This is a genomic window from Microbacterium testaceum StLB037 (assembly GCF_900104345.1).
GTDB classification, from domain to species: domain Bacteria; phylum Actinomycetota; class Actinomycetes; order Actinomycetales; family Microbacteriaceae; genus Microbacterium; species Microbacterium testaceum_A.
The window spans coordinates 115344-171597 of sequence record NZ_FNJN01000005.1 but is presented as its reverse complement, the minus strand read 5'-3'; the positions used below and the strand labels follow the sequence as shown (position 1 = coordinate 171597).

Genomic DNA, 56254 nt, shown 5'->3' with positions numbered 1-56254 from the left:
GGCGATCCCCTCGTCGACGATCTCGCCGACCCGCTCCTCGGGCAGTTTCACGACGAGCGAGCCGCTGTGGACGACGAACGCGAAGACCTTCGCGCGGATGCGCAGCCCCTCGGTGCCGAAGATCCGCCCGATGTCGACGCCCGGCAGGTCGCACTGGCGTTCGGCGATCGGGTCGAAGATCTCACGGCCCCGTGCCGTGGCATCCCTGTCGGCCATGGCCCACACGCTAGCGGCGCGCGCGGCCCGGGTCGAGCACGAAGCGGTTCGCCGAGGGGGCGACCGCGGGTCGGCGGAACGGGTCGGGCCCGTCAGCCCTGGGCCACGCGCGCGGCGATGTCGGTGCGGTACTGCCCGCCCTCGAGCCCGATGCGCTCGAGCCCGGCGTAGGCCGCCTCGCGCGCTTCGCCGAAGGTCGTGCCGGTGGCGACGACGCTGAGCACACGCCCACCCGTCGCGACGAGGTCGCCGTCGCGCAGCGCCGTCGCGGCGTGGGCGACGTGGACGCCGTCGACCTCTTCGGCTTCGTCGATCCCGGTCAGCACGCGACCGGTGAGGGGCGCCTCGGGGTACCCCTCGCTCGCGAGCACGACCGTGACCGCGGTCGCCTCGGCGAAAGCGGGACGCGGCTGATCCTCGAGCGTGCCCGAAGCCGCAGCCAGCAGGAGGCGGGACAGGGGGTCGATCAGACGCGGCAGGACGACCTGCGTCTCGGGGTCGCCGAAACGGGCGTTGAACTCGATGACCTTCACGCCCTGCTCGGTCAGGATGAGCCCGGCGTAGAGGAGCCCGATGAAGGGGGTGCCCTCGGCATCCATCTGGCGGATCACGGGCTCGGCGATGTCGCGCGTGACCTGCGCCACGAACTCGTCCTCGCCGCCGAAGCGCTCCGTCAGCCAGGGGAGGGGCGAGTACGCCCCCATGCCGCCGGTGTTGGGGCCCTCGTCGCCGTCGCGCAGGCGCTTGAAGTCCTGGGCGGGGCTGAGGGGGGCGACGTGGTCGCCGTCGCTCAGGAAGAAGAGCGAGACCTCGGGGCCCGAGAGGAACTCCTCGATCAGCACGGCGCCGCTCGGCAGGTAGCTCTTGGCGTGAGCCAGGGCCGCCGCGCGGTCGGAGGTCACGATGACGCCCTTACCCGCGGCCAGACCGTCGGCCTTGACCACGTACGGGGCGCCGAACCGGTCGAGGGCGGCCTCGACGGCGGCGGTGTCGTGCGCGCGGACCGATCCGCCGGTGGGGACGCCCGCGGCATCCATGATCCGCTTCGCGTAGGTCTTCGACCCCTCGAGCTGGGCCGCGGCCTTGCCCGGGCCGAACACGGGGATGCCGTGCGCGCGCAGCGGGTCGGCGACGCCCGCGACGAGGGGCGCTTCGGGGCCGACGACGACGAGGTCGATCGCCTCGTTCTTCGCGAAGGTCAGGACGGCGGTGGGGTCCATCGGGTCGACGTCGACGAGGTGCGCTTCGCGGGCGATTCCGGCGTTGCCGGGGGCGGCGAAGATCGCGTGCGACTCCTCTTCGGAGCGCAGCGCGAGGATGATGGCGTGCTCGCGCGCGCCCGAACCGAGGACCAGGATTCTCACGCGGACAGCCTACCGAGCGCGGGATCGCACCTTCGCGCCGCGGGCGCAACGCAGGACGCGCGACCGTCCGGCCGCATCGGGCGGGCACGCTTGGCTTCGCAGGCGCATGTTCTCCTGCGTTGTGTCGCGGTGGGTTTCGAGGGAGACGCCCCGACACAATGCAGGAGACCCGGCGACAGGGCGCGCCCGGGCCGGCGGTTCTCCCGTGTTCGCGCGCCGATCTCCTGCGTTGTGCCGCGACGCGCCGCGCGGCGCCCCCGCCACTGGCCCGCCGGTAGCGTGGATGCCATGCCTCCCCGCCGCATCGAAACCGGAGACGGCCGTGCCGCGCTCGCCGCGGTCGCTGCCGGAGACGCCCCGCGCCCGGCGACCGCCACGGCTGTGCGCTACCTGCTGCAGCTGCTCGTCGAGAAGGCCCCCGGCAACTCGGTCGAGATGCGCGTGCCGCCCTTCGGCGCGGTGCAGGTGATCGAGGGCCCCCGGCACACGCGCGGCACTCCGCCCAACGTGGTCGAGACCGATGCCGCAACCTGGATCGCCGTCGCCACGGGCCAAGAGAAGTGGGCGGATGCCGTGACCGCCGGCCGCATCGTCGCCTCGGGCGTGCGCGCCGACCTCAGCGCGTTGCTGCCGCTGCGGCCGTAGCCCGGGTCGAGGCATCCGCGGCTCGTCATCGAGGGCACGCGATCCGCGCGAGATCACACGAACGAGCCGTGCACCGTCGCGCGGAGGGCGTGACCTCCGGGAGGTGGCCGGCGCCCACGTCAGCGCCGCACCGGATCCCCGCCGCCGGCGAGGAAACGCTCGAGGTCGCGGCGCGTGGGCGCGGCCTCCCAGTCGCCGGGCACGAGGCAGGCCATCGCGCCGCAGGCGTTGGCGCGCACCAGCGTGTCGGCCACGTCGAGGCCCTCGAGGTGGGCGCTGAGGTAGCCCGCGACGAACGCGTCGCCCGCGCCGACCGTGTCGAGCGGGTCGATGACGAAGCCCAGGGCCTCGGTGGCGCCCGCCGTTGTGAAGGCGGCGGCTCCATCCGGGCCGCGCTTGACCACCACGTGCTGCACGCCGGAATCGAGCAGCGACTCGGCGGCATCCGGGCTCATCAGGGCGAACTCCTCGACCCCGCCGAACACGAGGGTCGACAGCGCCGCGATCTCGCGGAGGATCGGCCCCGCGATCACGGCGGACGCCAGGGCGGAGCGGTAGTTGACGTCGAAGCTGACGGGAACGCCGGCGGCGCGGGCGCGCTCGACGGCCGCGAGCACGGTCGCGCGAGCGGTGTCGGACAGCAGGGGCGTGATGCCCGTGACGTGCAGCAGATCGGCGTTCTCGATCCATCCCGCCGGAAGGTCGTCGGGCGCGAGGCGCGAGCCCGCCGAACCGCGGCGGTAGTAGTGCACGGCGGTGGATGCCGCGGACGGGCGCTCCTTGAGCATCAGGCCCGTCGGGGCCGCGGCGTCGACGATCGCGCGCACGTCGAGTCCTTCTCCGCGCAGCTCCCGCGCGATGCGCTCGCCGAGCGGGTCGTCGCCGACGCGGCCGAGCCACGCGGCGTCGACGCCCAGACGGCGCAGGCCCACGGCGACGTTGGTTTCGGCGCCCCCGATGCCGAGGGCGAGGCCCGCGGCGTGGCGGAGCGAGCCGACCTCGGTCGTCCGGGCGAGCGCCATCGTCTCGCCGAGGGTCACGACGCGGGTCACGCGGGTACGTCCGATCCGGCGCACACCGCGACGAACCGCTCGGCCCGCTCGCGGAGCGCACCCAGGTCGCCGCCGCGGAACGCATCGCCGAGAAGTGGACCGCCGACGCTGACCGCCACGGCGCCCGCCGCGAGCCAGGCGGCCGCGCTGTCGGCATCCACCCCTCCCGAGGGGACGACCGCGATGTCGGGGAACGGTCCGCGCAGGTCCTTCAGGTAGCCGGGGCCGACCTGTCCGGCCGGGAACACCTTCACCGCCGAGGCGCCCGCCGACCACGAGGCGAACAGCTCGGTGGGAGTGAGACCACCCGGGACGATCGGCATGCCGGCGGCGACCGCGCGCTCGACGAGGGCGGTCGAGGTGATGGGGGTGACGACGTAGTCGGCGCCGACGGCGATCGCGCGCTCGAGCTGGTCGAGGTTCGTGACCGTGCCGATGCCGAGGTCGCCGTCGAACGACGAGCGCAGGTCGGCGAAGGCGTCGAAGGTGCCCGGCGTCGTGAGCGTCAGCTCGACGCTCTGCACGCCCGCCTCGGCGAGAGCGGCGAGCACCGGCGCGTAATCCGACGCGGCGGACGCCCGGGCGACGACGACGAGCTTCGAGGCGACGGTGCGGGAGGGGAGCTCACCAGTCATGGACGGTCCCGTCGAGGAGGCGGTTCACGGGCAGGTACGCCTTCGTGTACTCGAACGCGCCGGCGGCCTCTTCGTCGAGCTCGACGCCAAGACCGGGCTGGTCGCCGGGGTGCAGGAAGCCCTTGTCGAAGGTGAAAGAGGTCTGGAACACCTCGAGCGTCTGCTCGTTGTGCGGCATGTACTCCTGGATGCCGAAGTTGTGGATCGCGAGATCCAGGTGCAGGGCCGCCGCCATGCCGACGGGCGAGATGTCGGTGGGACCGTGGATGCCGGAGCGGATGCCGTAGATCGCGGCGAAATCGAGGAGCTTCTTCATCGCGGTGATGCCGCCGGTGTGGGTGACGGCCGAGCGCACGTAGTCGATCAGGCGCTCGGTGATGAGCGTCTGGTAGTCGTACACGGTGTTGAACACCTCGCCGATCGCGAGCGGGGTGGTCGAGTGCTGACGGATGAGGCGCAGCGCCGTCTGGTCTTCGCCGGGGGTGGCGTCTTCGAGCCAGAACAGGTCGTAGGGCTCGACGTCCTTCGCGAAGCGGGCGGCCTCGATCGGCGACATGCGGTGGTGACCGTCGTGGAGGAGGCGCAGGTCGGTGCCGAACTCCTCGCGGATCTTCGCGAACACCCCGGGCATGTGGTTGAGGTACTGGCGGGTGTCCCAGGTCTCTTCGGCGGGGCGGTCGCCCGAGCGCTTCGCGGGCTCGTAGTCGTAGCGCACGCCCGGGCCCGCGGCCGAGACGCCGTAGATCTGCCCGAGGCCGGGGACGCCCGTCTGCACGCGCACGGCGGTGAAACCGAGCTCGCGGTATCCGGTGATCGCGTTCGAGAGGGCCTCGAAGTCGGTGCCCGAGGCGTGGGCGTAGACACGCACGCCGTCGCGGCTCGCGCCTCCGAGTAGCTGGTACAGCGGCATCCCGGCCTTCTTGGCCTTGATGTCCCACAGCGCCATGTCGACGGCCGCGATGGCGGCCATGGTGACGGGTCCGCGACGCCAGTAGGCACCGCGGTACAGGTACTGCCAGGTGTCTTCGATGCGATCCTCGTCGCGGCCGATGAGCATCGAGGCGAGGTGGTCGGAGAGGTACGACGCCACCGACAGCTCGCGGCCGTTGAGGGTGGCATCCCCCCATCCGACGACGCCGTCGCTCGTAGTGATCTTCAGGGTGACGAAGTTGCGGCCGGGGCTGGTGACGATGACGTCGACGGAGGCGATGCTCATGTGCGGACTTTCTGGCGGAGGGAGGCGGCGGGTCGGAGCGGGGCACGATTCGTGGCCCCGGGGCGCTGGAGGGAGCAGCGCCGCACGCGCGGGGGCGTCGGAGCCGGCCCCGGGGCGTCGTACGCGGACCCGGGGCCACGCCGAACGCCCCGGGAGGACGAGGGAGGAGAGGGATGCCGGGCGGGTCCGCCGTCACGAACCCGCCCGGGTGCGGGGCCGCTCGAGAGCGACCCCGCGGGATCACATCGCGGGGCGGGGATCCCGCAGATCGCGACCGGTCCACTCGGGGGCCACGATCGCGGCGACCAGCGCCGCGGCGGTGAACACGCCCATGAGCACCATGATCGGCACGATGCTGCCGGTGGCTGCGGCCACCCACGCGGCGGCGATGACCGGGCCGATGCCGGTGGCGACGATCGCGGCGACCTCGCGCACGACGGCGGTGAGGGTGTAGCGGTTGCGGGCGCCGAAGATCTCGGGGATCGAGATGTTCTCCATCGACGCCAGGCCCAGCACCGAGATGTTGTGGATGAGCGCGTAGCCGACGAAGATCGCACCGACCTCGCGGGAGTTGATCATCAGCAGCGTCGGCACGATCAGCACGAGCGACAGCGCCGACATGACGATGTACATGCGGCGGCGGCCGAACTTGTCGCCGAGGAAGCCGACGAGCGGGATCGTGAGGAACCCGATCAGCGACGAGACGATGACGATCTCGGGGCCGACCTCTTTCGAGATCGCGAGGGTGATCGTGATGAACGAGATGAGGTAGGTCTGCACGATGCCGGAGTTGCCGGCCTGGCCGAAGCGCAGCAAGAACGACACGAGCACGGCCTTGAGGGGCTTCTTCTGCAGCGACTCGAGCGTGCGGATGTCGTTGGTCTCGGTGGCGACCTTGTGCAGCTCGGCGCGCGAGAGCGCCTTGCCGTCGACGACGTCGGTGCGCTCCTCGAAGACGGGGCTCTCTTTGAGATTGAAGCGCACCCAGAGGGCGAAGAGCATGATGACGGCGCTGCCGATGAAGGGGATGCGCCAGCCCCACGCGATGACGTCGCTTTCCATCATCACGGCGAGCAGGATCGCCCAGATGCCCGAGGCGAACAGCGTCCCGCAGTTGGTGCCGAGCGCGACGAGCGAGGCGACGACGCCGCGGCGGTTGTCGGGGGCGTACTCGGCGAGCATGACGCCCGCGCCCGAGATCTCGGCTCCGGCGCCGAAGCCCTGGGCGAGGCGGAGCACCACGAGCAGGATCGGGGCCAGGATGCCGACCTGCTCGTAGGTGGGCAGCACGCCGATCAGGGTGGTCGCGGCGCCCATGAGCAGGATCGTGTAGAACAACACCTGCTTGCGGCCGATCTTGTCGCCGATGCGGGCGAAGAAGAAGGCGCCGACCGGGCGGGCCACGTAGCCCACGCCGTAGGTGGCCATCGCCAGAACGACCGCCATCGCGGCGTCGCCGCCGGCGAAGAAGATCTGGCTGAAGACGAGGGCTGCGGCGAGCGAGTAGAGCTGGAAGTCCATGAACTCCAGCGCGGTGCCGAGCCAGCCCGAGACGGCGGCGCGGGCGAGGTCGCCGACGGACCGTTTGGCGACGGGCGGCGACGTCGAGGCGTCGACGCCGGGGGCGGATGAGCTGCTCATCGGATTACTCCTTCGTAGGTGATGCGTAGCGGGATCGCTGGGTGTCGGGGGATGTTCGAGGGGCCCGCTCAGAGAGCGAGCAGGACTTTGGCGGATGCCGAGGAGTCCCGCGCCACGGCGAACGCGCTCACCGCGTCGGCGGCGGGGACGACGTGCGACACGACGGTGTCGAGCGCGTCGGTCGAGGCGAGCATCGCGATGGCGTCGTCGATCTCGGTCGAGAAGCGGAACGCTCCGCGCAGCGTCAGCTCCTTCGCGAGCATCGGGGCGAGGTTCACCCCGAGCTCGGCGTCCGGCAGCATGCCGACCTGCACGACGGTGCCGGCGCGGCGGGCGGCGCGGACCGCCTGGGTGAGGGCCACTCCGACGCCGGAGCACTCGAAGACGACGTCGAACGACTCGTTCTCGATCGCGTCGGTGCCCACGAGGAAGGTCTCGGCCGCACCGAGGACGCGAGCGCGCTCGAGCGGTTCGGGGCGCACGTCGCTCGCGGCGACCAGTCCGGCTCCCGCGTGCACGGCGGCCGCCGCGACCAGCAGGCCGATGGGGCCGGATCCGATGACGAGCGCCCGCTTGCCGGAGAGGTCGCCCGCGAGGCTCACCGCGTGGATGGCGACGGCGAGGGGCTCGGCGAGGGCGGCGCGCTCGAGGGACAGCCCATCGGGCAGGACGCGGATCATGTGTTCCTCGACCACGAGCAGCTCGGCGGCTCCGCCCTGTCGGTGGGGGAAGCCCGCGGCGCTGCCGAGATAGTCGCCACCCGCGCGAAGGTGCGGGCGCTCCTCGAGGCCCGGCACCGAGGGGCCGAAGCGCGCGGGGTGCACGGTGACGGGCGTGCCCGGCGCGAGGCGCCCCGAGGGGTCGAGGTCGACCTCGGCCGACAGCTCGTGACCGGGGGTCAGGGGCTCTCGCACCGCGTATTCGCCGTTCTTGCCGTGGAAGTAGTAGTGCAGGTCCGACCCGCAGATGCCGACGTAGCGCACGCGCAGCCGCACCTCGCCGTCGCCGGGTTCGGGGGCGGGGCGGTCTTCCCAGCGGATGTCCTCCGCGGCGTGGATCGCGAGAAGCTTCATCGCGTCTCCTTCGGGTCTGTGCGCCCGGGCGGGCGCGGGTGGGTTCAGGGGGCGGTGGGGGAGAGGGTGCCGGATGCCGAGAGACTCTCGGCGATCGCGCTGTCGACGCCCCGCTCGACGATCGTGTCGAGCAGGTCGCCGACGCGGTCGACGAAGGCGGTGCGGTGCGCGAGGTCTTCGCCGAACAACTGGAGTTCGACGATGGCGCGGGCGGCGAGGTCGCGCCCGCCGCGGGTCGCGGCGGCGGCGAGGCGCTCGCGAGCCGGGTCGGTCATGGCCGCGGCGTGGGGGCCGGGGTCGAAGCCCGCGGGCGGAGCGATGCAGGCGAGGTACGCGGCCACCGTGAGGGCGATCAGGTGCGGGAACTCTCCCCGCTCGAACGCCTGGGCGACCGGGCCGGGGATGCGCTGGCCGAGCTTGACCGACCCGTCGGAGCCGACCTGGCTCGTACGGTGTCCGAGCGCGCTATTGCCCCAGCGGGCGAACAGGTCGCGCTCGTACGCGGCGATGTCGACCCCGCGCGGGGCGGTGACCGAGGGCTCGTACTCGCTGCGCAGGATCGCGGTGGCGGCGGCTTCGACGTCGGTCAGGCCGATGGCATCCGGGATCGTGGGAACCCCGCGCAGAGCGCCGAGGTAGGCGATCAGCGAGTGCGTGCCGTTGAGCAGGCGCACCTTGAGCAGTTCGTACGCGCCCACCTCGTCGGTGAACACCGCGCCGCCGGCCTCCCACGCGGGGCGACCACCCGCGAAGCGGTCTTCGATCGCCCACATCGTGAAGGGCTCGGCAGGCACGGGCACGTCGTCGCGGACGCCGAGGAGAGCGGCGACGCGCTCCGTGAGCTCGGGGGTGGTCGACGGCACGATGCGGTCGACCATGCTCGAGGGGAAGGTCACGGCGCGGTCGAGGTACGCCAGGGCATCGGCCGATTCGGCATCCGGGAGCTCCTGCAGGAACGCGCGCACCAGCTTCTCGGTGTGCGAGCCGTTGGACAGCAGGTTGTCGCAGCTGAGGATCGCGATCGGTTCACCGCCCGCCGCGGCCCGGCGCTGCAGGCCGCGGGCGAGCTGGCCGATGGTCGAGCGGGGGGAGCCTCCGCGCAGGTCGGCGGCGACGATCGGGTCGGCGACGTCGAGGCGCTGGGTGGCGTTGGAGTAGCTGTAGCCGTTCTCGGTCACCGTGAGCGTCGCGATGCGGATGCGCGGATCGGCGAGGTCGGCGACCACGCGGGCCGGGTCATCGGCGGCGACGTACGAGTCGGTGTGCACCCCGGGGATGTCGAGGGTCGTGCCCGCGGGTGAGACCGTCGCGACGGAGTACAGGTGGTCCTGCGCGTGCAGAGCGTCGACGACCCGGCGCGAGCGTGAGGCGACGCCGACGATGCCCCAGTCGCCGCCCTCGGCGCGCAGGGCTGCGGCGGTGTAGACGGCCTGGTGGGCGCGGTGGAAGCTGCCGAGTCCGAGGTGCAGGATGCCGGCGCCCGAGGGGGCGGCGGGAACGGCCGCGGGGAGGGTCGCGCCACGGCGCAGGATCGCGCTCATGCGCGGGCTCCCGACGAAGCGGCGGGGCTCGACCGGGGGAGATCGTCGATGATCGGCATGAAAGCAGTGTGCAGTGTTTGTACAAACTTGTCAACAGTTTTCAGGTCGGCATGCACGATGATGGAACGACGGCAGAGAGACGGTGGTGATGGCGGCGAACCTGACCGAGGTGGCACGGCACGCGGGGGTGTCGATCGCCACGGCGTCCCGCGCCTTCGGCGAGCCCGACCGGCTCGCCCCCGCGACCCTCGAACGCGTGCGCCGCGCTGCGGCCGAACTCGGCTACGCCACGCCGCAGGCCGCCGTCGGCACCCGCACGATCGCGGTGGTCGTCCCGGATGCCGCGAACCCCGTCTATGCGACCCTGCTCAAGGCGATCCAGGGGCAGGCGTGGCACGGCCGCCACCGCATCGTCTTGTTCGACGCCGATGAAGATCTTCGCCGCGAGCGCGAGGCGATCGAACTCGGATGCCGAACGGACGGGGTGCTGCTGTGCTCGCCGCGCCTCCCCGAGCGGGAGGTGCTCGATCTCGTCGGCGAGACGCCGCACGTCATCGTGAACCGCGTCATCGACGGCGCCGTGTGCGTGGTGATGGACGCCGAGCGCGGACCGACCCAGGCGGTCGAGCACCTCTCGGCCCTGGGTCACGACCACATCGCGTACGCGTCCGGACCGCACGGCTCATGGGCCGACGAACAGCGCGCCGACGCCGTGGCGCGCGCGTGCGAGAGCTTCGGCATCCGCCTCACCCGCCTGAGCAACCACGCGGCATCCATTCAGGGCGGGAGAGCGGGAGCCGCCGCGGCCGTCGCCAGCGGCGCCACCGCGGTCATCGCCTACAACGACCTCGTCGCCCTCGGGCTCGAGGCCGGCATGGCCGAGCTCGGGCGCGTGTGCCCCGACGACGTCAGCCTCGTGGGTATCGACGACATCGAGCTCGCCGGAGCGGTGACGCCGAGCCTCACCACCGTGCGGATGCCGATCGCCCGCTCGGGGGCGCTCGCCGTCGATCTGCTGCTGCAGGCGATGGGCGGTTCCCCCTCGCCGCACGAGACGGTCCTGCCCTCCCAGCTCATCGTGCGCAGCTCGACGGCACCGCCGCGCTCCCCGCGGTGACGCACCCCGCCCCGCACGCCCGCCGCCCCGCCCTCTCGACGCCGAGACGGAGCGACCCCGAAACGGTGCGGCGGTGGGACAATGGGCGTATGGCCGAGCAGCCCGCCCCCGAACGATCGTCCGCCGCGCGCGATGAGCGCCAGACGCTGACGGTCCGTCGCGCCCCGAAGTACGGCGTGTTCCTGGCGGCCGGGGCGTTCCTCGGCATCCTCGTCGCTCTCCTGCTCACCGTCTTCATCGACGGTTCCGACATCAGCCCGTACACGCAGGTCGTCTACTCGCAGATGCAGGTCTTCGGCTTCACCGCCCTGATCTTCGTCGTGCTGGGCGTCGCGGTGGGGGCGATCGTCGCCCTGATCTTCGAGCGCACCGTCGGCGGCCGGACCCGCCAGGTCACCGTCGAGCACGAGCAGCACGGCATCTGACCGGCAGCCCGCCCCTCACGCCAGTTCGGCGATGATCGGGTGGATCGCGGTGTCGAAAGCGGCCACGTCACCGCGCAGACCGTCGGTCACCGCCACGGTCAGAGAGCCGATCCACCACACGCCCCGCTGGGCCAGCGGGAGCACCTGCACGTTCAGCTCGAACGAGTGCGCGCGTCGCCCCACGGCCCGCTCGTGCGCGGCGATCGCGCTCGCGTAGGCGCGGTACGAGACCCCGGGTCGGGCGGCGGCCTCGCGGGCGTAGCGGTCGTGCGCGAGCCGGGCGAAGTCCACTGCGTCGTCGGCGTGCGCCCCGATGGCCGCACGCAGGGTCTCGGATCCTTCGACCGGCAGGGTGACGAGCGTGTCGAAACCGTCGATCAACTCGAGGGGAACGGGCGAGGGGTGCGCCTGCGGCTCCACCGTCATCGCCCAGTACTCGCGCCACTCCCGTTCGAGCTGGGCGTGCGCGGCATCCGTCCGCTCGTCCACCCACGGGGGCGGCACGCGACGCAGGGCGGGGAGCTCGTCGGGAGACCGGATGCCGAGGACCTGGCGCAGATAGAGCGCGACGAGCACCGTTTGCGCCGCGTCTTCGCGGATCACCCACTCCGGCTGACCGCCCGTCATGGCGTCATTGTAGGGACGGGGAGAGGCCTCGGGGTGGGCCTTGCGTCGCGGGCGCGGTGCCCGCGCGTGTTCGCCCCGGGTAGTCTGTTGCGGTGGCTTCCGCTCCCCACGAAAACCCGTACTCCGCCGCAGGCGTCGATACCGCCGCCGGAGATCTCGCCGTCGAACTGATGAAGTCGGCCGTGCGTCGCACGCACGGGCCCGAGGTGCTCGGCGGGGTCGGCGGTTTCGCCGGTCTCTTCGACGCCTCCGCGCTCCGCGACTACGCGCGCCCCCTGCTCGCGACCAGCACCGACGGCGTCGGCACGAAGGTCGCGATCGCGCAGGCGATCGACAAGCACGACACGATCGGCGAAGACCTCGTCGGCATGGTCGTCGACGACATCGTCGTGGTCGGTGCGCGTCCGCTGTTCATGACCGACTACATCGCGTGCGGCAAGGTCGTGCCGCAGCGCATCGCCGACATCGTCGCGGGTATCGCGCGTGGCTGCGCGATGACCGGCACGGCGCTGGTCGGCGGCGAGACCGCCGAACACCCCGGCCTGCTGGGCATCGACGACTACGACGTCGCGGGAGCGGCGACCGGCGTGGTCGAGGCCGACCGCATCCTCGGCGCCGATCGCGTGCGCAACGGCGACGTCGTACTGGCGCTGGCCTCGAGCGGCCTGCACTCCAACGGCTACTCGCTCGTGCGCCACATCATCACCGGCGCCGGCATCGCCTACGGCTCCGCCTCGGCCGAGCTCGGCGGGACGTGGGGCGAGGCGCTGCTCGAGCCCACGCGCCTGTACACCTCGCCGCTGCTGCGCCTGCTCGACGACGAGGCCGTGGGAACCGGCATCCACTCGCTCAGCCACGTCACGGGCGGTGGCATCGCGGCGAACCTCGCGCGCGTCCTGCCCCAGAACACGTGGGTCGACGTGGACCGCTCGACCTGGAGCCCCTCGCCGGTGTTCCGCGTGCTCGCCGACATGGGCGGCCTCGAGCTGACGGCGACCGAGGGCACGTGGAACCTCGGCATCGGCTTCCTCGCGGTCGTCGCCGCCGAGGTCGCCGACGCTGCGATCGCGGCGCTGCAGGCCGAGGGCATCGCCACGTGGCAGGTCGGCGTCGTGCGCGACGCAGCCCGCCCCGAGGGCGAGTACGAACAGGGCGCCAAGGGCGTCGACGGCGGCGCCGTGCGCCTGGTCGGAACCTACGCGGATGCCGGCACGCCGGCGAACGGAGCGAGCTAACACCTCATGTGCGGCATCGTCGGCATGGCCGGGCAGGGCCCGGTCAACCAGGAGATCTACGACGCGCTCCTCCTCCTCCAGCACCGGGGCCAGGACTCGACGGGCATGGCCACGGCCGAGTCCAGCGGCGTCTTCCACATCCACAAGGCCCGCGGTCAGGTGCGCGAGGCCTTCCGCACGCGCGACATGCGCGCCCTGCTCGGCGACATCGGCCTCGGTCACGTGCGCTACGCCACCAAGGGCACCGCGTCGAACGAAGAAGAGGCCCAGCCCTTCTACGTCAACGCGCCCTACGGCATCGTGCTGGTGCACAACGGGAACCTCACGAACACGCGAGAGCTCACCACTGAGCTCTTCCACAAGGACCGTCGGCACCTGAACACCAGCAGCGACACCGAGCTGCTCGTGAACATTCTCGGCTCCGAGCTGCAGTCCGAGATCACCGGCCCCGATCTCGACCCCGCCCAAGTGTTCCGCGCGGTCGCCCGCGTGCACGAACGCGTCGAGGGCTCGTACGCCTCGATCGCCCTCATCGCCGGCTACGGTCTGCTCGCGTTCCGCGACCCCTTCGGCATCCGTCCCCTCATCCTCGGCAAGCGGCCCGCCGCTCAGGTGCCGGGCGGCGAGCCGCGCGACGAGTACATCGTGGCGTCCGAGTCGCTGGTGCTCGAGAACGCCGGCTTCGAGGTCGTGCGCGACGTGCTCCCCGGCGAAGCGGTGTTCATCACCCTCGACGGGACGCTGCACTCCCAGCAGTGCGCCGAGAACCCGACGCTCGCGCCGTGCTCGTTCGAGTACGTCTACCTCGCGCGCCCCGACTCGGTCATGAACGGCGTCTCGGTGTACGAGACGCGCCTGCGCATGGGCGAGCGCCTGGCCGACACCGTGGCGAAGTACACCCCCGCGGGGACGATCGACGTGGTCATGCCGATCCCCGACTCCGCGCGTCCGGCCGCGATGCAGGTGGCCCGCAAGCTCGGCATCGAGTACCGCGAGGGCTTCTACAAGAACCGCTACGTCGGCCGCACCTTCATCATGCCGGGGCAGGCGGTGCGCAAGAAGAGCGTGCGCCAGAAGCTCAACGCCATGTCGACCGAGTTCCAGGGCAAGAACGTCCTGCTCGTCGACGACTCGATCGTCCGCGGCACGACGAGCCGCGAGATCATCCAAATGGCTCGGGATGCCGGCGCCAAGAGCGTGACGTTCGCTTCGGCGGCCCCGCCGGTGCGCTACCCCCATGTCTACGGCATCAACATGCCCTCGCGCCACGAGCTCGTCGCCCACGGCCGCACGATCCCCGAGATCGCCGAAGAGCTCGGCTGCGACTACCTCGTGTACCAAGAGGTCGACGACCTCAAGGCGGCGATCATGGAGGGGACCGACCTGGTCGATCTCGACATGAGCTGCTTCGACGGCCGCTACGTCACGGGAACCGTGTCGGAGGAGTACCTCGCCTGGGTCGAGGGCAGCCAGGAGTCTTGACCCGCCGCAGCGCGGGAACCATCGCCCTCGCCGCGGCGGCGATCGTGCTGCTGGCGTTGACCCTGCGCATCGCGGTGGCCTCGCTGTCGCCGCTCCTGACGCGCATCGGCGAGGAGTTCCCGCTCCCGGCGGTCGTGGTGGGCCTGATCGGCATGGCTCCTCCGGTGGCGTTCGCACTCGCCGGAATGGTGACACCGGCCATCGAGCGGCGCCTGGGGCTGGAGCGCTCGGTGCTGATCGCCGCAATCACGGCCGCGGTCATGCTGGGGCTTCGCGCGGCGGCGCTGGACGCGTGGTCGCTCCTCGGGGCGACGGCCGGGGTGTTCGCGGCGGTGGGCGTCGCGAACGTGCTCATCCCGACCGTGGTGAAGAAGTACTTCCCCGAGCGCATCGGGCTCATGACGACCGTCTACAGCACCGCGATGGCGGTGGCGACGTTCACGCCCCCGCTCGTCGCCGTGCCGCTGGCCGACGCCGTGGGGTGGCGCGGCTCGTTCGCGACGTGGGCCGTCGTGGCGCTGGCCGCGGTCGCCCCCTGGGTCGCTCTGAACCTGCGCGCGCGGGCGTCGCGACGCGATGCGCTCGACGAGCCGCGCACGGCCGTGCTGTCGCGGCTCGTGCGTGTGCCGCAGACGTGGGCCCTCGTGATCACGTTCGGCGTGAACTCCTCGGTCGCCTACGGGATGTTCGCGTGGATGCCGCCCCTGCTCATCGACGTCGCCGGAGTGGATGCCGCGGAGGCCGGCGGACTGCTCGCGCTCTTCTCCTTCATGGGCCTGCCGGTGTCGCTCCTCGTGCCCCTGCTGGTGGCGCGGCTCGGCCGCACCACCCCGTTCTACGTGGTGGCGGTGGGGTGCGGGGTGACGGGGGTGCTGGGGCTGATCGTGGCTCCGGCGACCGCGACCGTGCTGTGGGTCGTGCTCATCGGCATCCCGCCCCTGATGTTCCCCCTCGCACTGGTGCTGTTCGGGCTGCGCACGCGCTCGCACGAGACGACGGTCGCCCTGAGCGGGTTCGTGCAGAGCGTGGGGTACGCCTTCGCCGCCCTGATGCCGCTGGCCATCGGGCTCACGCACGAGGTGACCGGGGGCTGGATCGCGGGTCTCTCTCTTCTCGGCGTCGCTCTGCTGCTCGTCGTTCCCGCCGCGATCGTCATGGTGCGCCGCGAGAGCGTCGAAGAGGCATGGGAACGTCGCACGGGCTTCACCTGGTGACGACGCAACGCGAACGCGAGCGAAGGGCGGCGACGGCAACGTCGCCGCCCTTCGGCGTTCTGGCTTCTGCGGGTACGACGATCAGACGACCGCGGCACCGAAGTACGAGCGGTACGAGAACGAGCGGGAAGGCGTCAGGCCTTCTCGTTGTCGTATTCGTCGCTGTACTGGTCGGCCCACTTGTCGACGTACGCGTCTTCACCCGGAGCGGGTGCACCCAGTTCGCGCTCGAGAGCCGAGTAGTTCACCGAATAGGTGTCGTACTTCAGCTCACGGGCGATCTTGGTGTTCTTCGCCTTCTGACGGCCACGCCCCATGCGAGACCCCCTCACGATCGACGTCGAGGGCCGACTGTGGGCCCTGCGTATTGCGGTTCCGGACCGAGCCGGTAAGAGTAACAGCCAGGATATCACGGCGCATTCCGGCCGAGCCGTCGAGGGGCGGCGACCGGGCCGCGGCCGTCGTCGAGAGGAGACTCCATGACCGATCAGCCCCGCGCGAGCGTCGGTGCCGGAAAGGTGATCGCCGCCGTCGTCCCCGGGCAGTCGAGCCGGATCGTGCGCGAGGCGGCCCACTACGCGGCCCTCTCGCACGCCGAGTTGATCGTCGCCCACGTCGACACCACGCGATTCGTGGCCTTCGAAGACCCCGACGGATACGTGCACTCCTCCACGGTGGACGTGGCCGGGGCGGCGGCGAAGGCCGCCCTCGACGAGGTGCGCCGCGCGACGGCCGAAGCTCTCGGCGAGAGCACCGTCACCTGGAGCGTGCGCCAGATCATCGGAGACCCCGCCCTGGCACTGATCCAACTCGCCGACGAGATCGACGCGTCGCTCATCGTGGTCGGTACGCGCAAGCGCGGCCTCGGCGAATCGCTGCGCGAGTTCCTCACCGGTTCGGTGGCGGCACGGCTGAGCCATCGGCAACGCCGACCGGTCCTCATCGTCCCGCAGGGAGAACCGGTCGGCGCCGAGGATGATCTGCCGTGGGAGTGACGCCCTAGCCGCGCATCGCTCGCGTGACGGCCTCGGACGCCTGGCGCAGTGCCGCCTCGATGTCGTCGACTCCGGATGCCGCGAGCTCTCCGCCGCGCGCGACGTGCGCCCGCAGTTCGGAGCGCACCCGCCCGCGGAACTCGTTGATGGCGGCATCGGCCCGCGACAGCTGTTCCCGGCTGCGGGAGCGCGGGTCATCGGCCGGGGTCGGTTGCGCCTGCTCGCGCTCCTCACGCGAGGCGGCGGCCAGATCAGCGCGGAGGCTGCGCATCGCATCCCGGACGCTGCCCCGCACCTCGTCCGCGATGAGACGCACGCTGTCGGCGAGGCCGGCCTGGATCCCCTCGAGGTCGCCCGTGCGCGCGGCGACCTCGGCGCGACCGGCATCCGTGATCTCGTAGACGGTCTTGCGGCCGTCGACGGTCTTGGTGACCAGGCCCTCCTCCTCGAGCTTCGAGAGTCGGGGGTAGATGGTGCCGGCGGAGGGCGAGTAGGTGCCGCCCGTGCGCTGGGAGAGGGCCTGCATGAGGTCGTAGCCGTGGCGCGGGGCCTCGTCGAGCAGGCTCAGGATGTACAGGCGCAGGTCGCCGTGCGAGAAGACGGGGCTCATCACCACTCCTCCTCTCCGGCGAGTTCCTCGGGACGCAGGCCCGAGATGCCGCGGCGCAGCACCGTGATCTCGCCCGAGACGGTGTTGGCGCGCACGTCGACGAACTGGCCCGCGAGCGCGCCGGTCGACCCGGTGAAGTTGGTCGGGCCCTTGCCGGATCGCACCTGGCCGTCGATCTGCACGCGGCCGCTGACCGACCGCGACACGTAGTTGGCGGGCAGCGAGCGGTCGAGGCGGATCGTGGCGGTGCCGCTGACCGAGTTGAGCGAGACGGACTGCGTCGGTCCCGTCGAGTCGACGAGCATGGCGCCCGAGACCGTGTCGATCGAGGCCTTCGTGATGCGGCCGGTCGCGGCGACGTCGCCCGAGACGCTGTTGGCGCTCAGGGCGCCATCGAGCTCGCGCACCTGCACGTCGCCCGAGACGGCGTTGAGGTCCACGTCGCCCGTGAGGCCGTCGACGATGATGTCGCCCGAGACGGTGTTCAAGCGCACATCGGTGTGAAGCCCCGAGACGAGCGCGCTGGCGCTGACCACGCCGAGGGTGAGGGCGACGGTGCGCGGCACCGCGACGCTGACCTCGGCCTTCGGGCCACCCGCGCCGAAGTTGCGGAACACCTCGAGGAAGTTGTCCCACCGCAGCTGGGGGTGGTTGATCTCGAGGCGGCCGTCGACCATCTCGATGCGCAGGTCCTTCACGGTGACGCCGTGCACCTCGATGCGGGCGTCGGGTTCGTCGTGGGCGATCACGTCGACCTGGCCGCCGACGAGTCCGATCTTCAGCTCGCGCAGGGCGTTGACGTCGATGACGCGGGTCTCGCCGGGGTGGACGATCCATTTCTCCATGGCTGTTTCTCCTCACTCGCGATATATCGCGTTGGTTCGAGTATCGCGATATATCGCGAGTTGGTCAACCCCCGTTCGACGAGACGGTGCGAACGGCTTGTCAAGCCGAGTGCGGCGGGAGGCGCTCCCCCCTAGCGTCGGGATTCCCGACGGAAGGAGACGGCCATGCCGCAAGGGCGAGGATCGAACAGCCTGAAGGACCCCGACCTGTACGAAGAGCTGCGGAAGCAGGGCGACTCGAAAGAGAAGGCCGCGCGCATCTCCAACGCCGCAGCCGCTCGAGGCCGCGACGCGATCGACGAGAAGGGCGGGCACGCCGAGAACTACGAGGACCGCACGGTCGCCGAGCTGAAGAAGCGCGCGAAGGAGCTTGGGCTGACCGGGTACTCGGGCAAGAAGAAGGCGGAGCTCATCGACATGCTCCGCACGCACTGACGCGATGGCCCGTCTCGTCCGGGTCCGCCCCTACGAAGACCCCGGGTACCGCCGGGTGCGCTCCGGCTCGGGTTTCCGATTCGTCGATCACACCGGGGCCTCCGTGCCCGAACGCGAGGCCGAACGCGCGCGCGGACTGGTCATCCCTCCCGCCTGGCGCGAGGTGTGGATCGCCCGCGAGCCCAACGCGCACATCCAGGCCGTCGGCACCGACGAGGCCGGGCGGCGGCAGTACACGTACCACGCGGACTGGTCGAAGCGGCAGGACAAGGGCAAGTTCGCCCGTGCTCTGCAGCTCGCCGAGACCCTGCCCCGAGCGCGCGCCCGCGTCACGCAATCGCTTCGCCGCGCCGAGGTCGACCGCGAGCGGGTGCTGGCGGTGTCGTTCCGCTTCCTCGACCTGGTCGCCCCGCGCGTGGGCAACGCCCGGTACTTCGTCACGAACGGGAGCAGGGGGCTCACGACTCTGCAGAGACGCGATGCCACGGTCGACGGCGACCTGATCCGTCTGTCGTTCCCCGCCAAGAGCGGCAAGCGCGCCGAGCTCTCGTTGCGCGATGCGGAGCTGGCATCCATCGTTGAAGAGCTCGCCCTCGGACGCTCGCGGGCGGCGCTGTTGAGCTACAAGCGCGGACGACGACGCGTTCCCCTGACGCCGGGCGACGTGAACGCGTACGTCCGCTCCCTGACGGGCGGCCCGTTCAGCGCGAAGGACTTCCGCACCCTGCGTGGCACGATCCTCGCGGCCGAGTCGCTCGCGAACGCGGGCACGACGGGCGGGAAGAACGAGCGCAAGAAGGCCGAGGTCGCCGCGGTGCGCGCCACAGCCGAAGCGCTCGGCAACACGCCTGCCGTGGCGAAGGCGAGCTACATCGACCCGCGGGTGTTCTCGCTGTACCGCAAGGGCCGCACGATGGAGCTGGGCGGCTCGAAGGACGCCGCGATCAGGCGGCTGATCCTGGGCGAGTGACTCCGGCTCGCGGCATCCCGGCGGGTCGATCCGGCTGGTCGCCCGATAGCGTGAAGGCGTGCGAGACGAGACCCCCGACGACGGTCGCCGATCGGCCCGTCGCGCCACACCCCGCTCGACCGGGGCCGCCCCCACCATCCACGACGTGGCCGCGGCCGCGGGGGTGTCGAAGTCGGTGGTCTCGCGGGCGCTCTCGGGGGCGTCCGGGGTCGCCGCCCACACCATCGATCGCGTTCGGCAGGCGGCGGCCGAGCTCGGGTACGTCGCCAACGCGCACGCGCGGGGGATGTCGGCCCACCGCAGTCACACGCTCGGCGTCTTCGTCCGCGACGCGTCGACACCGTTCTACGGTCATCTGCTGACCGCGTTCCAGGAGCAGGCGGCGGCTCGCGGGTACCGGGTCGTCACGGCGACCGGGGCCGGATCCTTTTCGGTCGACGACGAGCGCCGCGCTCTCGAGACCCTCGTGGCGCTGCGGGTGGAGGGGCTGATCGTCTGCAGCGGCGCCCTCCCCGTCGAGGACATCACGCCCTTCGCGCGGCGCATCCCGGCCGTCGTCGCGGGGCGCCCGGAAGAGGACCCGACGATCAGCAGCGTGTACTGCGACGAGGTGGGGGGTGGCCGTGCCCTCGCCGACCACGTGGCCGACCTCGGGCATCGCCGGGTCGCGGTGATGACGTTCACCCCGGTCTCGTCGATCACCCAATCGAGGCGCACGCACGCGATGGCTGAGCGCCTGCGCGAGCGGGGCGTCGACGTCGTCACCTTCAGCGGAGACGATGCCGGGCCGGGCTTCGACGGGGCCGACGCGATCGTCGCGGCGGTGCTCGCGGCCGGCGGGGTGACCGCCTTCATGGCGCCGAGCGACGCCTGGGCGGTTGCGGCCCTCGAGGCGTTGCGCGTGCGCGGGGTCGCCGTCCCCTCCGAGATGTCGGTGACGGGTTACGACGGTGTCACGCCGTTCATGACGTCGCTGCTGGGCCTGACGTCGTGGCGTCAGCCGCTGCGGACGATCGGCCGGTTGTCGGTCGACGCGGTCGTCGATCAGATCGATGGGCTCGCCACCGCGGTGACGCACCACGCGATCGACGGAGAACTGGTCCCCGGGCGCACGGCCGTCGCCCGCTGACGTCGTCACCGTCCGTTCACCCGCCGGATGCCGCGGCGTCGATCGCGTCGCGCCTGTTCCGCGCACAATAGGGAACGTTCCCTATCGGCATCACGGAGAGACCGCATGAACGACCACATCGCCCACAAGCTGCCCCGAGACGACAGCGATCCCTTCCGCTACGGCATCTACCTGCGCCCCGACGCGAAGACCTGCCGCGCGGTGAGCGCGGTGACCGACCAGCTGCGCGCGCAGTACGGCTTGCTCTCTGCGGGGGCGTTCCCGCCGCACGCCACCCTCGTGGGCAGCCAGCCGTTCGGGTTCTCCGAGCCCGCGGTCATCGGCGCGCTGACCGGCCTGCTCGACGGCCGCTCCGCCTTTCCCGTGCACAATGCCGGCGTCCGGGCGCAGGGTCGGGGCTACGTCTACGACGTGAGCGAGAACCCCGACGGCTCGGTCAACGACGACCTGGTGGGCCTGGCCCGTGACATCGAGGCGACGGTCGCCCCGTTCCGCTCCCCGATGAACAACCCCCTGCCCAACGACTTCGTTCCGGAGCTCTACCGCGGCCACCTCTCGCTCGCGTCGCACGACCTGTACGTGCGTCCCGACCTGTACGAAGAGGTGGGGGAGTTCATTCGCGAGCTCGACGTCCCCGTGCCCGGCGGCTTCTCGGGACGCACGGTGGTGATGTACCGCACCTCGAGCCCCGACTGGTCGGGGCGCTGGTGGCAGACGATGACGTGGGAGCACGTGCGCACCTGGAATCTCGACGTCGAGTAGCCCGATCGGAAGAGTCCGGATGCCGCACGGTCGCGGCATCCGGACTCTCTCACTGCCCGGCCGGCATCCGCTGCCCGGAGAGGGCGCGCAGGTGCCGGATGAGCACTCCGTGCTCTCCGCCCGCTCCCTCGGCGACGTAATCGAGGCTCTCGTGGGCGCGGTCGACCTCGACGCCGGAGCGGAAGCCCGTGTACGTGCCACCGGCCCGCTCGAGGATGTGGGCTCCGGCCGCCACGTCCCAGGGGTGGGTGTCGAAGCCCATCGTGGCGTCCGCCCAGCCGGCTGCGACATGAGCGAGGTTGAGGGCCCCGCTGCCGGTGCTGTGGTGGTGCTGATACGTGCGCGTGATCTCGGCGAGCAGGTCGAAGGCGCCCTCGCCGAGCAGGTCGACGTCGTGCTGCCCGGGGAAGCTCGTGAGCAGGGTCGAGAGCTCGGCGGGACCGGATGCCGATCGCATCGGTGTTCCGTTCAGGTGGGCGAGCTCGGCACCCGCCGAGAACATGTTGTCGGCGACGGGGTCGAACACGACGCCCGCAACGACTTCTCCGTCGAGCTCGGCGGCGATCGAGATGCACCAGTAGGCGAGACCGCGTGCGAAGTTGGCGGTGCCGTCGATCGGGTCGATGATCCAGCGCAGGGGGGCCTCGCCCGAGCTGCCGGTCTCTTCGCCCAGGATGACCGAGCCGGGTGCGCCGTCCTGGAGGACCCCGGCGATGGTGGCCTCGGCTGCTCGATCGTGGATCGTCACGACGTCGTGCACGTCGCGCTTGAACGACACGCTCATGTCGGAGCGGAATGCGGCGAGCAGGGCCGGCGCGGCGGTTCGCGCGGCCGTCTCGGCCAGAGCGCGAAGGTCGTCGGGGGAGGGGTGCGTGGTCATGGTTCTCCTCGGGGTCAGGGGGATTGATTCAGGTGCTCGTGAACGCCGCGTGAACGCTCGGCGACCGCTCGCCGGTCGCCTTGACCCCGTCTCTCGTGGTGTCGCAGAGTGAGTCCGTCATCAGAAAAGGGAACGTTCCCTATGACGGAAAGGTAGCCGATGTCGCTCTCGACAATCGACCGCCGGCCGACGCTCGCCGACCGCCGTCGGCCGGCCTCGACCCTGGCCTGGCGGCGCGCCGACCGACGCGTGGGCGCCGCCCTGATGGTCCCCGCGCTCGCGGTCTTCGCCGTCTTCGTCTTCTACCCCCTCGGCAAGGTGGTCTGGCTCAGCACGCAGGGGACTGACATCTTCGGCCAGGCCGCCGGGTTCGTGGGAACGAAGAACTTCGCGACGATCTTCACCGACCCGCAGTTCGCCGACACGCTGTGGCGCACGGCCGTGTTCTGCGTCGCGGTCGTGGTCGGTCGCATCGTCGTCGGGCTGCTCATCGTCATCCCGCTGACGGCGAAGCTCCGCGGCATCCGTATCTTCCGTGCCCTGCTGACCTCACCCCTCGTGGCGTCGGTCTCGGTGGCCTCGGTCGCCTTCGCCGCGATGCTCGCTCCGGCCGGCGGACTGGTGAACTCCGTGATCGCGCGCTTCGGGGGGACCCCGGTGCCGTGGTTGACCAGCACCCAGTGGGCCCTGCCGAGCGTGATCGCCGTCACGGTGTGGGGCTCGCTCGGCTTCACGGTGCTGCTGCTGCTCGGGGCGTTCGGCGCGATCGATCCCGACGTGATCGAGGCTGCGCACCTCGACGGGGCGGGGCCGCTGCGCACGCTCTGGTCGATCTCGCTGCCGCTGATCACGCCGACCCTGTTCTTCATCGTGGTGACCGGTGCCGTCGAGGCGCTCACGACGTTCGGGCAGATCCAGATCCTCACCGGCGGAGGCCCGGCGAACTCGACGACGACGCTGGTCTACACGATCTATCAGGCGGCGTTCGGAGCGGGGAGCGCCAACTTCGGCATCGCCGCGGCGGTGGGAGTCGTGCTGTTCCTGCTCGTGCTCGGCCTCTCGCTCGTGCAGTTCGGCGTGCTCGAGAAGCGGGTGAACTACTGATGGCGCGGTTGCTGTCCGCCCGCGCGCGCGTGCGAAGCGCCCTGCTCCACCTCTGGCTCGTCATCGCGGTGATCGTCGTGTGCTTCCCGCTCTATTACATCTTCGAGGGCGCGCTCACGCCGACCGCCTGGCTCGACGAGGGTCTCGAAGGTCTGCTGCCCATCCACCTGACGCTCGACAACGTGATCCGCGCCACTCAGGTCATCCCGCTCGGCCACCAGTTCCTCAACAGCGTCGTGGTGACGCTGGTGCAGACCTTCTTCCAGGTCGCCATCGGCATCGCCACCGCCTACGCTCTCGTCTTCTGCGGGCTGCGCGGCACGCGCGCCCTCTTCCTGCTGATCCTGTCGAGCATGATGGTGCCGGGCGAGACGATCCTCATCGCCAACTATCTGACGATCTCGTCGTGGCGACTGATCGACACCCTGCCTGCGGTGTTCCTGCCCTTCCTCGCTTCGGCGCTGAGCATCTTCCTGTTCCGGCAGGCGTTCCTCAGCTTCCCGGGGGAGCTGCGCGACGCCGCGCTCCTGGACGGTGCCGGGCACGTCCGCTTCATCCGGTCGATGCTGCTGCCGATCGTGCAGCCGACGCTCATCTCGGTGACCCTCGTCAGCGCGACCGCCGCATGGAACGGGTTCTTCTGGCCGCTGCTCGTGACCAACTCGCCCGAGAACCGCACGGTGCAGGTCGGCATCGCCCAGCTCTCCAGCGCCGAGGCCGCCGACGTCGGCGTCGTCCTCGCCGGCGCCGCCATGGTCACCCTCCCCGTTCTCGTCCTCGTGCTGCTCGCCCAGCGCTTCCTCGCCGGCGGGATCACCGCCGGCGCCCTCAAATAAGACCCGACAGAAAGAAACCCGAGCCCATGTCTCTGCGCCCCCGCACCACGATCGCGGCGACCGCCGCGGGAGCCGCCCTCCTCCTCGCCCTCGCCGGGTGCACGGCATCCGGATCCTCCTCCGGAGCCGACTCCGGCCCCGTGACCCTGCAGTTCTGGCACGAGATGAGTGGACCGGCGGCGACCGAGCTCGACGCCCTCGTGTCGCAGTTCAACAGCGAGCACGACGGCGAGATCACCGTCGAGTCCTCGTTCCAGGGGTCGTACGCCGACGCCCAGACGAAGTACACCGCTGCCGTGCAGTCGAGCACGACGCCCGACGTGTTGATGATGAACGACATCTCGACGGGCTTCATGGTCGACTCGAAGAAGACCGTCCCCCTCTCGACCTTCACCGCGAGCGACACCTCGTTCTCGCTCGACAGCTTCCCCCCGGCGGTCAGTGCCTACTACGGCGATGGCGCGGGCGGGCTCGCCGCCATGCCGTTCGCCGTGTCGCAGCCGGTCATGTACCTCGACCGCGACCTCGTGACGCGCTCGGGGCTGGATCCCGACTCCCCGCCGCGCACGCTCGCCGAGGTGGCCTCGTGGGCCGAGAAGATCCACGCGGCGACCGGCGCCTCGGGCCTGACGATGAACATGTCGGACTCGTGGATGATCGAGCAGATGTCGGCCGCGGGCGGGGTGGACTTCTGCACCCCCGACAACGGTCGCGGCTCCGACCGCGTCACCGGACTGCAGCTCACCTCGCCGACGCAGGTGGGCTTCATGGAGCGACTGCAGAAGCTGTTCCAGGACGGCTCGATGCTCAACCCCGGCACCGACAACAGCGCGATGGTCTCGGCCTTCGCGAGCGGCAAGGTGGGCATCATGCTCACCTCGACCGGCGCCTACACGACGGCCGATCCGAAGAAGACCGCGTCGACGGTCGCTGCCTTCCCCTCGACCGCCGAGTCCGACGACGCGGGCGTGGTCATCGGCGGCAACGCGCTCTGGATCTCGGGTGACGGCCACTCCGACGCGCAGCAGCGCGCGGCCTACGCCTTCGTGAGCTTCCTGCACTCGGCCGAGGTGCAGGCGGCGTGGGCGAATGCCACCGGGTACCTCGCGTCGAACACGGGGGCGGCCTCCACCGCGACCGGCGCGGCCTCGCTCGCCGATCCGAACGTCAAGGCCATGGCCGACCAGCTCGCGAACACGCCGCCGTCGAACGCCGCGGCGGGCTGCCGCACGGGCGCTTTCCCCTCGCTGCGATCGACCGTCATCGGGGCGTTCACCCAGGTGGCCGAGGGTGCCGACGTGACCTCGACCATGTCGGATGCCGAGACGAAGGCCGCGTCGCAGATCGCCGCCTACAACACGGCGGCGGGCTGAGCCGGGAGCTCTCCGCCCGCGCTCCCGGTCTGTCAAGGCGGCCGGGAGCGCGGGCGATCGCGACGACGGACTGAGAGGATCGACGCGTGACGGACGACCTCTCGCCCTCGGACGCGTCCCGCGGATCCCTCCGGAAGACCGGCGTCGGTGACCCTGGCGAATCCCCCACGTGTCTGTACGGGCTTCTCTCGCCCGAGGCTCGCGCGCTGTACGAGCTGGTCCCCGGCACGCAGGAGCTGTTCCGCTCGACGGTCGCATCGCGGGGGGCACTCCGGCGGGGGTTCCGGCAGGACGACGCCTTCCGCAATCTGATCCGCGCGGCGATGGATGAATCCGCTCGTCCACGCGGATGGCGGCGCGACGAGTGGTCCGACGAAGAGGTCGCCCGAGCGGCCGCGGACCCGCAGCTGCTCGCGACCGCCCGGACGATGTCGAAGAGCGCGGCTCCGAACGGCTGGAAAGCGACGTGGAAGAGACGTCGGCAGCGCGAGACGGCGATCCTGGCGGTCTTCACGTACTCGCTGTTGTCCATCCCGACGGCCTTCGTGCTGAACATGGCGTGGCTCGCGGTCGTGGGAGCCGTGGGCGTGCTCGCCGTGGTGGGGTACCTGATCTTCCGTCGGCGCATCGAGAACCGGCCGGCGCTCGCGCCCCAGCCCCTTCCCGCCGAGAGCGATCCCCCCGCGGACGACGGCGCCCCTCGGCCTCTCTTCGTCGTCGAACGCGCCCCCTCGCAGCATCTGATCGCGCGCGGCACCGGTCTGGTCTTCCTGGCGGGCGCCATCGTCCTCGCGGTTGGGGAGGTCGTCGAGGGCGGCCCGCTCGCCGCGGTCGGCGTCACCGTGTGGCTGAGCACCCTCGGCGTTCTCGGTGCGGTCATCTTCGTCTGGGCGCTCTCGGTCGGGCGCGCGCGCATCGTCGGCTTCGACGATCACCTGGTCGTCCGCCCGGGGCTCCGTCGGTCACGGGTGGTCGCGGCATCCGAGATCGTGTCGCTCTCGTGGTTGTCGGGCGGACGGCTCCGGGGCGCGGACGCGCGGGGCCGCACGCTGTTCACGGTGATGAGTGTGTACGACGACTTCCCCGATCTCGTCGCCTGGCTCGAGGCGAGGGTCCCGCAGGGGTGGGTCGACCGCGCGTGACCTCGCCGAGTCGCAGGGGCCGCGGGCGTAAAGTGGCGCGGTGAGCATGTGGCGGGATGTGGGCCTCGTCGCCGTCGGCGGCGCGATCGGTACGGCCGTGCGCGCCGGGCTCACCCTGGCGCTCGGCGAAGACCTGGGCCCGGCCCTCGTGCCGCTGATCAACGTCGTCGGGGCGTTCGCGATCGGCATCCTGTACGGCTGGAGAGCGCGGATGCCGGAGTCCTCGCGTGCGCAGCGCGTGCAGCTGTTCATCGGCACCGGCATCCTGGGCGGGTTCACCACCTACAGTTCCCTCGCCGTCGAGTCGGCCGACCTCGGCCTGCTCTGGTGGGGGGTGGCGACGGTCGTCGTCGGGACGGCGGCGGCCTGGGGTGGCGTGCTGCTCGGGCGTGGTGGGCGGGCTTCGCGCTGACGCTTGTCGAACCCGGCGAGAAAGTGGTACAAATGTGCCACTTACCGTCGTGGGTTCGCCGCGCCGGTCACCCGACCCGGAGGTTCGACGATGAACGCCGCCCCCTCGATCGTCACGCTCGGAGCCCACGTGCTCGATACGATCGTCCAGCCCGTCGATGAGATCCCCGAGGGACAGGGCTCGCTCCTTGTCGACGAGATCGTGATGTCCGCAGCGGGACCCGCCGGCGGCACCGCGCTCGTGCTCAACAAGCTCGGCGCGCGCGTGGTCACGAGCGGGGCCGTGGGCGACGACGTCGCCGGACGCGTGCTGGTCGGCCTGCTCGGCGACGCCGGCATCGACGTGTCGAACCTGCGCACCGACGAACTGCCGACCTCGGCATCCGTCCTCCCCATCCGCTCCGACGGGTCGCGACCGGCGCTCCACGTGGTCGGGGCCAACGCGCTCGCCGCCGACGTCGTGCCCTGGGACGCGCTCGCCGCCGCCGACCACGTCCACGTCGGAGCGCCCGAGCTGCTCGGTCCCGAGAACGTCATCGAGATCCTGGAGTACGCCCGTCGGCACGGAGCGACGACGTCGCTCGACTTCCTCATCGGCGGCGACCCCGCGTTCTACGCGCTCATCAAGCCCCTGCTCGCGCACACCGACTACGTGCTCCCCAACGCCGAGCAGGCCATCGGCTGGACCGGCGCCGACGACCTGCCCGCCGCCGCCCGCGCCCTGCACGCGGCGGGAGCAGCGGTCGTCGCGTGCACCAACGGCGGCGACGACATCGTGGTGGTCGACGGCGGCGACCTCGAGTTCGTCCCCATCGTGCCCGCGGAACCGGTCGACACCAGCGGCGGCGGAGACGCCTTCTCGGCCGGCTTCGTCTTCGCCAAACTCCGCGGGTGGTCCTCGCGCGACGCCGCGCGCTTCGGATCGGCCACCGCCGCACAGGTCGTCGCCGGCGTGGGTACCGATCACGGCGCGTACGACGCGGCATCCATCGACGCTCTGCTCTCGGCGGGAGTGCTGTGATCGCGAGCGGTGTGCGAGAAGCCGTGGCGGACGCCTGCCGTGCTCTCGCCGCGCAGGGCCTGGTCATGGGGACAGCGGGCAACGTCAGCGTGCGCGTGGACGGGGGCATCGCGATCACGGCGACCGGAGTGGTCTTCGCCGAGGCGGTCGCCGACGACGTCGTGATCGTCGACGGCGAGAAGAGAGTCGTCGAGGGGGCGCTCGCCCCGAGCTCCGAGCTCGACCTGCACCGCGCGGCCTACGCCGACGAGGCCGTCGGGGCCGTCGTGCACACGCACGCCCCCGCGGCGATCGCCCTCTCACTCGTCTCGGACCGACTGCCCTGCGTGCACTACCAACAGCTCGCCCTCGGAGGCGAGATCGACGTGGTGCCCTTCTCGGTCTTCGGCTCGGCCCAACTCGCCGCGGACACGGGCGACGCCCTCGCCGCAGCGAACGCCGCGATCCTCGCCCACCACGGCGCCGTCACCACGGGCCGGGACCTCGCCGACGCGGTGACGAACACCGCCCTGCTCGAGTGGGCGTGCGACATCTACCTGCGCGCGCGAGCGGTGGCGGTGCCCGCCGAACTCAGCCCCGAGCAGCAGGCCGCGGTGCTCACCGCCGCGGTCTCGACCGGGTACGGACACAAGCACGGAGCGTGACATGGATGCCGTGACCACCGACACCTTCGACTCGCTGAGCCCTCTCGATGGGCGCGTCGTCGACACCTTCCCGGTGCGGGGCCCCGCCGAGGTGGTGTCGGCGGTGGACCGCGCGCGGCGCGCGGCGCGCGAGTGGCGGTCCCTCGGCTTCGAGGGGCGCCGGCGCGCGCTGCAGGCCTGGCGGCGCGACATCGTGGCGCACCTCGACGACCTCATCGCCGTGGTGCGCGCCGAGACCGGCAAGCCCCGTGGCGACGCCCGGCTCGAGATCATGCTCGCCCTCGACCACCTGGCCTGGGCGGCGACCCACGCGCGCCCGGTCCTGCGTCGGCGTCGCGTGGGCGCGGGGGTGCTGATGCTCAACCAGTCGGCGAGTGTCGGCTACACCCCGTACGGCGTGGTCGGGGTCATCGGCCCGTGGAACTACCCGGTCTTCACGCCCATGGGCTCGATCGCGTACGCGCTCGCCGCGGGCAACGCCGTGGTGTTCAAGCCCAGCGAGTACACCCCCGGCGTGGGCGTGTGGCTGCAGCGCTCGTTCGTGCGTGCGGGCGGGTCGGCCGATGTCTTCGCCGTGGTGACCGGTCTCGGGCCCACCGGCGCCGCCCTCTGCCGCTCGGGTGTCGACAAGGTGGCCTTCACCGGGTCCACTGCGACGGGCAAGGCCGTCATGGCCGCGTGCGCCGAGAGCCTCACCCCGGTCGTGATCGAGGCGGGCGGCAAAGACGCCCTCCTCGTCGACGAGGACGCCGATCTCGCGGCCGCGGCCGAGGCGGCCGTCTGGGGCGCGTACTCGAACGCGGGTCAGACCTGCATCGGCATCGAACGCGTCTACGCGCACGCGAAGATCTACGACCGCTTCGTCGAGGCCGTCGCCGAGCGCACGCGCGAGCTTCGCGCCAGCGCCGACGACGCCGCGACGCTCGGTCCGCTCACCATGCCGCGCCAGGCCGACGTGGTCCGGGCGCACGTCGCGGACGCGCTCGCGCGGGGCGCGACGGCGCGCGTCGGATCGGCTCCGGCTCCCGGGACCACCCTGCAACCCATCCTCCTCACCGACGTCGACGAGGAGGCGGACGCCGTGCGCGAAGAGACCTTCGGCCCGACCCTGGTCGTCAACCGCGTGGCATCCATGGACGAGGCCGTCCAGAAGGCCAACGCCGTGCGGTACGGACTGTCGGGCTCGGTGTTCTCGAAGCGTCGTGGCCGCGAGCTCGCCCTGCGCCTGCGCGGCGGCATGATCGCGATCAACTCGGTCATCTCGTTCGCCGCGGTCCCCGCCCTCCCCTTCGGCGGGGTGGGCGATTCCGGGTTCGGACGCATCCACGGGGCGGACGGCCTGCGTGAGTTCGCGTACCCGAAGGCGCTGACCCGTCAGCGCTTCCCGCTGCTGACGTTGACCACGATGCGCCGCACCGCGAAGGTCGACCGTCTCGTCGAGCGCATCATCCGGCTGCTCTACGGCTGAGCCGGAACGGCGCGGATGCCGCGGGCTCCCGGCATCCGTCGACGATCACCGCACCGAACGCACCCGCATGATGATGACCGAGCCGAGCAGGCCCGCCAGTCCGCTCGCGAGGAACAGCCCCGAGAACCCGCCGAACAGCACCACGGCGCCCGCCCCGAGCAGGGGACCGAACGCCTGCGGGCCGGCGAGGGCGATGTTCATGATCCCGACGTCCTTGCCGCGCGTCTCGGCCGAGGGCAGCACCTGCGTGGCCAGGGCCTGGTCGACGGCGAAGAAGCACCCCTGACCGAGCCCGAGCAGCACGGCGCCGATCACCGCGGTCGACTCGGCCGGGGCGACGGCCAGCAGCAGGGCCGAGACGGCTTGAGCGACCCCCGAGGCGAGCACGAACACGCGACGGCGCTGAACCACGTCGCTGAGCTTTCCGAGGGCGACGGATGCCACGATCGTCACGACCATGTAGATCACCGTCGTGAAGACGAGGAAGCCGGTCGGGTCGGCCACCCTCAGCGCGAAGGTGAAGAAGTACAGCAGCATCGTCGTGGCGATCGCGTTGCCGAGGTTGATGAGCACGCGGCTCGCGACGGTCCACGCGAAGTCGGGGTGACGCCGGGGGTCGACCCAGATCGAAGAGAGGATCGTGCGGACGGTGAGCGGGCCCAGCAGCGCCGCCTCGGATGCCGTCAGCGGAACGTCGCGCAGAACGAGCAGGAACGGCACGGCCAGGCCGACGCAGCACACGGCCAGCGCGAGGTAGCCGGACGCCGTCGTGGTGAACACCGCGGTGACCAGCACGATCCCCAGCAGGATGCCGATCGCGTTCGGTGCCGAGATCCAGCCCGACACGAGCCCCCGCTGCCCCGCGGGCACGCGGTCGGCCATGACGGCGGTGAGGGCGGCGGAGGCCATGCAGAAGCCCATCATCACCGCGGTCCACATTGTCACCGTGCCGAGCGACTCGGTCTGGACGCCGAGCAGCGCGAGACCGACGGCCGCGAGCACGACACCGCCGAGGATCCAGGGGCGACGGCGTCCGAACCGCGACCGGGTCCGGTCGCTCAGCGCACCGACGATCGGGTAGGCGATGACCACGAACGTCCCCGCCACGGCGCTGACCAGGCCGTAGGTGACGAGCGAGACGAGCCAGTCGTCCGAGGCGTGCTGCGCGGCGATCTGCAGGGGCAGCAGCACCTGCACCGGGACGAGCTGCGCCATCCACAGTCCGAGCCACACCCCGGCGAAGGCCGCGATCCAGCCCGCGCGAACGGGGCGGGTGGGTTCGGCGTAGGCGGTGAGGGTGGCGGGCGTCGCGTCAGCGGTCACCGGATGCCGCCCGTCCGCGTCGCCGCGAGCGTCGTCACGGCCCACCGGCCGGCATCCGCCACGGCGTCGCGCGCGTCGCGCAGCGCTCCGCAGGCGTTGAAGAACCCGTGGATCTGGCCGGCGTGGGTCACGAGGTGCGCGGCGACGCCGGCGGCCTCGAGACGCTCGGCGTAGGCGACGCCCTCGTCGCGGAGCACGTCGAAACCCGACACCGCGAGGTACGCCGGGGCCAGGCCCGAGAGGTCCTCGGCCCGCAGGGGCGAGACCAGCGGATCATCGGCGCTTCCGCCGCCGCTCAGGTAGTGCGCGGCGTACCAGTCCATCTGCGCCTCCGTGAGGAAGAAGCCGTCGGCGAACAGCTCGTACGAGCGGTGCTTGCGCGAGAGGTCGGTGACGGGACAGAACAGGATCTGGAACGCCGGTGCGCCCTCGGCATCGTCGCGCGTGACCGACGCCACGACTGCCGAGAGGTTGCCGCCCGCGCTCTCACCGCCGACACCGATCGCGTCAGCGGTTCCGCCGAACCGCGAGGCGTTGTCGCGGGCCCACCGGAAGGCGTCGACGCTGTCGTGGAGCCCCGCCGGGAACGGCGCTTCGGGGGCCAGCCGGTAGCCGACCGACACCACCGTCAGGCCCGAGGTCTTCGCGAGGGTGCGGCACGTGGCATCCGCGCTGTCGACCGATCCGAGCACCCAGCCGCCGCCGTGGAAGTACACGATGATCCCGGATGGCGCGCGGTCGAGGTCCGCGCGGTACACGCGTCCCGGAACCCGCCCGTCGCGGGTGGGGATCTCGATGTCGTCCCTCTGCCCGAGCTTCGTGGTCCCGGCGAACGTCCACGCCTCGAGTTCGATGTGCGCGCGGGCCTCGTCGAGGGGGAGCCGCTCGAAGTGGGCGCCGGGCGCGTCGTTCATCACGCGCAGAGACGTCTGCACCGCGGGGTGCAGGGTGTTGCCGTCGATCACGACGGGGCGGCCGTTCACCGCGCGGAGGGCCGCGGGCGGAAGCGACCCGAGGGCGCGCGCGCCCCAGCGGAGCAGGTGGTCCTGGGGACGGGGACGGAGCATCGCGGAACCCTTCTGTCGATCACGGCAGTGGGATCGACTATCGGGTCACTTTATTGCACACACGTACCATTTTGTGTGACGAAGATGTGAATTTGTCTCGGAGGGCAGGCGCCCTGCGCGAGAAACCTGTACGTTTGTGCCAACTAAGCGGGGGAGAGATCCCCCTCGCCCAGCGAAGAGGTCGCGGCGAGGGTCACGAACCCCACGATGGCGGCGCGTAAGGCGTGCGCCAGCGACTGGAATTGGACCTCCTCGGAACGGGCGATGCGATGCAGGGCGAAACCGTCGATCAGGGCGACGACCGCAGCGGCGGCGTGCGGATCGGTCACGCCGTTCGTCTGCAGCACGGCGGCCGCGAGTGCCCGCGTCTCGTCGAGGATCTTCTCGACGTGAACACGCAGGGCCGGATGACGCGAGGCGAAGAGGTAGATCTCGAACTGCGCGACCGTGTGGTCCTGCGATTGGCTGCGCACGATCTCGACGAACTCGTCGATCGCCGCACCGGGGCTGTTCGCGCCCGAGACGAGAACGGAGCGGAACTGCTCGAGCCGCTCGAGCTCGGCCGCCATCGCGTGCGCCACGGCCTCGCCGATCATGTCGTCGAGCGAGTCGAAGAAGTACGTCGTCGACGAATGCGGCACCCCCGCCGCGGCGGCCACCGACCTGTGCGTGACGGCCGCGATGCCCCCCTCGGCGATGATCGCGATCGTGGCGTCCAGCAGCAGCTCGCGACGCGCGCGACCGCGCGCCCGCATCGGCCGGCTCGTCGTCTCGCTCACGCTGTCCTCCTCGCCGACCGGGGTGGTCGGTGTCGCCTTCGGAACGGAGTAAGCCTATGACCGCCTCCCCGCCCTCTGCGGACCGGGTCCCGGCCCCCGACGTCGACGTGGTCGTGGTCGGCGCAGGTCTCTCGGGCCTGACCGCCGCTCACCGGCTTCGCCAGTTCGGCGCGACGGTGGCGGTGTTCGAAGCGGCGCCCCGCGTGGGCGGACGCGTGTCGTCGGCGGAGGTGGCGGGGGTGCACGTCGACCTCGGCGGCACGTTCGTCGGCCCCGGTCAGGATCGCATCCTGGCTCTCGCCGACGAAGTGGGCGTCTCTCGCTATCGGACCTACGCCGCGGGTCGCAACGTCATCCGGTGGCGCGGCGAGCACCGGCGCTACCGCGGCACGGTGCCCCCGGTCGGCGCGAGCCTGCTCGACGTGGGGCGGATCCAGCTCACTCTCGACCGCCTGGCGCGCACCGTCCCCCGAGGGAACCCCGCCGCCGCCCCGCAGGCCGCGAACCTGGATGCCGAGAGCCTCGGCTCGTGGCTGCGCCGTTCGCACGCCTCTCCCGCGGCGCGAGAGCTCATCGCGATCGCCGGCCGGACGACGTGGGGGTGCGAGCCCGACGAGATCTCGTTCCTGCACGCTCTGCACTACATCCACCAGGCGGGTGGACTGTCGTCGATGCTCGACACCGAGGGCGGCGCACAAGAGGAGCACTTCGTCGAGGGCTCGCACGCGATCGCCGTGCGTCTCGCCGACGCGCTCGGGTCGGCTCTGCGGGTGAGCGCTCCGGTGCGACGCATCGAGACCGTCGCCGAGGGGGTGCGCGTGTCGACGGCCGACGAGACGGTGACCGCTCGCGCCGTCGTCGTCGCCGTGCCGCCGGCGCTGCGGGGCAGGATCGATTTCGCGCCGGCCCTTCCCCCCTCTCACGCGCAGATGGCCCAGCGCTGGCCGGCCGGGGTGCTGTCGAAGGCCTACGCCGTGTACGAGCGGCCGTTCTGGCGCGATCACGACCTGTCGGGGCAGGGGCTCTCCGACACCGGCCCGGTCTTCATCACCTTCGACGCCGGTCCCGCTCACGCCGGCGCCCCCGGCGTGCTCCTCGGCTTCATCGGCGGGGTCTACGCCCGCGAGTGGGACGAGCTGGCACCCGCCGAGCGCGCAGCGCGGGCGCTGTCGTCCTTCGCCGACCTGTTCGGCCCCCGGGCACTGGATGCCATCGGCTACATCGACCAGCGCTGGGGCGCCGAGCCCTGGGTCGGCGGCGGCCCCACCGCCGCCCCGGGGCCGGGAGCGGTCGTGCCCTACGCCGGTGCCCTGGCCACCCCCGTCGGGTCGATCCTCTGGGCCGGTACCGAGACGGCCGATCGCTGGACGGGATTCATGGACGGCGCCGTCCGCGCCGGTGAGCGCGCGGCGCTCCAGGCCCGCGGCATCCTGACCTCCTCCTCGACCGACCACGAACAGACGGGAGTCGCCCGATGACCTGGCGCCGCGAGTACACGCACCTCACCACCGCCACCGCCGACGCGGTGTGGAAGAGGTGGACCACCCCCGAGGACTGGGCCGTCGACGATCCCGACCTGCGCGAGGCCACCTTCTCCGTGCCCCCGCGCGTCGGTGACTCCGGCCGCGTGGTCAACCACGGAACCCCCGCGCAGCGCTTCACCTTCACCGAGCTGCAGCCGGGGGGCGCGATGAACTTCCGCATCGGGTTGCCGGGGGCGGTGCTGTCGTTCCCGCACCGCATGCGTCAGACACCGAACGGGCTGTCGGTGACGCACGCCGTCGAGGTCTCCGGTCCTCTCGCGCTGGTGTTCGGCCCGCTCGTGGGGCGCAAGATCGCCGCGGGCCTGCCGGCTGTCGTCCGCCTGGTGACGACGAACGCGCTCGCCGACATGGCCGCCGACGCGCGCGGGGAGTAGTCGGTGTCGCTGTCGATGACGCTCACGACCGCGGCGATGTGGGTGAGCGCGCGGCCTACGCGCTCGTGGGGGCTTTCTCGCGCGATCCCGAACGATCGATGACATAACGGGACATATGTGCAACAATCTGCCGAGGGCGCGACGGCGCGCCCCGTTCAAGGAGGACCGATGACCGCTCGCTACGACCTCGCCAAGATCAAGCTCGGCAAGCTCATGACCGACCCCGATGCCGAGGGCATCATCCTCGACGTCATCCCCGACCTCAAGGCGAGCCCCACCTACCTCGTGGCGCGCACCCTCACCGCGAGCGCCGCCCTCAAGCTCGCCGAAGCGCAGATTGGCGCCGAGAAGGCATCCGAACTGCGTCGTCGCGTCGAGGCGCTCGAGGCGTGAGGGGCCCGCGCGGCGAGGGGTAGATTGGCGGCGTGATGCCGCTCGTCTTCCTCGCCGTGGCCCTCGCCGGCGGCGTGGGGGCGGCGCTGCGCTATCTGCTCGATGTGGCTGTGCGGCGCCGCACGGGGGAGCAGTTCCCCTGGGGCATTCTGGTCGTGAATCTCACCGGGGCGCTGGTGCTCGGCATCCTGACCCCCCTTCCCGCCGACGAGTCGTGGCGGTGGATCCTCGGGACGGGTCTGCTCGGCGGGTACACGACCTTCAGCGCGGTGGCTGTGACCACGGCGCTGCTCGCCGAAGAGGGGCGCTCGCGCGCGGCGGTGTCGTACGCGGTGGTGTCGTTCGTCGGGTCCGTCGTCGCGGCGGCACTGGGTCTGTCGCTCGGATCGGCGCTCTGAGGCAGCCGCCCGCCGGGCGGTCCGAGGGGCGGGCGCTCATGGGATACTGAGCTTCGATACATTCCTGTATCGGACTTACCCGGAGGGTCCCCCCGTGTCGTACCTGGCCGTCCTGAGCCTGAAGAACCGCGCCCTCATCGCCCTCGTCACGATCGTCGCGGCGGTCTTCGGCGGGCTCGCGCTCACCAGCCTCAAGCAGGAGCTCATCCCCTCGATCGAGTTCCCCCAGCTCGCCGTCGTCACGACCTACCCGGGCGCCTCGCCCGAGGTCGTCGAGACCGATGTCTCGACCCCGATCGAGAACGCCATTCGCGGTGTCGAGGGACTCGAGTCCACGACCGCGACGAGCACGACGAACTCCTCGATCGTCTCGGCGGAGTTCACCTACGGCACCGACCTCGCGGGGGCGCAGCAGAAGATCCTCGCCGCGATCGCGCGCATCAAGGACCAGCTCCCCGACTCCGCCGACACCACCGTCGCGTCGGCGAGCATCGACGACTTCCCCGTCATCCAGCTCGCCGTCACGGGATTCGCCGACGCCGAGGCGACGCAGTCGATCCTCCAGACGAGCGTCGTCCCCGACCTCGAGGACGTCGCGGGGGTGAACGGCGCGCAGATCGTGGGCGGCACCGCCCAGCGCGTGACGATCACCCCCGACACCGCCAAGCTCTCCGAGCGCGGCTTCAGCCAGCAGGCGATCACCGACGCCCTCGACGCCAACGGCGTGCTCTTCCCGGGCGGCTCCCTGACCGAGGGCGATCAGACCCTCACCGTGCAGACCGGGTCGAAGCTGACCAGCGTCGACGAGATCTCCGCCCTCCCGCTCGTGCCCACCGACGCCGCCCAGTTCCAGGCGGGGCAGACGAAGATCAGCGATGTCGCCACGGTCGCCCTCGAGCCCGACCCCGTGACCACGCTGTCGCGTGTCGACGGGCAGCCGGCCCTGACCATCGCCGTCACCAAGCTCCCGGCCGCCAACACCGTCGACGTCTCGCGCGGCGTCCTCGATGCGCTCCCAGGGCTCGAATCGCAGCTCGGTCAGGGCGCGAAATTCACCGTCGTCTTCGACCAGGCGCCGTTCGTCCAGCAGTCGATCGAGGCCCTCGCGCAGGAGGGGCTCCTCGGTCTGGTCTTCGCGGTCGTGGTGATCCTCGTCTTCCTCATGTCGGTGCGTTCGACGCTCGTGACGGCGATCTCGATCCCCACCAGCGTCCTCATCACCTTCGTGGGGCTCCAGGCCTTCGGGTACTCGCTGAACATCCTGACCCTCGGCGCGCTCACGATCGCGATCGGCCGCGTCGTCGACGACTCGATCGTGGTGATCGAGAACATCAAGCGCCACTACGTCGGCGACGCCGACAAGATCCCCACGATCGTGCGCGCGGTGCGCGAGGTGGCGGCCGCCATCACGGCATCCACCATCACCTCCGTCGCGGTATTCCTCCCGATCGCCTTCGTGGGCGACGTGACGGGAGAGCTCTTCCGACCGTTCTCGCTGACCGTGACGATCGCCATGGCGGCCTCGCTGCTCGTGTCGCTCACGATCGTGCCCGTGCTGGCGTCGTGGTTCCTGAAGCCCGGGAAGGTCATCCGCGACGCCGAGGGCAATCCGATCGACCCCGAGTCGCCGACCGCGCCGCCCTCGCGCCTGCAGAAGGCCTACGTCCCGGTGCTGCGCTGGACGCTGAAGCACTCGTGGGTCACCCTCACCCTGGCCGTACTCGTGCTCGGCGGGACGCTCGCGTCCGTCCCCCTGCTCAAGACGGACTTCCTCGGCGACTCCGGTCAGAACACCTTCACCGTCACGCAGAAGATCGGCTCCGCCCCGAGCCTGGATGCCGAGGACGCGGCGGCCCAGAAGGTCGAGGCCGTGCTGCTCGACACCGACGGCGTGCAGACGGTGCAGACCTCGATCGGCTCGAGCGGGTCGGCGCTGCGCGACGCTTTCTCGGGCGGCGGCTCGGGCATCACGTACTCGATCACCTCCGCCTCCGGCGTCGACCAGGTCGAGCTCCGCGACCGTGTCCGCACCGAACTCGAGGCGCTTCCCGACGCGGGCGAGATCGAGGTCGCGGCCTCCGGCGGCGGACTCGGCTCGGCCGGCATCACCGTCGACGTCACCGCCGCCGACGGACAGTCGCTGCAGCAGGCGAGCGACGCCGTGGTCGCGGGCCTGCAGGGGCGCGACGGCATCGGTCAGGTCACCAGTAGCCTCTCGGCATCCCTCCCCTTCATCTCCGTCCGCGTCGACCGCGACGCGGCGTCCGAGCGCGGACTGTCCGAGCGCGCCGTGGGGGCGCTCGTCTCGGCGACGCAGCAGCCGCGGCAGGCGGGCACGGTGGAACTCGACGGGCGCGGGGTGACCGTGTACGTCGCCACCGCCAACCCGCCGAAGACCATCGACGACCTGCGCGCCCTCGAGATCCCGAGCGCGCGCGGCAACGTCCGCCTCGACCAGATCGCCACGGTCGAGCAGAGCGAGACCCCGCCGTCGATCTCGACCTCGCGCGGGCTGCGCACGGCCACGATCACGGTGACGCCGACGACCGACGACCTGGGCAGTTCGTCGGCCAGCGTCACCTCGGCCCTCGCCGACACCTCGCTGCCGCAGGGGGCCACCGCGAAGGTGGGCGGTTCGGTGACCGACCAGCGCGACGCGTTCAGCCAGCTCGGCCTCGCGCTGCTCGCGGCGATCCTCATCGTCTACGTCGTGATGGTCGCGACCTTCAAGTCGCTGCGCCAGCCGCTCGAGCTGCTCGTGTCTGTGCCGTTCGCGGCGACCGGAGCGATCCTCATGCTGTTGATCACGGGTGTGCCGCTCGGTGTCGCGGGCATGATCGGTGCGCTGATGCTCGTCGGCATCGTGGTGACCAACGCGATCGTGCTCATCGACCTCGTGAACCAGTACCGCGCCCGCGGTCTCAGCGTCTTCGAGGCGACGGTCGTCGGAGGCGCGCGACGCCTGCGTCCCATCCTGATGACGGCCCTCGCGGCGATCTTCGCCCTCGTGCCGATGGCCCTGGGGATCACCGGCCACGGCGGATTCATCTCACAGCCGCTGGCGGTCGTCGTGATCGGCGGGCTCGTGTCGTCGACGTTCCTGACGCTGCTGGTGCTGCCGACGCTCTACAACCTCATCGAAGGTGCGAGCGAGAGGCGTCGTGAGCGGCGGGCGGCGCGAGAGGCAAGGCACGTCGAGCCGACGGCCGACGACGGGCACCCCCTGAGCCGCCGAGAACTGCGCGAGAAGCACTGACGCGGTACGGGCGGGATGCCGACACCCGGCGTCTCGTCCCTCTCGCGGTGCTCATCCCGAGGTGTCGGCGGTCACCGGGCGGGGTGAGCGTCGATGCGCGATCGGGGCGAGGCGACGAGCCCTCGACGGGGTGACCGGGCGCGACGCGCGGGGCGCGCTGCGCCGCCGAGCGCGCGGGTCGGCGGGTGGCCGTCGGCCGGGCGAGCGGGAAGCGGGGGCGTCGACGGAGGGCGTGGTGCGCCGCGGCGGGAGTCTGTGCGGTCGGCTTCGACGTGGCCGCCGTCGCCGCCGACGCGAGGATCTGCGTGAACATCCCCGACCACGCGAACATCGCCGCGCACGAGATGGTCTCGAACAGTGCCAGGTTGATGGTCGCCGAAACGAACAGCGTGATCGAGACGATCAGCCAGACGGTCGCGATTCCCGTGCCGATCGCCATTCGCTTGCCGAGGCGGTGGAAGAGGAACGGCGCGCTCAGCAGCAGGGCGAGGAACCCCAGAACCATCGAGCCGGCGACCTTGTCGTGAAGGTCCTTGTCGGTGTTCAGGGGAATGCAGCCCACCAGAGCCAGATTCACGCCCACGACGTTCAGGCAGATGAAGGCCACCGTCGCGGCGCCGCGACGGACGGGACCGCGACCCACGCGTCGCACATCGCGCCGGACGCGGAAAGCGAAGACCACGACGATCATCCCGCTGACCTTGAGCGTGGTGTTGAAGAACGCGCTCGAGAGGTCGCCGAAGATCCCCAGCTGGCTGAAGTGCAGCTGCCACCACAGCGGGTCGCTCGTCGTTGCGATCGACAGCAGCAGTCCGCTGACCAGGACGATCAGGGCCGCCCCGCCGACGTGCATCGTCGGGATCGCGTCGAGGCGGCGCGCGAGGGTGCTCAGACGCGGCACCGGGAGCGAAAAGGGGACAGCGGAGCGGAGCGCGGTGCTCATGTGGGGGATCTTTCCTCAGGACGGAACGAGGATCCCCCCACACCGCGGGACCCTCGGCCCCCGTCGGCTCATTCGGGCAATGAGCCAGGAGAAAGCGTGGTCCTTTGCATCCCCCGGCCTTGACGGAAACCGTCAGGGCACATGGTATCGTTCGCGCCGCCTTTTCAGGAAAGGGCTTGTCTGGGAAATTCCCAGGTCATACGGCCAATTCTTTGTCCCCCATTTGGGGGACAAGGACGCCTCAGGCGCGGTAGGAAATGCCCCATTCCCTGGTCATTTCCGCGCCGGGTTCGAGTCGTTCCAGGTCCGTACCGGTGGCGAAAGCGTTCGCCGGCGCCGTCATCGGCTCGATCGCCACCGCGAGGGACTGCCCGGGGTAGCGGTCGGTCGTGAACACCTGCGCCCAGCGGAACCCGTCGTCCTGCCACAGCTGCACGCGCCGACCGTCGGGGGCGGTGAGGGTGTGGTGCGCCCGGCCGTCGGCATCCCGCTCCCATCCGCGGTAGCCGTTGTCGAGCGAGGCATCGCCGAGACGGCGACCCTCGCGCAGGTCGGTGGCGGCGTCGACCGGCACCTCGTCGACGGGGATGTTGCGGTCGTCGAGGACGAGCGTGGTCGTGCCGGTCGAGTGCACCACCAGATCCTCGGTCGGCACGCCGCCGATCTGGAGATAGGGGTGCACGCCCAGGGCGACGGGGGCGGCCTTCGCCCCGATGTTCTCGATGGCGTGGGTCACGCGCAGACCGTCGGCGCGGAGGGCGTACGTGACCCGCGTGCGCAGGTGGAAGGGGTAGCCGGTCTGCGGCACCACGTCGGCGCCGAGCACGAGGCGATCGTCGGTGTGCTCGATGGCCTGGTAGGTCCCGAAGCGCAGCAGGCCGTGGCTGGCGTTGCCGAACTTCGGCTCGCTGATCGCGAGCTGCAGATCCTCGCCGTCGAAGGAGTACTTGCCGTCGCGTATGCGGTTCGGCCAGGGGACGAGGACGACTCCGGATGCCACGGGCGTGGGCAGGTCGTCGGGGTAGCGCGGTACGAGGTCGACGCCGTCGACCGTCAGCGCGCGAAGGGCGGCACCCACCTGGGCGATCTCGGCGGAGGAGTGCTCGCCGCGGAGGTGGAAGCGGGATCCGGTGGGGTCGGCGGTCATGGCGTGGCCTTTCGCGATCGGCGCGGGCGCTGCAGCCAGGGCTGCAGCATGCGGGTGACCCACGGGAGGACCGCGTAGGTCATGACGGGGGTGAGCATGAGGGTGGTGGCGAGCACGCGCAGCACGAGGGGGATCTCGGCGAACCCGGGCACGAAGCCCAGCAGCCACGACGCCGCGAGGTTCGTCGGGAAGAACCCGACCCAGATCGTCACGGCCTGCTTCCACCGCGGGGGAGCCGCCGGCACCGGCTGCTGGATCGGCTGGGTGCCGGCATCCGTCACCGTCGCCGCTTCGAGGATCGAGCCGTGCGGGGCATCGAACCAGCCCTCGATCCCGGTGCGGCGCTCGCTGCGCTCCTCGCGCGCGAAGGGGCGGCCGGAGTCGAGCCACCACTGGCGCTGCGTGGAGCTCTCCCACTCCTCGAGCGTCGTGATGTCGCGAAAGCGGTACAGCATGTACCAGAGGTCGCTGTCTTCGCCCGCGCGCACCCACCCCGAGCCGAGGAAGCCCGGGAAGGCGGTCGCGAGGTCGGTGCCGGCCTGCATCCAGGAGGTCGCTTCGGCGGTGCGCGTCGGGTCGATGCGCCGCTCGATCGCCACCGTGATGGGGTGGGCGTCGGTGTCTGCCATGCGTCTATCTTCCGTCACGGCGACCCTGGGTCCCTCTCCTGGAAACCTGTCCCGCTCTCGACCACCTCTGTCCCTCTCTCGACGAACCTCGTCCCCCTTTCGGCGGGGTGATGTCCCAAGTAGGGCTGTCTGATGCGCCGCGACAGCGCCAAAAGGGGGACACGGGTCATCCGGGGGCATGGATGCCATTCCCAGGCGCGACCTGTAACGTGGTGCGGTCGGCTCTGGACACCGTGCGTGATGCGCGGATGGGTTTGTGAGTCCAAGGGGCCGATGGACAGGACGCGATCGCGGCCTCGACCATCACTAGTGAATTGGCCCCCGGCCGACGAGAGTCCGGGTATCGCACCGCCACGAGCGGTGTCGCTGTTTCGCGCGAACAGAACCCAGGAAGTTTCTCCATGCCCAAGAACAAGAAGCCCGCCGGCGGCCGCGCCGCCAAGAACTTCGAGCCCCGCTACGGCGCCAAGACCTCGTTCCAGGACCGCAAGCGTCGCCCCGGCACCGAGGCGCCCGCCAAGCCCGGCAGCAAGAGCCCCAGCCACCGCGGTTACCGCCCCGAGGCCGAGGCCACCGCCGACAAGGGCCGCTGGAACGCCGCCGACCGCGCCGGTCGTACCGAAGCCCGAAACATCCGCACCTCCGCCCGGGACGACCGTCCGGCTCGTTCGTTCGACGACCGCCCCGCGCGTTCGTTCGACCGCACTGACCGTCCGGCTCGTTCGTTCGACCGCAACGAGCGCCCGGCGCGTTCGTTCGATCGTGACGAGCGTCCCCGTCGTGACGCCGGTGAGCGTCCCGTGCGGTCGTTCGACCGCAGCGACCGTCCGGCGCGTTCGTTCGGTCGTGACGAGCGTCCCCGTCGTGACACCGGTGAGCGTCCCGCGCGGTCGTTCGACCGCAGCGACCGCCCTGCTCGCTCGTTCGATCGGAGCGAGCGCCCGGCTCGTTCGTTCGACGACCGTCCGGCTCGTTCCTTCGACCGCAACGAGCGCCCGGCTCGTTCGTTCGATCGCGATGAGCGTCCCCGTCGCGATGCCGGTGAGCGTCCCGCCCGCTCCTTCGACCGCAACGACCGTCCCGCGCGTTCGTTCGACCGCAACGAGCGCCCCGCGCGTTCGTTCGATCGTGACGAGCGTCCCCGTCGTGACGCCGGTGAGCGTCCCGCCCGGTCCTTCGACCGCAACGACCGTCCCGCGCGTTCGTTCGACCGCAACGACCGTCCCGCGCGTTCGTTCGATCGTGACGAGCGTCCCCGTCGCGATGCCGGCGAGCGCCCCGCCCGTTCCTTCGACCGCAGTGATCGCCCGGCCCGTTCCTTCGACGACCGCCCGCGCCGCAACGACGGCCCGAGCCGTAGCGATTGGAACAACACCCCGCAGCGCTCCGCCGAGCACGAGCAGCGCGTCGACGTCGTGCACGAGCGCCTGCAGGCCGAGGCCGTGGACGCCGCGACCGTGACCGGTGCAGGCTTCGCCGAGCTGGGCCTGGGCGACAACCTCGTCCGCGCGCTGGCCGGTCTGGGCGCGGCCAGCCCGTTCCCGATCCAGGCGGCCACGGTCGCCCCGATCCTCGAGGGCCGCGACGTCCTCGCCCGCGGCCGCACCGGCTCGGGCAAGACCATCGCTTTCGGTGCGCCGCTGGTCGAGAGCATCCTGCGCTCGCAGGCGGGTCAGCGCCGCGAGTTCGGTCGCGCCCCCAAGGCGATCATCCTCGCCCCCACGCGCGAGCTCGCCCTGCAGATCGACCGCACGGTGCAGGTGCTCGCGCGCAGCGTGGGCCTGTTCACCACCCAGGTCTACGGCGGCGTGCCCCAGGCGCGCCAGGTCGGTGCGCTCAAGAAGGGCGTCGACATCGTCATCGGCACCCCCGGACGCATCGAAGACCTGCTGAACCAGGGCAAGCTCGACCTCTCGCAGGTGCAGGTCGCCGTCCTCGATGAGGCCGACCACATGTGCGAGCTCGGCTTCCTCGAGCCCGTGCAGCGCATCCTCCGCGCGACCAAGAAGGACAGCCAGAAGCTCCTCTTCTCGGCCACGCTCGACCGCGAGGTCGCTGCCCTCGTCGACGAGTTCCTCGTCGAGCCGGCCGTCTACGAGGTCGCCGGCGAGGATCAGGACTCGAGCACCATCGAGCACCGCGTTCTCGTCATCGAGCACCGTGACAAGGCGCAGATCCTCGACTCGCTCGTCGACCGCGAAGGCAAGACCCTCGTCTTCGCCCGCACCCGCGCGTACGCCGAGATGCTCGCCGAGCAGTTCGACGACGCCGGTATCGCGGCGGTGGCGCTGCACGGCGACCTGAACCAGCAGAAGCGCACGCGCAACCTCGAGAAGCTCACCTCGGGTCGCGTCAACGTGCTCGTCGCCACCGACGTCGCCGCCCGCGGCATCCACGTCGACGACATCGACCTGGTCATCCAGGCCGATGCCCCCGACGAGTACAAGACGTACCTGCACCGCTCGGGCCGCACCGGCCGCGCCGGTCGCGCCGGCACCGTGGTCACCCTGATCACGCGCCAGCGTCGTCGTCGCATGACCGAGCTGCTCGACCGGGCCGAGATCCAGGCTCCCTTCGAAGAGACCGCGCTCGGCGACGACGTGCTCGAGGAGCTCTCGGGTCGTCAGCTGTCGAACGTCGACGCGTAACCCGCGTCTCGAAACCCCCGTCGCGACCGCGGCGGGGGTTTCGTGCATCGCGGGCGCGGAGACGCGACGCTCGCGCGAGCCGAGCGGGCACGATGCTGAGCGGGCTGCTCCTGCGTGAGATGTCGGGGAGCGAGGCCCTTAGAAGAGCGTCGGCTCGCTCGCGGGCGCGACGCGCGGACGAGTGGATGCCGAGACCCCGACCGTTCGCACGGGTCCGAGGCTGCTCGCCGGCGCGGTGCGTGCCGCGAGGCCGGGCTGGGGCCGGCCGCGCGGGTGGTCGTCCTCGTCCCACCCGTCCAGCCGGTGCATACGCAGGAGGGGGCGCATGCGTTTGCCGAGCCACGTGCGGTACGCCTTCGGTGCCGAGGTCGAGACACCCGGGTACAGCCCCCGGTACGACGAGACCAGGTGCGGATGCTCGCGCTCGAGCCACTCGAAGAACCACTGCTTCGCGCCGGGCCGCAGGTGGAGTGCGCCGTAGACGACGCGCGCCGCGCCGGCGGCTCGAATGCGGGCCAGGGCGTCGTCGAGCGCCGCGACCGAGTCGGTGAGGTGCGGCATGACGGGCATGAGGAACACCGTCACGCGGAAGCCCGCGGCGGTAGCCGCGCGCACGGTCTCGAGCCTCGCCTCGGCACTCGGGGTCCCGGGCTCGATCGAACGCTGGAGCGCGTCGTCGAAGACCGCGATCGACATGGCCAACGACACCGTGACCTGTTGTGCGGCCTCGGTCAGCAGCGGGAGGTCGCGCCGCAGCAACGTCCCTTTGGTGAGGATCGAGAACGGTGTGCCGTTGTCGGTGAGAGCCCCGACGATGTCGGGCATGAGGCGGTACCGCCCCTCGGCGCGTTGGTAGGGGTCGGTGTTCGTCCCGAGCATCACGGGTTCGCGCGCCCATGACCCCCGGCGCAGCTCGGTGCGCAGTACCTCGGCGACATTCACCTTCACTACGATCTGCGAGTCGAAGTCGGCCCCGTAATCCAGGTCGAGGTACTCGTGCGTTTTCCGAGCGAAGCAGTTGTGGCTGATGACCCCGTTCGCGATGAAGTCTTCGGTACCCGTCGTTATGTCGATCATGTCGATGTCGTAGCCGATGTCTTCGACTTTGACGACCCTCAGGTCCGAGCTGGTCTTGACCGCTGTCCCTGAGACGTCGACCTTGCGGGTGATGGACGGCCGGGCGATATCGAAGAAGCGCTGCCGCGAGGCTAGCCCCCCGCGAAGACGGATGTAGGACACGCCGCTCGGGCGGGCGGGTTCGCGAACAGCATCGAAGTGGAACGCGGCGAGAGCCTCTTCCGTCAGCGAGAGGAGCTCCTCATTCGCATTGCTGATTCGCACGATCCCGCGCGAACTCGAGCCCTCCGCGTCGAAGATGCCCCCGAGGAAGCCCGCCATCCAATCCCGACTTCGTGTGCTCGGTATCGCGGTGTAGTCCTCGATGCGCGCAACATCCCGCATCTTGGCCGTGTGCAGAGCCGTCATGGGTCGGCGATGCGCGGGCACGGGGAAGGGCCGGACCATCGTGACGATGCCGATCTGCTCGAGAAGCTCCTTCGAGAGGTCGAGCGCTTCGCGATCGGCGAGGGCGAGTCGGAACCGGTGAATCGCGCGGACTCGGTTTCCGTCGTCGTAGGTCTTGTGAAGGATCATCGCGTCACCGCGCACCATGCCCGTCAGATACCCCTGGCGCCAGTCGGGACCCATCGCCTGTGCGTAGGGGCGGGCGCCCGTTCCGAAACCTTGCAGACGGTTCGACACCGTGAGGCGAGGGCGCTGTTCGCCCGCGAGGGGCGAGTCGGTGACATGCTTCCACCCGCGTTCCGTCAGGAACCGGTGGTCTGCGCTGCCCTCGATCTCGGTTCCATCAGCGAGGGTGACGCGATGGAGGCGTTTGCGAGTGGTCCATTTCGCGCGAACGGTTGTTCGGACATAATGGCGATATCGCGCTCCCTGCTCGGTGCCGATGATCTCGTCTCCGACGCGGATCTCCGACAGCGGGACCTGGCGGCCGTCCGCTTTCAGGATGAGGGTGTCCGGGGAGAGGCAGTACGAGCACGCATGGCTGCACCCCCGGTAGGGATTCACCGTCCAGTCGAACGGCATGGCCGAGACGCCGGGCACGCGGTTCAACGCGCTCCTGCACAGCACCTCGTGGAATGTCATTCCGGCGAATTCCGGCGTGGTCACCGACCGCACGAGGCCGTCCATGCGCTCCATGCCCGGGAGTGCCGCGGTGTCCTCCACCCCCAGCTGCTGTCCCTGCCATCTCATGCGAACAGTCGAACACATGTTCGACGAATCGGCAACACTGCACCCGAGTCGTTCGCGGAGAGGGTCGAGCACCCGCGACCTCGCCTCCACCCGGGTCGACCGTTCAGGATGCACCCGCGAGAATGGAAGCGTGACCCGCCACGACCCCGAGACTTCGCCCCGCCGCGCCGCGCGCGCGGAGGCCGAGCGACTCGCGACCGCGGCCCTCACCCTTCCCGTCGTTCCCGGTGGCGACGGCTCCGCCGCAGCGCCTCCGACCCGTCGGGCTCTGCGGCGAGACGACGACGCCCCCGAGGCGGGGGAGTCCGAGCCCCGCGGCATCCGTCGACTCGCCCCCGTCCTCCTGCGCCGCCGCCTGGCGGTGGTCGCCGCGGCCGCCGTCGTGGTCGCCGGTTGCGTGGTGGCGATCGGGGCCGCCGCCTCGGGAGGCGGGCCCGACGGGTCCACCGACGCCGTCGCGCAGATCGCCGGCCCCCCGGCGGTCGCGGACGACGGAATCCCCGTGCCGCAGCTCGCGGCCGTCGCCGCCACGGCGACCCCGTGCGACGACCCCGCCTTCACCTCCGCGCTGGCCGCGGGAGACGACGCCGCAGTCATCGACGCGGCGGGGGGCGGGCAGGCGTTCCGCGCAGCGGTGGCATCCGGGATCGCCCCCTGCGTCTCGCTCTCCGACCCGAACCGCGAGTGGCTCGTGGTCAACAAGCAGCGTCCGTACGACCCGGTCGACTACCAGCCCGGCGACCTGGTCATGCCCGCAGACGTCCGCGCCCTCGAGGATTCCGCTCTGCGCGCCCCCGCCGCGCGCGCGCTCACCTCGCTCGTGAAGGCCGCATCCGCCGCCGGCGTCGGTGAGATCGGCTACCTCAGCGCCTACCGCTCGTACACGACGCAGAAGTCGACCTACGCCGGGCGCGTGGCGGTCGGGGGCGTCGCCGAGGCCGATCGCGAGAGCGCGCGGCCCGGCTTCAGCGAGCACCAGTCGGGGATGGCCGTCGACATCGTCCCCTGCAACGGTTCGTGCAAGACGCTCGACGACGTGGCGGCGTCTCCGCAGGGCGCGTGGGTGCGCGATCACGCATGGGAGTTCGGCTTCATCACGCGGTACGCCGAAGGGCGCGAGAGCGTCAGCGGGTACGAGCCCGAAGCGTGGCACCTGCGCTACATCGGTCCCGAGCTCGCCCGGGCCTACCACGAGGGCGGTTTCACGACCCTCGAGGAGTTCTTCGGGCTGCCTGCGGCGCCGACCTACTGACTCAGTTCACGACGCCGCCGCTGCAGGTCTGCTGCGCGGCGCTCGATCCGGTGATGGCGGGCGGGAGGGCGACTGCTCCCGTGTTCGGATCGACCTCGCCGGGCTCCGGCGCGGGGCCCTCCGTCGGCGCCGGCTGTTCTCCGGGGGCCGGCTCGGCGATCACCGTGCCGTCGTTGACCGCCACTCCTCCGGTCACCTCGATCGACCGGTTCTCGCGCAATGCATCCCAGAGCACCTCGGCCGCGGCGTAGTCGGGCGCCACGCGGTTGGCATCCGAGCGGGCCTCGACGGTCGGGTACTGCACGAAGACGATGTCTTCGAAGGGCACGTCCTTCACCGCGGAGGCGACCTGGACGAGGGTCAGGGGGTTCGTGAGGCTCTGCGTCGGCGTGACGTTCCGAAGGCCGGTCGAGGCCAAGCGCAGCACCGTCGAGGGGTTCGACAGCACCTCTTCGCTGACGAGCTTGCGCGCGAGGCGGGACATGTACTGCTGCTGGTTGCTCACGCGGGCCAGGTCGCTGCCGCCCACTCCGTATCGGGTGCGCAGGAACTGCAGCGCCTCGAGGCCCTGGATGGTCCGCGGTCCCGCTTGCCAGTCGATGCCCGTGTTCGCATCGCGCATGTCGCTCGCGAGGCAGATCTCGACGCCGCCGATCGCGTTGGTGATCTCGATGACGCCGCCGAAGGTGACCATCGCGCCGAATTGGATCTGCTGGCCGCTCATATCGGCGATGGCGGTGATCACGCACGAGAGTCCGCCGTACGTGTAGAGCTCGTTGATCTGCAGGGTGCCGCCGCCGAAGCGGCCCCCGTCGGCGGTGTCGCACGCGGGGGCGTCGAAGATGAGGTCGCGCGGGAACGAGACGACCGTGACCTTCCGGGGTTCCTCCGAGATGTGCACGAGGATGTTCACGTCGTTCAGGCGTCCGCCCGCGTCCGCACCCTCGCAGCGGTCACCCAGGAGGGCGATGAGCTCTTCTTCGCACTCGTCGATGCCGACGAGCATCATGTTCACGCCGCCCGAGAGCGCCCCGAGGTCGGGCGGGACGGCCGGCTGATTCTCGACGACCACGGCTTCTTCGACGAAGTCGGCGGTGAGGTCGTACGCCGTGTACGACACGACTCCGATCACCGCGACGGTGCCGACCACCGCGGCGACGGCGAGAAGCTTCGCGAGCTGGCCGAACGGGTTCGGCGAAGGCAAGCGGGCGTGCTGCGCGACGGTGCGACGGCGCCGGGGCATGGCTCCTCCTCGGGTTTCGTCGAGTCTAGGGGGACCGGATGCCGGGACCCCGGCGCGACGACAGGGGGGGGCGAAGCGAGGGTCGCCGTTTTCGGACCCCGTCCAAACTGAACGTTGGTGATGAAACCTCTCTGAGTTATGTTTGTGCAACGCGCGCCACCGATGCCGCGCAGATCGCTCAATTCATCCCCCCGTTTGGAGCGCACGATGGGTCGAACCCTGCGTTCGGTCGCGGCCATTTCCCTGGCCGGACTGTTCACCGTTGCCGGAGCCACAGCCGTTCAGGCTGCCGACGTGGGCGAGGAGGTGACGCCTCCCACACCCATCGAATCCGCGACGGGCCGGTACATCGTGGTCCTCGACGAGGCCCCCGTCGCCACGTACGAGGGCGGCGAGCCGGGCCTCGACGCCACGAAGTCCGACGAGGCGCGGCTCGATGCCGACTCCCCGCAGGCGCGGAAGTACTCCGCCTTCCTCGAGGAGCGTCAGCAGAACGTCGCCGACGAGGCGGGCGTCCGCCCCGATGCCACCTACACGATCGCCGTCAACGGCTTCAGCGCGAGCATGGACCCGAACCAGGCCGCCAAGCTCGCCGCGACCAAGGGCGTGCAGAAGGTCGTCCCCGACGAGATCCGCCACCCGGTCGCCGTCCCCTCGACCGAGTTCCTCGGCCTCGAGGGCGACAACGGTGTCTGGCAGAAGATCGGCGGCATCGGTTCGGCCGGCGAGGGCGTCGTCGTCGGTGTCGTCGACACCGGCATCGCGCCCGAGAACCCCGCCTTCGAGGGCGAGCCGCTGGGCACCACCGCCGGTTCAAAGCCGTACCTCGACGGCAACGACGTCGTCTTCCGCAAGGGCGACGGCACCGACTTCCGCTCCCCGCGCGTGGCCGAGGGCAACGGGTGGTCGCTCTCGGACTACTCGACCAAGCTCGTCGGCGCCCGGTACTTCGACCAGGGTGCCGCCGCCACGGGCTTCACCTTCGAGGCGGACTACCGCTCGCCCCGCGACGGCGACGCGCACGGCTCCCACACCGCCAGCACCGCGGCGGGCAACAACGGAGTCGACGCGAGCGTCGAGGGCATCGACTTCGGTGCGATCTCCGGTGTCGCCCCGGCGGCCAAGGTCGCCGCGTACAAGGCGTGCTGGGCGGGTCCCGACCCGCTCGTCACCACCGACGACGTCTGCGCTCTGAGCGACCTGCTCGGCGCGATCAACGCCGCGGTGTCCGACGGCGTCGACGTCATCAACTATTCGATCGGCGGAGGCGCGGCCACCACCACGCTCTCCCTCGAGGACCAGGCGTTCTTCAACGCCGCCGCGGCCGGCGTCTTCGTCTCGGTCTCGGCCGGCAACTCCGGACCCGGCGCTTCGACCGCCGACCACGCCTCGCCGTGGTACACCACCGTCGCGGCATCCACGATCCCGACCTACGAGGGAACCGTGAAGCTGCCCGACGGGTTCCAGGCCGCGGGAGCATCGGTGTCGGTGCGCGAAGGTCAGGATGTGACGGCACCCGTCGTCTACGCCGGCGACATCGCGGCATCCGGAGCCGATCCCGCGAACGCCGCGCTGTGCCTGATCGGATCGCTCGATCCCGCGAAGGCTGCCGGAAAGATCGTCGTGTGCGATCGCGGTCAGAACGCGCGCATCGAGAAGTCGCAGGCGGTGAAGGATGCCGGTGGCGTGGGCATGATCCTCGTCAACGTCACGCCGGCCTCGGTCGACAACGACTTCCACTCGGTGCCCACCGTGCACATCGACGCGCGCTACCGCGACGCTCTGCTCGCCTACGTGCGCGGGACGGCGGACGCCACCGCGACCCTCGTCGGCGAGAACGTCACGGGCGAGACGACACCGACGCCCCAGGTCGCGGGCTTCTCGAGCCGCGGACCGATGCTCGCCGACGGCAGCGACATCCTCAAGCCCGACGTGTCGGCTCCCGGTGTCGCGATCCTCGCGGCGGCGGCCAACGCGCCCGGCGCCACCCCGACGTTCGAGTTCCTCTCGGGCACGTCGATGTCGTCGCCGCACGTGGCGGGCCTCGGGGCCCTCTACCTGGGCGAGCGCCCGCTGGCGGCTCCGGCCGAGGTGAAGTCCGCGATGATGACCACCGCGTACGACACCGTCGACGTCGAGGGCGCTCCGGCTCAGGACCCGTTCGCGCAGGGCGCGGGCCACGTCGATCCGACGAAGTACTTCGATCCGGGTCTGCTGTACCTGAACGGTCCGGCGGACTGGGCGGCGTTCCTCCAGGGCAAGGGCCTCGAGGACTTCGGCGTCGCCCCGATCGACGGCAGCGACCTGAACCTCGCGTCGATCTCGATCGGCTCGCTCGCGAAGCCGCAGACCATCACGCGCACGGTCACCTCGACGAGGGCCGGGACGTTCTCGGCATCCATCGACGTCCCCGGAGTGGATGCCACGGTCGAGCCGGCCACGCTCGAGTTCGCCGCGGCGGGCGAGCAGAAGACGTTCACCGTGACCTTCTCGCGGACGGACGCGGCTGCGGAGCAGTGGACGAGCGGGTTCCTCACCTGGACCGGCGACGGTACGCAGGTGCGCTCGCCGATCGCGATCCGTCCGGCCACCGCCGAGGCTCCGGCCGAGGTCTCGGGCACCGGCCTGTCGGGATCCACGGCGGTCGAGATCCTTCCGGGCGTGGGCGGCGAGCTGCCGCTGAGCGTGTCGGGTCTCGTGGCCCAGACGCTGCTGGCCGATCCGGACAACCCGGTCGCCGGTCACAGCGGTAACCAGGACTCGGGCGACGCCGACGGATACGTGCGGTGGACCGTCCAGGTGCCCGAGGGTACGACCCTCTCGCGCTTCGACCTGGACTCGTCGGACGACACCGGGAGCGATCTCGACCTGTTCGTATCGCGCGTGGTCAGCCCCGACGACCTGCGGTACTACGAGCGGTTCACCTCCGCGACGGCCTCGGCCGACGAGCGGGTGACACTGACGAACCCCACCCCCGGCACGTACCTGATCGAGGCGAACCTCTACTCCTCGACCGGACCGTTCACGTGGGACATGACCTACGCGAACGTCACCCCCGGCGGCGAGGGACAGCTGACGGCGACGCCGAACCCGATCCCCGTGCAGCAGGGCGCCGCCGTCTCGTACGACCTGTCGTGGCAGGGGCTCGCGCCTCAGACGCGCTACCTCGGTGTCGTGCGGTACGGCGACTCGGACGTGCAGACGGTGCTGACCGTCGACTCGGGCGAGGCTGCTCCGGCCGTGGTCGAGGCTCCGACGGTGTCGGGCACGGCCAAGCTCGGTCGCACCCTGACCGCGACTCCCGGCACGTGGAACCCGGCCGATGTGACCACCGCGTACCAGTGGCTGCGGGACGGAGAGCCCGTGAACGGCGCCACCTCGGCGACGTATCGCGTGCAGCGCGCCGACCTGGGCCGGGTGCTCAGCGTGCGCGTGACGGCGACGGCACCCGCCAACGGTCTGACGGGCACCGCCGACAGCGCCGGCGTGCCGGTCGTCGTGGGCTCGTTCACGACGGTGAGCGTCGACCCGTGGGTCGGTCGCACCGGTGACGCGTACACGCTCACCGTCAAGGTGCGGCCGCTGAGCGGACCCGCGCCCCAGGGCGACGTGACCGTCACGGTGGCGGGCAAGGAGTACGTCGCCACCCTGCAGGACGGGAGGGCCACCATCACCCTCGACCCGCAGACGCGCGGCGTGAAGCTGGTCAAGGCCGTCTACGGCGGCAGCGCGACGGTGGAGGCCTCGCGCGCCAGCAGCGCGTTCATCGTGTTGCGTTAGTCGTCGTCGGACCATCGCGGCGCTCGGGCTTCGGCCCGGGCGCCGCGAGTCGTCTTGTCAGCCCCGCCGCTTCCGCGGCGTGAGCCGCACCGCCGGGAGGGGAGGGGCGGGAATCCGCTCGGGGCCGTGGTCGATCACGGCCCCGAAGCGCGGCGCCTGCGCTTCCCACGCCTCGCGGGCCTCGACGATCTCGTCGTGCGAACGGCCCACGAAGTTCCACCACATGACGATGTCGGCCTCGAACGGCTCCCCGCCCAGCAAGAACACACGGGCGCCCTCTGCACTCCGCAGCTCCAGGTGGTCGCGTCCCTTGCCGAGGTAGACCAGCCGCGACGGATCCACGGATGCCGTGGGCCCGGCCTCGGGCGCGGACCCCGGGCGTCGCGCGGCGTCGGCATCGGTGGCATCCATCCCCGTCACCGCCTCGACGGTGCCCGTCATGCCGGAGACCGCGTACTCCCAGTCGGGGTGCAGAGGGATGCGCACCGTGACACCCGGCGCGAGGCGCAGCTCGGCCCCGACGATGGGCGTGTGGACGGTCGCGGGCGAGGCGACTCCGTCGAGCTCGCCCATCACCACGATCGCGTCGGCCCCGTGGCCCAGATCGAGGACGGGGAGGTCCTCGTGGCGCTCGAAGGCCGGAGCTCCGTGCCGCCGGGTCTCGGGCAGCGCCACCCAGAGCTGCAGGGCGTCGAGGGGGATGGGCCCCTCGCCGACCGAGTACTCGGAGTGCGCGATGCCGGCACCACTCGTCATGAGGTTCAGGGCGCCGGGACGCACGATGACGTCGCTGCCCACGGCATCCCGGTGTCTGACCTCACCGATGATCGGCCACGTCACCGTCTGCAGCCCGATGTGCGGGTGCGGTTCGACGCGCATGAGCGTGTCCTGCGGGCCGAAGCGGTCGAGGAAGCACCACGCGCCGACCATCGGCAGAGCACGGTGGGGGAGGGTGCGGTGGACCTCCATGCCGCGGACGCCTCCCAACGGCACCTCGCGCGCTGCCACGATGAGCGCGCGCGGGCCGTCGCACGCGACCGGACCCTCGGCCTCGGGAGGCTCGACGTCGAGTCGCGTCACGAGGGTTCGCCGGGGCCCGCCGAGTCGGCGGCGTCGTCGTCGTTCGGCCACTCCACGACCAGGCCGGGCACGTCGTGCTCGCGCAGGTAGTGCGCGACGAAGGGGCAGGAGGGAATGACGCTGCCACCACGACGAGCCAGGTCGGAGAGCGCCTCGCTCGCCAGAGCGGAGCCGAGCCCGCGCCCCTTGAACGAGGGGTCGATCTCGGTGTGGGGGAGCACGGTGCGGTCGTCGTCGATCGCGCGGAACTCGAGGAAGCCGCCGAGCTCGTCGCCCACGTGGATCTCGTAGCGGCGGGCGTCGTCGTTGCGGGTCACGGTCAGTTCGTCGGCCATGGGGTCTCCTGTCGTCGGTAACGACAGCAACGTACGTGTGGGGGCGGGTGTTCCGCCATCCCTGCGGCGCCTCTGCCGTCGTTTGCTAGGACGCCTCGCGCGCTCGATGGCGGCGCACGGCGGCGCGGTTGGCGCAGCGCACCGAGCAGTACCGCTGCCGACCGTTGCGCGTGACGTCGACGACGACGTTCGTGCACGGTTCGGCGGCGCACCGGCCGAGCCGGGTCATCCCGCGCGTGACGAGGTGCAGAGAGGTGCCGACCGAGATGACGGCGGCGAGCACGCGGGGGAGCGCCTCGTCGCTGTCGCGGTAATGCAGGTGCCACCCCTCCCCGTCGTGGTCGGTGAGGCGGGGGTAGGCCGTCACGGCCGCCATCTGCGCGTTGAGGAGAGCCGCGCGCGCGTCGGGGTTCGTCTCGTCGACCACGCGGAGCCACTCGTCGATGACGGCGCGGGTGAGCGGATGATCGTCGGATGCCGGGGGGAAGGTCATCGTCATCCCCATCTCTCGGGTGCGCGCCTCGATGCCGCCCCGATCGGCGGGCCACTCGTTGGCGAGGGACGCGGCGAGCAGGACGGCGTACTCCCCGTAAGGGTTGAGATGCATAACGGCATTACATCACGCTGGATCCATGACCGCCCCGCACACGATCCCCCTGGCCCCCTCGGCATCCGTCCACGAACACGCGTGGGTCACGGAGTCGGTCCACCTCACCAGCGACGGGCGCGTGCGGTACGTGCTCTGTGCCGGATGTTCCGTGCGACGCGTCGACGTCGACGCGGCCGCGGTCGTTCCCCCGACCGCACTGACGCGTGAAATCGGCTGACGGCACACCGCGCCGCACGGTAGCGTCGAAGCAGACTGCTGACGGGGGACGCATGCTTGTTCTGAGCCTCATCGCGGCGATCGCGGGCGCGATCCTCGTGCCGGCGATCGCGCTGCACGTCTGGTACGCCATCGGGCTGTCGCGTGTCTTCGCCACGCACGGGGGAGAGCCCTGGCGCGCCTGGATCCCGCTGGTCAACGAGGCCGAGCTGTTCCGCCTGGGGCGGCTGGACCCGGTCCGCGCCGTCCTGCTCGTGGTCCCCGGCGTCAACATCTACGGTCTCGTGCTCAAGGCCACCGCCGCTCACCGCCTCGGCCAGACCGCGGGGCGCGGCGCCGGTACGACCGCCCTCGCGGTGATCTTCCCGCCCGTGTGGGCGACGATCCTCTCGGCACGCCCGCGGACGGATGCCGCGCCTGCCGGCGACGTCGCCGACGAGAGCCCGATTGTCCTGAGCGAGACGGCATCCGGTCCGATCACCACCATCCCCGGTACGAGCGCGGCCGAGGTCGCGACCGCGGGACGGCGACGTTCGACCGCCGTCGCGGCTGAGTCGGTCGCGGTGCCGGTGCTGCCCGGTCCGGTCGACATCGATGACGAGGTCGAGCACACGTCCCTTCACCCGTCGCGGCGGCCCGCTGCGGAGGCGGCCGCCGTGGACGCCGCGGAGTCGGGTGTCGCGCCCGCGGGGCCTCAGGTGCCCGCGGCTGCTCCGGGCGGCGAGCCGCCGCTGACGCGCGCCCCCGCGACGCCGATCGCAGCCGCGGCCCTCGACACCGGCGCTGCCGGGGTGGTTCCTCCCGCCGCCTCGCGGGCCTCGGCGCCCGTGAGCGCGTCGGCGGAGGTAGCGCAGG

General features: G+C 71.2%; 52 protein-coding genes and 1 pseudogene (2 of these 53 only partly in view). 29 read left to right on the top strand and 24 right to left on the bottom strand.

The window, feature by feature from the left end:
* On the bottom strand, window positions 1-216 hold the 5' portion of the coding sequence (locus tag BLS25_RS12195; RefSeq protein WP_074696092.1) for a hypothetical protein. The gene continues 126 nt to the left of window position 1, outside the view; 216 of the gene's 342 nt are visible here — the first part of the coding sequence; it begins with the start codon at window positions 214-216; its stop codon lies off the left edge, out of view.
* A gap of 92 nt (window positions 217-308) precedes the next feature.
* Window positions 309-1580 carry a phosphoribosylamine--glycine ligase gene (gene purD / locus BLS25_RS12190; protein ID WP_074696090.1) on the bottom strand — a complete coding sequence of 424 codons (1272 nt, stop codon included), beginning with the start codon at window positions 1578-1580 and terminating at the stop codon, window positions 309-311.
* 288 nt (window positions 1581-1868) lie between these two features.
* On the opposite strand from purD, the gene BLS25_RS12185 reads away from it, so the two are divergent.
* Window positions 1869-2225: a sterol carrier family protein gene (locus BLS25_RS12185; RefSeq protein WP_056225751.1), complete on the top strand. Its 357-nt coding sequence runs from the start codon at window positions 1869-1871 to the stop codon at window positions 2223-2225.
* A gap of 119 nt (window positions 2226-2344) precedes the next feature.
* Here BLS25_RS12185 and BLS25_RS12180 read toward each other — a convergent pair whose 3' ends face one another.
* The 6 genes from BLS25_RS12180 to BLS25_RS12155 all read right to left on the bottom strand — a co-directional run bounded on the left by BLS25_RS12180 (window position 2345) and on the right by BLS25_RS12155 (window position 9383).
* Entirely contained in the window at window positions 2345-3277 is a 933-nt protein-coding gene (locus tag BLS25_RS12180) for a sugar kinase (RefSeq protein ID WP_074696088.1), read from the bottom strand.
* Window positions 3274-3912: a bifunctional 4-hydroxy-2-oxoglutarate aldolase/2-dehydro-3-deoxy-phosphogluconate aldolase gene (locus BLS25_RS12175; RefSeq protein ID WP_074696086.1), complete on the bottom strand. Its 639-nt coding sequence runs from the start codon at window positions 3910-3912 to the stop codon at window positions 3274-3276. The genes BLS25_RS12180 and BLS25_RS12175 overlap by 4 nt, the downstream gene beginning before the upstream one ends.
* Window positions 3902-5128, bottom strand: coding sequence for a D-mannonate dehydratase ManD (gene manD, locus BLS25_RS12170; RefSeq protein WP_074696084.1), 1227 nt, complete (start codon window positions 5126-5128; stop codon window positions 3902-3904). The genes BLS25_RS12175 and manD overlap by 11 nt, the downstream gene beginning before the upstream one ends.
* A gap of 240 nt (window positions 5129-5368) precedes the next feature.
* Complete coding sequence (locus BLS25_RS12165) at window positions 5369-6769, bottom strand: MFS transporter (protein WP_056225760.1); 1401 nt, start codon at window positions 6767-6769, stop codon at window positions 5369-5371.
* A gap of 68 nt (window positions 6770-6837) precedes the next feature.
* A complete protein-coding gene (locus tag BLS25_RS12160; RefSeq protein ID WP_074696082.1) occupies window positions 6838-7842 on the bottom strand; it encodes a zinc-binding dehydrogenase in 1005 nt (334 codons plus the stop codon).
* 44 nt (window positions 7843-7886) lie between these two features.
* Complete coding sequence (locus BLS25_RS12155) at window positions 7887-9383, bottom strand: mannitol dehydrogenase family protein (RefSeq protein ID WP_074696080.1); 1497 nt, start codon at window positions 9381-9383, stop codon at window positions 7887-7889.
* Window positions 9384-9531: 148 nt separating this feature from the next.
* On the opposite strand from BLS25_RS12155, the gene BLS25_RS12150 reads away from it, so the two are divergent.
* Together BLS25_RS12150 and BLS25_RS12145 are read left to right on the top strand one after the other, a co-directional pair.
* On the top strand, window positions 9532-10500 hold the full coding sequence (locus tag BLS25_RS12150; RefSeq protein ID WP_056225771.1) for a LacI family DNA-binding transcriptional regulator: 969 nt from the start codon (window positions 9532-9534) through the stop codon (window positions 10498-10500).
* An 89-nt stretch (window positions 10501-10589) separates the two neighbouring features.
* Window positions 10590-10925 carry a potassium transporter Trk gene (locus BLS25_RS12145; RefSeq protein ID WP_074696078.1) on the top strand — a complete coding sequence of 112 codons (336 nt, stop codon included), beginning with the start codon at window positions 10590-10592 and terminating at the stop codon, window positions 10923-10925.
* Between the two features lie 15 nt (window positions 10926-10940).
* Here the strand turns inward: BLS25_RS12145 and BLS25_RS12140 are convergent, their stop codons facing one another.
* Window positions 10941-11552 (bottom strand): hypothetical protein, encoded by a 612-nt coding sequence (locus tag BLS25_RS12140; RefSeq protein WP_056225776.1) that lies wholly within the window; start codon window positions 11550-11552, stop codon window positions 10941-10943.
* Window positions 11553-11644: 92 nt separating this feature from the next.
* On the opposite strand from BLS25_RS12140, the gene purM reads away from it, so the two are divergent.
* Genes purM through BLS25_RS12125 form a run of 3 tightly spaced genes read left to right on the top strand, consistent with a single transcriptional unit; the run spans window position 11645 to window position 15483 of the window.
* Window positions 11645-12787, top strand: a complete 1143-nt coding sequence (purM, locus tag BLS25_RS12135; RefSeq protein WP_074696076.1) for a phosphoribosylformylglycinamidine cyclo-ligase — start codon at window positions 11645-11647, stop codon at window positions 12785-12787.
* A gap of 6 nt (window positions 12788-12793) precedes the next feature.
* Window positions 12794-14269, top strand: coding sequence for an amidophosphoribosyltransferase (gene purF / locus BLS25_RS12130; RefSeq protein ID WP_074696074.1), 1476 nt, complete (start codon window positions 12794-12796; stop codon window positions 14267-14269).
* Window positions 14266-15483, top strand: a complete 1218-nt coding sequence (locus tag BLS25_RS12125; RefSeq protein ID WP_074696072.1) for an MFS transporter — start codon at window positions 14266-14268, stop codon at window positions 15481-15483. The genes purF and BLS25_RS12125 overlap by 4 nt, the downstream gene beginning before the upstream one ends.
* A 134-nt stretch (window positions 15484-15617) precedes the next feature.
* Here BLS25_RS12125 and BLS25_RS12120 read toward each other — a convergent pair whose 3' ends face one another.
* A complete protein-coding gene (locus tag BLS25_RS12120) occupies window positions 15618-15800 on the bottom strand; it encodes a DUF3073 domain-containing protein (protein WP_056225789.1) in 183 nt (60 codons plus the stop codon).
* Window positions 15801-15962: 162 nt separating this feature from the next.
* Between BLS25_RS12120 and BLS25_RS12115 the strand changes: the two genes are divergently transcribed.
* On the top strand, window positions 15963-16478 hold the full coding sequence (locus BLS25_RS12115; protein ID WP_074696069.1) for a universal stress protein: 516 nt from the start codon (window positions 15963-15965) through the stop codon (window positions 16476-16478).
* A 4-nt stretch (window positions 16479-16482) separates the two neighbouring features.
* On the opposite strand, the gene BLS25_RS12110 is transcribed toward BLS25_RS12115, so the two are convergent.
* Together BLS25_RS12110 and BLS25_RS12105 are read right to left on the bottom strand one after the other, a co-directional pair.
* Entirely contained in the window at window positions 16483-17088 is a 606-nt protein-coding gene (locus BLS25_RS12110; RefSeq protein WP_074696067.1) for a PadR family transcriptional regulator, read from the bottom strand.
* On the bottom strand, window positions 17088-17933 hold the full coding sequence (locus tag BLS25_RS12105) for a DUF4097 family beta strand repeat-containing protein (RefSeq protein ID WP_074696064.1): 846 nt from the start codon (window positions 17931-17933) through the stop codon (window positions 17088-17090). Before BLS25_RS12105 ends, BLS25_RS12110 begins: the two co-directional genes overlap by 1 nt.
* 165 nt (window positions 17934-18098) lie before the next feature.
* On the opposite strand from BLS25_RS12105, the gene BLS25_RS12100 reads away from it, so the two are divergent.
* The 4 genes from BLS25_RS12100 to BLS25_RS12085 all read left to right on the top strand — a co-directional run bounded on the left by BLS25_RS12100 (window position 18099) and on the right by BLS25_RS12085 (window position 21229).
* Complete coding sequence (locus BLS25_RS12100) at window positions 18099-18368, top strand: DUF7218 family protein (protein WP_074696062.1); 270 nt, start codon at window positions 18099-18101, stop codon at window positions 18366-18368.
* A gap of 4 nt (window positions 18369-18372) precedes the next feature.
* A complete protein-coding gene (locus BLS25_RS12095; RefSeq protein ID WP_056225803.1) occupies window positions 18373-19338 on the top strand; it encodes a DNA topoisomerase IB in 966 nt (321 codons plus the stop codon).
* A gap of 58 nt (window positions 19339-19396) precedes the next feature.
* Window positions 19397-20467: a LacI family DNA-binding transcriptional regulator gene (locus BLS25_RS12090; RefSeq protein WP_081349815.1), complete on the top strand. Its 1071-nt coding sequence runs from the start codon at window positions 19397-19399 to the stop codon at window positions 20465-20467.
* Window positions 20468-20572: 105 nt separating this feature from the next.
* The gene (locus BLS25_RS12085; RefSeq protein WP_074696060.1) at window positions 20573-21229 is read left to right on the top strand and encodes a heme utilization protein; all 657 of its coding nucleotides are present in this window, start codon (window positions 20573-20575) and stop codon (window positions 21227-21229) included.
* A gap of 49 nt (window positions 21230-21278) precedes the next feature.
* Here the strand turns inward: BLS25_RS12085 and BLS25_RS12080 are convergent, their stop codons facing one another.
* The gene (locus BLS25_RS12080) at window positions 21279-22109 is read right to left on the bottom strand and encodes an inositol monophosphatase family protein (protein WP_074696058.1); all 831 of its coding nucleotides are present in this window, start codon (window positions 22107-22109) and stop codon (window positions 21279-21281) included.
* A 159-nt stretch (window positions 22110-22268) separates the two neighbouring features.
* Between BLS25_RS12080 and BLS25_RS12075 the strand changes: the two genes are divergently transcribed.
* The 8 genes from BLS25_RS12075 (at window position 22269) to BLS25_RS12040 (ending at window position 30108) form a co-directional block, all read left to right on the top strand.
* Window positions 22269-23213: a carbohydrate ABC transporter permease gene (locus BLS25_RS12075; protein ID WP_074696056.1), complete on the top strand. Its 945-nt coding sequence runs from the start codon at window positions 22269-22271 to the stop codon at window positions 23211-23213.
* Window positions 23213-24049, top strand: coding sequence for a carbohydrate ABC transporter permease (locus BLS25_RS12070; RefSeq protein ID WP_074696054.1), 837 nt, complete (start codon window positions 23213-23215; stop codon window positions 24047-24049). The genes BLS25_RS12075 and BLS25_RS12070 overlap by 1 nt, the downstream gene beginning before the upstream one ends.
* A 26-nt stretch (window positions 24050-24075) precedes the next feature.
* A complete protein-coding gene (locus tag BLS25_RS12065; protein WP_074696052.1) occupies window positions 24076-25422 on the top strand; it encodes an extracellular solute-binding protein in 1347 nt (448 codons plus the stop codon).
* Window positions 25423-25508: 86 nt separating this feature from the next.
* Complete coding sequence (locus tag BLS25_RS12060; RefSeq protein WP_074696050.1) at window positions 25509-26564, top strand: hypothetical protein; 1056 nt, start codon at window positions 25509-25511, stop codon at window positions 26562-26564.
* Window positions 26565-26610: 46 nt separating this feature from the next.
* The gene (locus BLS25_RS12055; protein WP_074696312.1) at window positions 26611-26976 is read left to right on the top strand and encodes a fluoride efflux transporter FluC; all 366 of its coding nucleotides are present in this window, start codon (window positions 26611-26613) and stop codon (window positions 26974-26976) included.
* Window positions 26977-27066: 90 nt separating this feature from the next.
* Complete coding sequence (locus BLS25_RS12050) at window positions 27067-27996, top strand: carbohydrate kinase family protein (protein ID WP_074696048.1); 930 nt, start codon at window positions 27067-27069, stop codon at window positions 27994-27996.
* A gap of 23 nt (window positions 27997-28019) precedes the next feature.
* Entirely contained in the window at window positions 28020-28640 is a 621-nt protein-coding gene (locus BLS25_RS12045; protein ID WP_074696310.1) for a class II aldolase/adducin family protein, read from the top strand.
* 1 nt (window position 28641) lies between these two features.
* The gene (locus tag BLS25_RS12040; protein ID WP_074696046.1) at window positions 28642-30108 is read left to right on the top strand and encodes an aldehyde dehydrogenase family protein; all 1467 of its coding nucleotides are present in this window, start codon (window positions 28642-28644) and stop codon (window positions 30106-30108) included.
* 45 nt (window positions 30109-30153) lie between these two features.
* Here BLS25_RS12040 and BLS25_RS12035 read toward each other — a convergent pair whose 3' ends face one another.
* The 3 genes from BLS25_RS12035 to BLS25_RS12025 form a co-directional block, all read right to left on the bottom strand.
* The gene (locus tag BLS25_RS12035; protein WP_256335584.1) at window positions 30154-31476 is read right to left on the bottom strand and encodes an MFS transporter; all 1323 of its coding nucleotides are present in this window, start codon (window positions 31474-31476) and stop codon (window positions 30154-30156) included.
* Entirely contained in the window at window positions 31428-32498 is a 1071-nt protein-coding gene (locus BLS25_RS12030) for an alpha/beta hydrolase (RefSeq protein WP_074696044.1), read from the bottom strand. The genes BLS25_RS12035 and BLS25_RS12030 overlap by 49 nt, the downstream gene beginning before the upstream one ends.
* A 143-nt stretch (window positions 32499-32641) precedes the next feature.
* A complete protein-coding gene (locus BLS25_RS12025; RefSeq protein ID WP_218128181.1) occupies window positions 32642-33277 on the bottom strand; it encodes a TetR/AcrR family transcriptional regulator in 636 nt (211 codons plus the stop codon).
* A gap of 56 nt (window positions 33278-33333) precedes the next feature.
* Here BLS25_RS12025 and BLS25_RS12020 point away from each other — a divergent pair, with 56 nt between their 5' ends.
* From BLS25_RS12020 to BLS25_RS12000, 5 genes are all read left to right on the top strand, one after another.
* Window positions 33334-34755 carry a flavin monoamine oxidase family protein gene (locus tag BLS25_RS12020; protein WP_074696040.1) on the top strand — a complete coding sequence of 474 codons (1422 nt, stop codon included), beginning with the start codon at window positions 33334-33336 and terminating at the stop codon, window positions 34753-34755.
* A complete protein-coding gene (locus tag BLS25_RS12015) occupies window positions 34752-35195 on the top strand; it encodes an SRPBCC family protein (protein ID WP_074696038.1) in 444 nt (147 codons plus the stop codon). Before BLS25_RS12020 ends, BLS25_RS12015 begins: the two co-directional genes overlap by 4 nt.
* A 168-nt stretch (window positions 35196-35363) precedes the next feature.
* Entirely contained in the window at window positions 35364-35588 is a 225-nt protein-coding gene (locus BLS25_RS12010) for a DUF2076 domain-containing protein (RefSeq protein WP_074696036.1), read from the top strand.
* 35 nt (window positions 35589-35623) lie between these two features.
* Window positions 35624-35986: a fluoride efflux transporter CrcB gene (gene crcB, locus BLS25_RS12005; protein WP_081349814.1), complete on the top strand. Its 363-nt coding sequence runs from the start codon at window positions 35624-35626 to the stop codon at window positions 35984-35986.
* Window positions 35987-36080: 94 nt separating this feature from the next.
* Window positions 36081-39242 carry an efflux RND transporter permease subunit gene (locus BLS25_RS12000; protein WP_074696031.1) on the top strand — a complete coding sequence of 1054 codons (3162 nt, stop codon included), beginning with the start codon at window positions 36081-36083 and terminating at the stop codon, window positions 39240-39242.
* 319 nt (window positions 39243-39561) lie between these two features.
* On the opposite strand, the pseudogene BLS25_RS17185 reads toward BLS25_RS12000, so the two are convergent.
* The 3 genes and pseudogenes from BLS25_RS17185 to BLS25_RS11990 form a co-directional block, all read right to left on the bottom strand.
* Window positions 39562-40095: pseudogene (locus BLS25_RS17185) on the bottom strand (DUF998 domain-containing protein); the annotation flags it as partial.
* 331 nt (window positions 40096-40426) lie between these two features.
* Window positions 40427-41332: an aldose 1-epimerase family protein gene (locus tag BLS25_RS11995; protein WP_074696029.1), complete on the bottom strand. Its 906-nt coding sequence runs from the start codon at window positions 41330-41332 to the stop codon at window positions 40427-40429.
* Window positions 41329-41961 carry an antibiotic biosynthesis monooxygenase gene (locus BLS25_RS11990; RefSeq protein ID WP_074696026.1) on the bottom strand — a complete coding sequence of 211 codons (633 nt, stop codon included), beginning with the start codon at window positions 41959-41961 and terminating at the stop codon, window positions 41329-41331. Before BLS25_RS11990 ends, BLS25_RS11995 begins: the two co-directional genes overlap by 4 nt.
* 401 nt (window positions 41962-42362) lie before the next feature.
* Between BLS25_RS11990 and BLS25_RS11985 the strand changes: the two genes are divergently transcribed.
* Entirely contained in the window at window positions 42363-44609 is a 2247-nt protein-coding gene (locus tag BLS25_RS11985; protein WP_074696024.1) for a DEAD/DEAH box helicase, read from the top strand.
* Window positions 44610-44747: 138 nt separating this feature from the next.
* On the opposite strand, the gene BLS25_RS11980 is transcribed toward BLS25_RS11985, so the two are convergent.
* Window positions 44748-46883 (bottom strand): intein-containing Rv2578c family radical SAM protein, encoded by a 2136-nt coding sequence (locus tag BLS25_RS11980; RefSeq protein WP_218128180.1) that lies wholly within the window; start codon window positions 46881-46883, stop codon window positions 44748-44750.
* Window positions 46884-47013: 130 nt separating this feature from the next.
* On the opposite strand from BLS25_RS11980, the gene BLS25_RS11975 reads away from it, so the two are divergent.
* Window positions 47014-48135: a M15 family metallopeptidase gene (locus tag BLS25_RS11975; protein WP_143017939.1), complete on the top strand. Its 1122-nt coding sequence runs from the start codon at window positions 47014-47016 to the stop codon at window positions 48133-48135.
* Between the two features lies 1 nt (window position 48136).
* Here BLS25_RS11975 and BLS25_RS11970 read toward each other — a convergent pair whose 3' ends face one another.
* A complete protein-coding gene (locus BLS25_RS11970; RefSeq protein ID WP_074696019.1) occupies window positions 48137-49378 on the bottom strand; it encodes an LCP family protein in 1242 nt (413 codons plus the stop codon).
* Between the two features lie 207 nt (window positions 49379-49585).
* Here BLS25_RS11970 and BLS25_RS11965 point away from each other — a divergent pair, with 207 nt between their 5' ends.
* Window positions 49586-53158 (top strand): S8 family serine peptidase, encoded by a 3573-nt coding sequence (locus tag BLS25_RS11965; RefSeq protein ID WP_074696016.1) that lies wholly within the window; start codon window positions 49586-49588, stop codon window positions 53156-53158.
* Between the two features lie 57 nt (window positions 53159-53215).
* Here BLS25_RS11965 and BLS25_RS11960 read toward each other — a convergent pair whose 3' ends face one another.
* From BLS25_RS11960 to BLS25_RS11950, 3 genes are all read right to left on the bottom strand, one after another.
* Entirely contained in the window at window positions 53216-54238 is a 1023-nt protein-coding gene (locus BLS25_RS11960) for a pirin family protein (RefSeq protein ID WP_074696014.1), read from the bottom strand.
* Window positions 54235-54573, bottom strand: a complete 339-nt coding sequence (locus BLS25_RS11955) for a GNAT family N-acetyltransferase (RefSeq protein ID WP_074696011.1) — start codon at window positions 54571-54573, stop codon at window positions 54235-54237. The genes BLS25_RS11960 and BLS25_RS11955 overlap by 4 nt, the downstream gene beginning before the upstream one ends.
* Window positions 54574-54658: 85 nt before the next feature.
* Entirely contained in the window at window positions 54659-55180 is a 522-nt protein-coding gene (locus BLS25_RS11950) for a CGNR zinc finger domain-containing protein (RefSeq protein ID WP_074696009.1), read from the bottom strand.
* A gap of 25 nt (window positions 55181-55205) precedes the next feature.
* Between BLS25_RS11950 and BLS25_RS16705 the strand changes: the two genes are divergently transcribed.
* Both BLS25_RS16705 and BLS25_RS11940 read left to right on the top strand, forming a co-directional pair.
* Window positions 55206-55400, top strand: coding sequence for a hypothetical protein (locus BLS25_RS16705; RefSeq protein WP_056225850.1), 195 nt, complete (start codon window positions 55206-55208; stop codon window positions 55398-55400).
* Between the two features lie 52 nt (window positions 55401-55452).
* On the top strand, window positions 55453-56254 hold the 5' portion of the coding sequence (locus BLS25_RS11940; RefSeq protein WP_074696006.1) for an FHA domain-containing protein. 605 nt of this gene lie beyond the right edge of the window; only the first 802 of its 1407 coding nucleotides appear in the window; its start codon is at window positions 55453-55455; its stop codon lies off the right edge, out of view.

Coding starts and splice junctions, on each gene's coding strand:
- BLS25_RS12185 (WP_056225751.1), top strand. CDS start 1,869: ATGCCTCCCCGCCGCATCGAAACCGGAGACGGCCGTGCCGCGCTCGCC.
- BLS25_RS12175 (WP_074696086.1), bottom strand. CDS start 3,912: ATGACTGGTGAGCTCCCCTCCCGCACCGTCGCCTCGAAGCTCGTCGTC.
- manD (WP_074696084.1), bottom strand. CDS start 5,128: ATGAGCATCGCCTCCGTCGACGTCATCGTCACCAGCCCCGGCCGCAAC.
- BLS25_RS12165 (WP_056225760.1), bottom strand. CDS start 6,769: ATGAGCAGCTCATCCGCCCCCGGCGTCGACGCCTCGACGTCGCCGCCC.
- BLS25_RS12160 (WP_074696082.1), bottom strand. CDS start 7,842: ATGAAGCTTCTCGCGATCCACGCCGCGGAGGACATCCGCTGGGAAGAC.
- BLS25_RS12155 (WP_074696080.1), bottom strand. CDS start 9,383: ATGAGCGCGATCCTGCGCCGTGGCGCGACCCTCCCCGCGGCCGTTCCC.
- BLS25_RS12150 (WP_056225771.1), top strand. CDS start 9,532: ATGGCGGCGAACCTGACCGAGGTGGCACGGCACGCGGGGGTGTCGATC.
- BLS25_RS12145 (WP_074696078.1), top strand. CDS start 10,590: ATGGCCGAGCAGCCCGCCCCCGAACGATCGTCCGCCGCGCGCGATGAG.
- BLS25_RS12140 (WP_056225776.1), bottom strand. CDS start 11,552: ATGACGGGCGGTCAGCCGGAGTGGGTGATCCGCGAAGACGCGGCGCAA.
- purF (WP_074696074.1), top strand. CDS start 12,794: ATGTGCGGCATCGTCGGCATGGCCGGGCAGGGCCCGGTCAACCAGGAG.
- BLS25_RS12120 (WP_056225789.1), bottom strand. CDS start 15,800: ATGGGGCGTGGCCGTCAGAAGGCGAAGAACACCAAGATCGCCCGTGAG.
- BLS25_RS12115 (WP_074696069.1), top strand. CDS start 15,963: ATGACCGATCAGCCCCGCGCGAGCGTCGGTGCCGGAAAGGTGATCGCC.
- BLS25_RS12110 (WP_074696067.1), bottom strand. CDS start 17,088: ATGAGCCCCGTCTTCTCGCACGGCGACCTGCGCCTGTACATCCTGAGC.
- BLS25_RS12105 (WP_074696064.1), bottom strand. CDS start 17,933: ATGGAGAAATGGATCGTCCACCCCGGCGAGACCCGCGTCATCGACGTC.
- BLS25_RS12100 (WP_074696062.1), top strand. CDS start 18,099: ATGCCGCAAGGGCGAGGATCGAACAGCCTGAAGGACCCCGACCTGTAC.
- BLS25_RS12095 (WP_056225803.1), top strand. CDS start 18,373: ATGGCCCGTCTCGTCCGGGTCCGCCCCTACGAAGACCCCGGGTACCGC.
- BLS25_RS12085 (WP_074696060.1), top strand. CDS start 20,573: ATGAACGACCACATCGCCCACAAGCTGCCCCGAGACGACAGCGATCCC.
- BLS25_RS12080 (WP_074696058.1), bottom strand. CDS start 22,109: ATGACCACGCACCCCTCCCCCGACGACCTTCGCGCTCTGGCCGAGACG.
- BLS25_RS12075 (WP_074696056.1), top strand. CDS start 22,269: ATGTCGCTCTCGACAATCGACCGCCGGCCGACGCTCGCCGACCGCCGT.
- BLS25_RS12070 (WP_074696054.1), top strand. CDS start 23,213: ATGGCGCGGTTGCTGTCCGCCCGCGCGCGCGTGCGAAGCGCCCTGCTC.
- BLS25_RS12065 (WP_074696052.1), top strand. CDS start 24,076: ATGTCTCTGCGCCCCCGCACCACGATCGCGGCGACCGCCGCGGGAGCC.
- BLS25_RS12055 (WP_074696312.1), top strand. CDS start 26,611: ATGTGGCGGGATGTGGGCCTCGTCGCCGTCGGCGGCGCGATCGGTACG.
- BLS25_RS12050 (WP_074696048.1), top strand. CDS start 27,067: ATGAACGCCGCCCCCTCGATCGTCACGCTCGGAGCCCACGTGCTCGAT.
- BLS25_RS12040 (WP_074696046.1), top strand. CDS start 28,642: ATGGATGCCGTGACCACCGACACCTTCGACTCGCTGAGCCCTCTCGAT.
- BLS25_RS12030 (WP_074696044.1), bottom strand. CDS start 32,498: ATGCTCCGTCCCCGTCCCCAGGACCACCTGCTCCGCTGGGGCGCGCGC.
- BLS25_RS12020 (WP_074696040.1), top strand. CDS start 33,334: ATGACCGCCTCCCCGCCCTCTGCGGACCGGGTCCCGGCCCCCGACGTC.
- BLS25_RS12015 (WP_074696038.1), top strand. CDS start 34,752: ATGACCTGGCGCCGCGAGTACACGCACCTCACCACCGCCACCGCCGAC.
- BLS25_RS12010 (WP_074696036.1), top strand. CDS start 35,364: ATGACCGCTCGCTACGACCTCGCCAAGATCAAGCTCGGCAAGCTCATG.
- crcB (WP_081349814.1), top strand. CDS start 35,624: ATGCCGCTCGTCTTCCTCGCCGTGGCCCTCGCCGGCGGCGTGGGGGCG.
- BLS25_RS11995 (WP_074696029.1), bottom strand. CDS start 41,332: ATGACCGCCGACCCCACCGGATCCCGCTTCCACCTCCGCGGCGAGCAC.
- BLS25_RS11990 (WP_074696026.1), bottom strand. CDS start 41,961: ATGGCAGACACCGACGCCCACCCCATCACGGTGGCGATCGAGCGGCGC.
- BLS25_RS11985 (WP_074696024.1), top strand. CDS start 42,363: ATGCCCAAGAACAAGAAGCCCGCCGGCGGCCGCGCCGCCAAGAACTTC.
- BLS25_RS11980 (WP_218128180.1), bottom strand. CDS start 46,883: ATGAGATGGCAGGGACAGCAGCTGGGGGTGGAGGACACCGCGGCACTC.
- BLS25_RS11970 (WP_074696019.1), bottom strand. CDS start 49,378: ATGCCCCGGCGCCGTCGCACCGTCGCGCAGCACGCCCGCTTGCCTTCG.
- BLS25_RS11965 (WP_074696016.1), top strand. CDS start 49,586: ATGGGTCGAACCCTGCGTTCGGTCGCGGCCATTTCCCTGGCCGGACTG.
- BLS25_RS11955 (WP_074696011.1), bottom strand. CDS start 54,573: ATGGCCGACGAACTGACCGTGACCCGCAACGACGACGCCCGCCGCTAC.
- BLS25_RS11950 (WP_074696009.1), bottom strand. CDS start 55,180: ATGCATCTCAACCCTTACGGGGAGTACGCCGTCCTGCTCGCCGCGTCC.
- BLS25_RS16705 (WP_056225850.1), top strand. CDS start 55,206: ATGACCGCCCCGCACACGATCCCCCTGGCCCCCTCGGCATCCGTCCAC.